Annotated in this window: 46 protein-coding genes and 1 pseudogene (1 of these 47 cut by a window edge); 24 read left to right on the plus strand and 23 right to left on the minus strand. The window is 60.6% G+C overall.

Translation table 11 applies throughout. The features are described from left to right. Nucleotides 1-160 precede the first annotated feature (160 nt). Nucleotides 161-1,471 (minus strand): MFS transporter, encoded by a 1,311-nt coding sequence (locus BFP90_RS21940; protein WP_065892775.1) that lies wholly within the window; start codon nucleotides 1,469-1,471, stop codon nucleotides 161-163. A gap of 160 nt (nucleotides 1,472-1,631) precedes the next feature. Here BFP90_RS21940 and BFP90_RS21945 point away from each other — a divergent pair, with 160 nt between their 5' ends. Together BFP90_RS21945 and BFP90_RS21950 are read left to right on the plus strand one after the other, a co-directional pair. Beyond that, nucleotides 1,632-2,732: a sugar diacid recognition domain-containing protein gene (locus BFP90_RS21945; protein WP_065897972.1), complete on the plus strand. Its 1,101-nt coding sequence runs from the start codon at nucleotides 1,632-1,634 to the stop codon at nucleotides 2,730-2,732. A 97-nt stretch (nucleotides 2,733-2,829) separates the two neighbouring features. Continuing rightward, nucleotides 2,830-3,969 (plus strand): glycerate kinase, encoded by a 1,140-nt coding sequence (locus BFP90_RS21950; protein ID WP_065897973.1) that lies wholly within the window; start codon nucleotides 2,830-2,832, stop codon nucleotides 3,967-3,969. A gap of 8 nt (nucleotides 3,970-3,977) precedes the next feature. Here the strand turns inward: BFP90_RS21950 and BFP90_RS21955 are convergent, their stop codons facing one another. Further along, nucleotides 3,978-5,423, minus strand: coding sequence for an alpha/beta fold hydrolase (locus tag BFP90_RS21955; protein ID WP_176718063.1), 1,446 nt, complete (start codon nucleotides 5,421-5,423; stop codon nucleotides 3,978-3,980). Nucleotides 5,424-5,785: 362 nt separating this feature from the next. Here BFP90_RS21955 and BFP90_RS21960 point away from each other — a divergent pair, with 362 nt between their 5' ends. Continuing rightward, nucleotides 5,786-6,298 (plus strand): GNAT family N-acetyltransferase, encoded by a 513-nt coding sequence (locus BFP90_RS21960; protein WP_065892772.1) that lies wholly within the window; start codon nucleotides 5,786-5,788, stop codon nucleotides 6,296-6,298. Here the strand turns inward: BFP90_RS21960 and BFP90_RS21965 are convergent. Continuing rightward, a complete protein-coding gene (locus BFP90_RS21965) occupies nucleotides 6,295-6,987 on the minus strand; it encodes an aspartate/glutamate racemase family protein (protein ID WP_065897974.1) in 693 nt (230 codons plus the stop codon). The genes BFP90_RS21960 and BFP90_RS21965 overlap by 4 nt on opposite strands. Before the next feature lie 277 nt (nucleotides 6,988-7,264). Here BFP90_RS21965 and BFP90_RS21970 point away from each other — a divergent pair, with 277 nt between their 5' ends. The 4 genes from BFP90_RS21970 to BFP90_RS21985 all read left to right on the plus strand — a co-directional run bounded on the left by BFP90_RS21970 (nucleotide 7,265) and on the right by BFP90_RS21985 (nucleotide 11,452). Beyond that, on the plus strand, nucleotides 7,265-9,484 hold the full coding sequence (locus tag BFP90_RS21970) for a cytochrome P450 (protein WP_065897975.1): 2,220 nt from the start codon (nucleotides 7,265-7,267) through the stop codon (nucleotides 9,482-9,484). Then, nucleotides 9,481-10,278 (plus strand): class I SAM-dependent methyltransferase, encoded by a 798-nt coding sequence (locus BFP90_RS21975; protein ID WP_065892770.1) that lies wholly within the window; start codon nucleotides 9,481-9,483, stop codon nucleotides 10,276-10,278. The genes BFP90_RS21970 and BFP90_RS21975 overlap by 4 nt, the downstream gene beginning before the upstream one ends. A gap of 31 nt (nucleotides 10,279-10,309) precedes the next feature. Beyond that, nucleotides 10,310-10,852, plus strand: coding sequence for an isopentenyl-diphosphate Delta-isomerase (idi, locus tag BFP90_RS27715; RefSeq protein WP_083203301.1), 543 nt, complete (start codon nucleotides 10,310-10,312; stop codon nucleotides 10,850-10,852). Nucleotides 10,853-10,957: 105 nt separating this feature from the next. After that, nucleotides 10,958-11,452, plus strand: a complete 495-nt coding sequence (locus BFP90_RS21985; RefSeq protein WP_065897977.1) for a hypothetical protein — start codon at nucleotides 10,958-10,960, stop codon at nucleotides 11,450-11,452. 82 nt (nucleotides 11,453-11,534) lie between these two features. Here BFP90_RS21985 and BFP90_RS21990 read toward each other — a convergent pair whose 3' ends face one another. Beyond that, on the minus strand, nucleotides 11,535-12,935 hold the full coding sequence (locus tag BFP90_RS21990; protein ID WP_065897978.1) for a DUF1254 domain-containing protein: 1,401 nt from the start codon (nucleotides 12,933-12,935) through the stop codon (nucleotides 11,535-11,537). A 110-nt stretch (nucleotides 12,936-13,045) separates the two neighbouring features. Next, nucleotides 13,046-13,405, minus strand: coding sequence for a response regulator (locus BFP90_RS21995; RefSeq protein ID WP_065892766.1), 360 nt, complete (start codon nucleotides 13,403-13,405; stop codon nucleotides 13,046-13,048). A gap of 238 nt (nucleotides 13,406-13,643) precedes the next feature. Between BFP90_RS21995 and BFP90_RS22000 the strand changes: the two genes are divergently transcribed. The 5 genes from BFP90_RS22000 (at nucleotide 13,644) to BFP90_RS22020 (ending at nucleotide 20,211) form a co-directional block, all read left to right on the plus strand. Further along, the gene (locus tag BFP90_RS22000) at nucleotides 13,644-17,141 is read left to right on the plus strand and encodes a response regulator (RefSeq protein ID WP_065897979.1); all 3,498 of its coding nucleotides are present in this window, start codon (nucleotides 13,644-13,646) and stop codon (nucleotides 17,139-17,141) included. After that, the gene (locus tag BFP90_RS22005; RefSeq protein WP_170827544.1) at nucleotides 17,142-17,972 is read left to right on the plus strand and encodes a CheR family methyltransferase; all 831 of its coding nucleotides are present in this window, start codon (nucleotides 17,142-17,144) and stop codon (nucleotides 17,970-17,972) included. After that, nucleotides 17,969-18,568 carry a chemotaxis protein CheB gene (locus BFP90_RS22010; protein ID WP_065892764.1) on the plus strand — a complete coding sequence of 200 codons (600 nt, stop codon included), beginning with the start codon at nucleotides 17,969-17,971 and terminating at the stop codon, nucleotides 18,566-18,568. The genes BFP90_RS22005 and BFP90_RS22010 overlap by 4 nt, the downstream gene beginning before the upstream one ends. Beyond that, on the plus strand, nucleotides 18,562-19,755 hold the full coding sequence (locus BFP90_RS22015) for a hybrid sensor histidine kinase/response regulator (protein ID WP_065897980.1): 1,194 nt from the start codon (nucleotides 18,562-18,564) through the stop codon (nucleotides 19,753-19,755). Before BFP90_RS22010 ends, BFP90_RS22015 begins: the two co-directional genes overlap by 7 nt. 78 nt (nucleotides 19,756-19,833) lie before the next feature. Continuing rightward, nucleotides 19,834-20,211 (plus strand): response regulator, encoded by a 378-nt coding sequence (locus tag BFP90_RS22020; RefSeq protein ID WP_017528049.1) that lies wholly within the window; start codon nucleotides 19,834-19,836, stop codon nucleotides 20,209-20,211. A gap of 126 nt (nucleotides 20,212-20,337) precedes the next feature. Here the strand turns inward: BFP90_RS22020 and BFP90_RS22025 are convergent, their stop codons facing one another. From BFP90_RS22025 to BFP90_RS22040, 4 genes are all read right to left on the minus strand, one after another. Beyond that, complete coding sequence (locus BFP90_RS22025) at nucleotides 20,338-24,393, minus strand: hypothetical protein (protein ID WP_065897981.1); 4,056 nt, start codon at nucleotides 24,391-24,393, stop codon at nucleotides 20,338-20,340. A gap of 250 nt (nucleotides 24,394-24,643) precedes the next feature. Then, nucleotides 24,644-26,314, minus strand: a complete 1,671-nt coding sequence (locus BFP90_RS22030; protein ID WP_065892761.1) for an ATP-binding protein — start codon at nucleotides 26,312-26,314, stop codon at nucleotides 24,644-24,646. Beyond that, nucleotides 26,311-27,813: an ATPase domain-containing protein gene (locus BFP90_RS22035; protein ID WP_065892760.1), complete on the minus strand. Its 1,503-nt coding sequence runs from the start codon at nucleotides 27,811-27,813 to the stop codon at nucleotides 26,311-26,313. The genes BFP90_RS22030 and BFP90_RS22035 overlap by 4 nt, the downstream gene beginning before the upstream one ends. A 133-nt stretch (nucleotides 27,814-27,946) precedes the next feature. Further along, nucleotides 27,947-29,005: a tetratricopeptide repeat protein gene (locus tag BFP90_RS22040; RefSeq protein ID WP_065897982.1), complete on the minus strand. Its 1,059-nt coding sequence runs from the start codon at nucleotides 29,003-29,005 to the stop codon at nucleotides 27,947-27,949. A 204-nt stretch (nucleotides 29,006-29,209) separates the two neighbouring features. Between BFP90_RS22040 and BFP90_RS22045 the strand changes: the two genes are divergently transcribed. Genes BFP90_RS22045 through BFP90_RS22065 form a run of 5 tightly spaced genes read left to right on the plus strand, consistent with a single transcriptional unit; the run spans nucleotide 29,210 to nucleotide 34,768 of the window. Then, entirely contained in the window at nucleotides 29,210-30,859 is a 1,650-nt protein-coding gene (locus BFP90_RS22045; RefSeq protein WP_065897983.1) for an AMP-binding protein, read from the plus strand. Between the two features lie 21 nt (nucleotides 30,860-30,880). Further along, a complete protein-coding gene (locus BFP90_RS22050) occupies nucleotides 30,881-31,648 on the plus strand; it encodes an SDR family NAD(P)-dependent oxidoreductase (RefSeq protein ID WP_065897984.1) in 768 nt (255 codons plus the stop codon). Nucleotides 31,649-31,661: 13 nt separating this feature from the next. Beyond that, a complete protein-coding gene (locus tag BFP90_RS22055; protein WP_065897985.1) occupies nucleotides 31,662-32,846 on the plus strand; it encodes an acetyl-CoA C-acyltransferase in 1,185 nt (394 codons plus the stop codon). Nucleotides 32,847-32,855: 9 nt separating this feature from the next. Further along, nucleotides 32,856-33,983 carry an acyl-CoA dehydrogenase gene (locus BFP90_RS22060; RefSeq protein ID WP_065892755.1) on the plus strand — a complete coding sequence of 376 codons (1,128 nt, stop codon included), beginning with the start codon at nucleotides 32,856-32,858 and terminating at the stop codon, nucleotides 33,981-33,983. Between the two features lie 11 nt (nucleotides 33,984-33,994). After that, a complete protein-coding gene (locus BFP90_RS22065) occupies nucleotides 33,995-34,768 on the plus strand; it encodes an enoyl-CoA hydratase (protein ID WP_065884299.1) in 774 nt (257 codons plus the stop codon). 464 nt (nucleotides 34,769-35,232) lie between these two features. Here BFP90_RS22065 and BFP90_RS22070 read toward each other — a convergent pair whose 3' ends face one another. From BFP90_RS22070 to arnC, 12 genes are all read right to left on the minus strand, one after another. Further along, nucleotides 35,233-36,384 carry an acyl-CoA dehydrogenase family protein gene (locus BFP90_RS22070; protein ID WP_065897986.1) on the minus strand — a complete coding sequence of 384 codons (1,152 nt, stop codon included), beginning with the start codon at nucleotides 36,382-36,384 and terminating at the stop codon, nucleotides 35,233-35,235. 3 nt (nucleotides 36,385-36,387) lie between these two features. Beyond that, nucleotides 36,388-37,491 (minus strand): enoyl-CoA hydratase/isomerase family protein, encoded by a 1,104-nt coding sequence (locus BFP90_RS22075; RefSeq protein WP_065897987.1) that lies wholly within the window; start codon nucleotides 37,489-37,491, stop codon nucleotides 36,388-36,390. Between the two features lie 131 nt (nucleotides 37,492-37,622). After that, nucleotides 37,623-38,330 (minus strand): HPP family protein, encoded by a 708-nt coding sequence (locus BFP90_RS22080; RefSeq protein WP_065897988.1) that lies wholly within the window; start codon nucleotides 38,328-38,330, stop codon nucleotides 37,623-37,625. A gap of 163 nt (nucleotides 38,331-38,493) precedes the next feature. Then, nucleotides 38,494-38,718, minus strand: a complete 225-nt coding sequence (locus tag BFP90_RS28545) for a type VI secretion system contractile sheath small subunit (protein ID WP_370671704.1) — start codon at nucleotides 38,716-38,718, stop codon at nucleotides 38,494-38,496. Between the two features lie 242 nt (nucleotides 38,719-38,960). Continuing rightward, a complete protein-coding gene (locus tag BFP90_RS22085; protein WP_065897989.1) occupies nucleotides 38,961-40,583 on the minus strand; it encodes an ArnT family glycosyltransferase in 1,623 nt (540 codons plus the stop codon). A 3-nt stretch (nucleotides 40,584-40,586) separates the two neighbouring features. Beyond that, nucleotides 40,587-41,966 (minus strand): UDP-glucose dehydrogenase family protein, encoded by a 1,380-nt coding sequence (locus tag BFP90_RS22090; protein ID WP_065884304.1) that lies wholly within the window; start codon nucleotides 41,964-41,966, stop codon nucleotides 40,587-40,589. Continuing rightward, on the minus strand, nucleotides 41,963-42,376 hold the full coding sequence (gene arnF, locus BFP90_RS22095; protein WP_065897990.1) for a 4-amino-4-deoxy-L-arabinose-phosphoundecaprenol flippase subunit ArnF: 414 nt from the start codon (nucleotides 42,374-42,376) through the stop codon (nucleotides 41,963-41,965). The genes BFP90_RS22090 and arnF overlap by 4 nt, the downstream gene beginning before the upstream one ends. Next, the gene (arnE, locus tag BFP90_RS22100) at nucleotides 42,373-42,720 is read right to left on the minus strand and encodes a 4-amino-4-deoxy-L-arabinose-phosphoundecaprenol flippase subunit ArnE (protein WP_065897991.1); all 348 of its coding nucleotides are present in this window, start codon (nucleotides 42,718-42,720) and stop codon (nucleotides 42,373-42,375) included. Before arnE ends, arnF begins: the two co-directional genes overlap by 4 nt. After that, the gene (gene arnT, locus BFP90_RS22105) at nucleotides 42,717-44,372 is read right to left on the minus strand and encodes a lipid IV(A) 4-amino-4-deoxy-L-arabinosyltransferase (RefSeq protein ID WP_065897992.1); all 1,656 of its coding nucleotides are present in this window, start codon (nucleotides 44,370-44,372) and stop codon (nucleotides 42,717-42,719) included. Before arnT ends, arnE begins: the two co-directional genes overlap by 4 nt. Continuing rightward, nucleotides 44,369-45,253 (minus strand): 4-deoxy-4-formamido-L-arabinose-phosphoundecaprenol deformylase, encoded by an 885-nt coding sequence (gene arnD / locus BFP90_RS22110; protein WP_065892749.1) that lies wholly within the window; start codon nucleotides 45,251-45,253, stop codon nucleotides 44,369-44,371. The genes arnT and arnD overlap by 4 nt, the downstream gene beginning before the upstream one ends. Continuing rightward, a complete protein-coding gene (arnA, locus tag BFP90_RS22115; RefSeq protein WP_065892748.1) occupies nucleotides 45,253-47,244 on the minus strand; it encodes a bifunctional UDP-4-amino-4-deoxy-L-arabinose formyltransferase/UDP-glucuronic acid oxidase ArnA in 1,992 nt (663 codons plus the stop codon). The genes arnD and arnA overlap by 1 nt, the downstream gene beginning before the upstream one ends. Continuing rightward, nucleotides 47,241-48,275, minus strand: coding sequence for an undecaprenyl-phosphate 4-deoxy-4-formamido-L-arabinose transferase (gene arnC / locus BFP90_RS22120; RefSeq protein WP_065884310.1), 1,035 nt, complete (start codon nucleotides 48,273-48,275; stop codon nucleotides 47,241-47,243). Before arnC ends, arnA begins: the two co-directional genes overlap by 4 nt. 412 nt (nucleotides 48,276-48,687) lie before the next feature. On the opposite strand from arnC, the gene BFP90_RS22125 reads away from it, so the two are divergent. Further along, nucleotides 48,688-49,500: a M949_RS01915 family surface polysaccharide biosynthesis protein gene (locus BFP90_RS22125; RefSeq protein ID WP_065897993.1), complete on the plus strand. Its 813-nt coding sequence runs from the start codon at nucleotides 48,688-48,690 to the stop codon at nucleotides 49,498-49,500. A gap of 107 nt (nucleotides 49,501-49,607) precedes the next feature. Next, nucleotides 49,608-50,522 (plus strand): site-specific integrase, encoded by a 915-nt coding sequence (gene xerC / locus BFP90_RS22130; RefSeq protein WP_065897994.1) that lies wholly within the window; start codon nucleotides 49,608-49,610, stop codon nucleotides 50,520-50,522. A 14-nt stretch (nucleotides 50,523-50,536) separates the two neighbouring features. Here xerC and BFP90_RS22135 read toward each other — a convergent pair whose 3' ends face one another. Continuing rightward, nucleotides 50,537-51,733 carry a multidrug effflux MFS transporter gene (locus tag BFP90_RS22135; RefSeq protein ID WP_065897995.1) on the minus strand — a complete coding sequence of 399 codons (1,197 nt, stop codon included), beginning with the start codon at nucleotides 51,731-51,733 and terminating at the stop codon, nucleotides 50,537-50,539. A gap of 151 nt (nucleotides 51,734-51,884) precedes the next feature. On the opposite strand from BFP90_RS22135, the pseudogene BFP90_RS29705 reads away from it, so the two are divergent. From BFP90_RS29705 to BFP90_RS22155, 5 genes and pseudogenes are all read left to right on the plus strand, one after another. After that, a pseudogene (locus BFP90_RS29705) lies at nucleotides 51,885-52,640 on the plus strand (MCP four helix bundle domain-containing protein); the annotation flags it as partial. A 132-nt stretch (nucleotides 52,641-52,772) separates the two neighbouring features. After that, nucleotides 52,773-53,498, plus strand: a complete 726-nt coding sequence (locus BFP90_RS29710; protein ID WP_370671202.1) for a methyl-accepting chemotaxis protein — start codon at nucleotides 52,773-52,775, stop codon at nucleotides 53,496-53,498. A gap of 240 nt (nucleotides 53,499-53,738) precedes the next feature. Further along, entirely contained in the window at nucleotides 53,739-54,662 is a 924-nt protein-coding gene (rbsK, locus tag BFP90_RS22145; protein ID WP_065897996.1) for a ribokinase, read from the plus strand. Between the two features lie 33 nt (nucleotides 54,663-54,695). Further along, the gene (gene fucP / locus BFP90_RS22150; RefSeq protein ID WP_065897997.1) at nucleotides 54,696-56,027 is read left to right on the plus strand and encodes an L-fucose:H+ symporter permease; all 1,332 of its coding nucleotides are present in this window, start codon (nucleotides 54,696-54,698) and stop codon (nucleotides 56,025-56,027) included. Beyond that, entirely contained in the window at nucleotides 56,024-57,070 is a 1,047-nt protein-coding gene (locus BFP90_RS22155) for an aldose 1-epimerase family protein (RefSeq protein WP_065892743.1), read from the plus strand. The genes fucP and BFP90_RS22155 overlap by 4 nt, the downstream gene beginning before the upstream one ends. Here BFP90_RS22155 and deoR read toward each other — a convergent pair. Next, nucleotides 57,067-57,671, minus strand: the 3' portion of a protein-coding gene (gene deoR, locus BFP90_RS22160) for a DNA-binding transcriptional repressor DeoR (protein WP_065892742.1). The gene runs 154 nt beyond the window's last position; the window shows 605 of its 759 coding nt (coding positions 155-759); its start codon lies beyond the right edge, outside the window; the stop codon is at nucleotides 57,067-57,069. The two genes, BFP90_RS22155 and deoR, sit on opposite strands and share 4 nt — an antisense overlap.

Consider the following 57,671-nt stretch of genomic DNA (forward strand, 5'->3'; position numbering starts at 1 on the left):
CTGCCGGGTTACCCACGGATTCAAGCCTGCGTTCGGCCAGCGTGGTTTAACGGGGCGCCTAAGATCAAGAGCAGATCAAGATCAAGAGCGGCTCGCTTCGCATCGTGGTTACGTTTGGGGGCTGCAGGGTTGTGTAGTACCTATGCCCCCATGGGGCGTTTTAAACCTTCAAGGTGCGCGTCATCCGTAACGCCAGCACGCTGCCGGCGACGATGACCGCCGCCAGCAGGTACAGCGCCATGTCCGTGGACCCTGTTGCATCTTTGACGAAGCCGACGATGTAGGGGCTCAGAAACCCGGCCATCTGGCCCATGGAGTTGATCAGTGCCAGCCCGCCGGCCGCGGCGCCCGCGCTGAGCATGGCGGTGGGCACCGGCCAGAACATCGGCAGGCCGGTGAGGGCGCCCATGGTGGCGATGGTCAGGCCGAGGATGGCGATCGCCGGAGTGGTGGCGAAGTTCACCGCGATGACCAGGCCAATCGCGCCCATCAGCATCGGTACCACCAGGTGCCAACGACGCTCTTTGCGCAGGTCGGCCGAGCGGCCCACCACCAACATGAATACGGCCGCCAGCAGGTACGGGATCGCACTGAGCCAGCCAATCACCAGGTTATCGCTGAACCCCAGGCTCTTGATGATCGATGGCAGCCAGAAGTTGATCGCATAGACGCCGCTCTGGATGCAGAAGTAGATCAGGCCGAACGCCCAGATCGCCGGGTTCTTGAAGACCTCGGCCAGGGAGTCGGTGGTGGTTTTCGGCTTGTTCGCCAGGTCGATGGCCTGGTCGGCTTCCAGCAGCGCGCGTTCGTGGGGCTTGAGCCACTTGGCGTTGGCGAAGCTGTCGCTGAGCAGGAAGTAGGCGAGGGCGCCGAGGATCACGGTGGGGATGCCTTGCAACAGGAACATCCACTGCCACCCGGCAAGGCCACCCTGGCCGGCCGCGAAGTGATTGAGAATCCAGCCGGAGAACGGGCTGCCGAGCAGGCCGGAAACCGGAATCGCCGACATGAACAGCGCCATGATCCGGCCACGGCGAAAGGTTGGAAACCACTGCGAGAGATACAGCACCACGCCGGGAAAGAAGCCCGCTTCGGCGGCACCGGTAAACAGGCGCAAGGTATAGAAATGCGTCGGCGTGGTCACGAACAGCAGGCATGTGGACAGGGTGCCCCACACGATCATCATCAGCGCGATCCAGCGCCTTGGCCCGAACCGGGTCAGCGCCAGGTTGCTCGGCACGCCACACAGCACGTAGCCGATAAAGAAAATCCCGGCACCCAGGCCGTACACGGTTTCACTGAATTTCAACGCGTCGAGCATCTGCAACTTGGCAAAGCCAACGTTGACCCGGTCAAGGTAGTTGAACAGGTAGCAGATAAAAATGAAGGGAATCAGGCGCAGGGTTACGCGCTTGTAGATGGCGTTTTTATCGTCATCGGTGGCCAGTGCTGCAGCGGCGCTCTGTGACATGGCGAGTCTCTCTTTATTATGATTTTTGGCGATGCGAGGGTAACGTTGATCGCTTGAACAGTCTCGGTGAGGCGATGGGCAACTGTCTTTGTGCTCGCGCACAGTCAAGCCCGCTTTGCGCTGTGCCGCTGACCAACCCGTTTCGAGGAAAATAGCCCCCATGTTCGAGCTGGATCATGAACTGGCCCAGGATATCGTCGATCGCACCATGGCGATCCTGCCCTACAACGTCAACGTGATGGACAACCAAGGCCTGATTCTCGGCAGCGGCGAGCCGGAGCGCATCAACACCCGTCACGAAGGCGCGCAACTGGTGCTGGCCAACGGGCGCGTGGTGGAAATCGACGGGCAGACCGCCAAACACCTCAAGGGCGTGTTGCCGGGCATCAACCTGCCGCTGATGCATGACCAGCGCCTGATCGGCGTACTGGGTATCACCGGCGAACCGGACGGGTTGCGCACCTACGCCGAACTGGTGCGCATGACCGCCGAAATGCTGGTCAGCCAGCGGCACCAGCAGGCCGAGCTGCAATGGCGACGCCAGCGCTGTGACGATCTGCTGGCCTTGCTGTTGGCCGACACGGGCGACTCGCCGCGCCTGGTCGACGAAGCGCAACAGTTGGGCCTCAAGCCACAACTGGCACGCACGCCGTACCTGTTCGAACTGGGCGCGGGGCAGTCGGCCGAGGCCTTGAGCGTCTGGCTGATGTCGCGTTATCCGGACAGCTGGTGCGTGAGCTCCGCGCAGTTTTCCCTGCTCTGGTGCCGTCCCGCCGCCCTGCAAGTCGACGACCCACGCCTGCTGGAAAAGCTCGACGGCCTGGGCTGGAATATCCTGCGGGTGGCCGTAGGCGGGCAGGCGCAAGGACTGGCCGGCCTGCGCCGCTGCTACCGCCGCGTCGGTGACTTGCTGGCCTACGGTCGCGATATCCTGCCCCACGCGCGCCTGTTGCTCCTCAACCGCTATCGCCTGCCGGTCATGCTCTGGCGCCACCGCAACGATGACGCCCTGGACGAACTGCTCAACCCGCTGCGCAAAGTCCTCGCCAGGGACAGCAACGGCCAACTGCTGGCCACGCTGCGCAGTTGGTGCGAGCACGACGGGCAAAGCCAGGCCTGCGCCGACGCCCTGGGCATTCACCGCAACAGCCTGCGCTACCGCATGGAAAGGATCGCCGAACTGAGCGGCGTCGACCCGCTGACTCTGGACGGCATGCTTGCGCTGTACCTGGGCGTGCAGTTGTTGCCCCAGGCTTTGTAAGAATGAACAACAAACCTCACCCGCACTTGTGCAGCGGACTGGCGTCAGCGGCGGTGCCAACTGTCAGCATGGGCGTTATAAAAAACGGAGAACGCCCATGAAAATCATCATCGCCCCCGACTCGTTCAAGGACAGCCTCAGTGCCGAACGGGTCGCCCAGGCCATTGCCGATGGCCTGGTTCAGGTCTGGCCTGACGCGCAGCTGGTGCAATGCCCGATGGCGGATGGCGGTGAAGGCACGGTCGCGGCAGTGCTCGCTGCGTGTAACGGCCAGCTGCGCAGCCACACCGTGCGCGGGCCGCTGGGCGCTGCGGTACAGGCGCACTGGGGATGGTTGGCCGACAGCCACACCGCGATCCTCGAAATGGCTGAGGCCAGCGGCCTGCAGCTGGTTGCACCGGGCCAGCGCGATGCGTGTTCCAGCAGCACCTATGGCACCGGCGAACTGATCCGCGCGGCCCTTGATCTGGGCGCCCGACGCATCATTCTGGCAATTGGTGGCAGTGCGACCAATGATGGCGGTGCGGGTGCGATGCAAGCGCTCGGGGTGCAGTTGTTCGATGCCCAGGATCAGCCGCTGGCACCTGGAGGCCTGGCGTTGGCAGGCCTGGCCCGCATCAGCCTGGAAAACCTCGATTCGCGTCTGGCTCAGTTGCGCGTTGAAATCGCCGCGGATGTAAATAACCCGTTGTGCGGGGCCCATGGCGCCTCGGCGATTTTCGGCCCGCAGAAAGGCGCCACTCCCGAGCAGGTTCAAAAGCTGGATGCCGCTCTCGGTCATTTTGCCGACCACTGCGCGCGAGTGCTGCCCGGAGACGTGCGCGACGAACCCGGCAGCGGCGCCGCCGGTGGCCTGGGGTTTGCCGCCAAGGCGTTTCTGGGTGCACAGTTTCGTGCCGGTGTTGAGGTGGTGGCCGAGTTGGTCGGGCTGGACGCCGCCGTGCGCGGTGCCGACCTGGTCATCACCGGCGAAGGCCGCTTCGACGCCCAGACCCTGCGCGGTAAAACCCCGTTTGGCGTGGCGCGTATCGCGCGCCATCACCAGGTCCCGGTGATCGTGATTGCCGGAACCCTGGGCGAAGGCTACGAGCAAATGTACGCCCACGGCGTGGATGCCGCGTTTGCGTTGCCATCGGCGCCGATGAGCCTGGAGCAGGCGTGCAGCGAGGCGCCGCGACTGTTGCGCGAGCGTGCGGCGGATATCGCCCGGCTTTGGCGCACAGCGCTGCGAGGCTGAACCCGGGATCAGGGTGATTCGTAGCAGATCGAGAAGCGGTCTGGTTTACGTCCATAGGCCAGGAAATCTCCGACATTCTTGTTCACGCACGCATTGGACCCGGAGGACGAAACGCCGTGTCGGTAGGCGCCCTTGAGCAGCGTCATGTGCGCGGCGGGCACGCTTCTGAACGCTTTGATGGCACCTGCTGCGGGCGTCTGATCGTCATATTCGGCCTGAACCATAAACAGACCGTCGACCTGCGCCAGCTTGCGCTGCGGCACCCCGTCAAGCGGTTGGCCGCGCCACTCGGCGCAATGCCTCGCCGGGAAGAAACTGCCGCCCACCGGATACTGAATGGCGTACTGGTTTTCCTGTTCGGTCCAGAATGCATCGTCTGCCGAGACTGAATCGTTGCATAACACTGTGCTACGCACAGACTGCCTGGGCGTAAGCTCCAGGGGGCCGAGCGCCAGACCATTCCACGGTGACGGGCGGCGAGTGACGTAGAGCAGGCGTATAAAGGCCTGTTTCGCCGCCGCATTGACGCCAGGGTCGGGGCTGAATCGATGGGCGCGGGCGTTGGCCAACAGCCTGGCGTCCGGCAGGCCTGGCGATTCACGCAGCCACTGACTGAGTACGCGGGCCGCCATCAGGTATTCGGGCGCGCTGTAGTACGCGTTGTCCGAGCGCAGCGCCACCCTGACCGGAGGCAACAGGTCGAGAAAAACCGCGCCTATTGCCTTCGGGGTGCTGCCCATCTGGTAGCGGTGCGGATCGTCGGCGGCGCGCCGGGCAACAAATCGCGCGAACACGCGTTCTTTTTCCGGCGCCTGAACCAACGAGGCGTCCTGGAAGGTGGCGGTCCAGTCCGTACTCGAGTCGAGTACCATGCGCCCGACCTGCTTTGGAAACAACCCGGCGTACCAGGCACCCAGCCATGTGCCGTAAGCGTTGCCGACGTAATTGAGCTGGGGTTCGTTGAGCAGCACACGTACCAGCTCTATGTCCCGCGCCGTCTGTTCGGTATTGATATAAGGCGCCAGGCGCTGGCCGGCGCAGCCCCGGGCCAGTACGCCGGCGTTATGCCGGATAGCCTCGATATTGGCCGGACTGCGATCTTCGGTGATGTCGTTTTGCGCAACGATTTCCTCGTCGGATCGGCACACCAGTTGCGATTGCGGGTCACTGCCCATCCCTCGCGGTGTAATTCCAATCACATCGTAGGTATTGAGCAGGTGCCGATAGGCCTCACCCTGTGGCTGATCGGCGTAGCCTTTCCATTGGGAAACCAGCAGCACAGTGAACCCGTCGGCCTCGGCCCCAGGCCCGCCCGGATGGGTGAATAGCGCACCTTCGCGCTCAGCGGGCAGCAGCGCGCCAACGCGGGTGACGTCCAGCTTGAGACTGCCGCGCGTGGGGTGCATGTGGTCCAGCGGCACGGTGGCGATGCCGCATTGCGTCCTGGCGACCACCTCCGGATCCAGCCCGCTGAAGGGCCGGCCGGCGCAGTCCGGTAGCCAGCGGATACCCCACTCAGGCGGTTGCTTTGTCGCACAGGCGCTGCCCCCCAATAGCACAGCGACAAAAAAGCAGGCTGATAGCGTTCGTTGTTTTATCAATTGGCAGACACTCGGGTGCGTGGTTGGACGCGCCGGAGTTTTGCAAGTAAAGCGTGCCGTGAATGTAGGACCGTATCGGTTGTTCGGTCAGCACCTTCCGATAGTACCCAGCCAGCCTGCGACCCGCCCTGGCACACGCAAGGTAAAGGGCTCGCCAGGACGACGACGTTGCTCCTACACTAATCGGCCACGTGTCTTTCAAAGGATGAAACACCATGCACACGCCTGACCTCCCTATCGTGATCCAGCGCTTCACCGAGGCCCACCTTGAGGGCGTCACGGCGCTCTACAACGAACCGGCGGTATGCCGCCAGGTGCTGCAGATGCCTTTCCAGTCGGTGGAAGCGTGGCGCAAACGCCTGGTGATGGATAACGAGCGCCGACTGCAATTGGTGGCGCTGCACGGCGGCGAAGTGATTGGCCAGTTGGGGTTGGAACAGTACCTGCGGGTGCGCCAGGCGCATGCGGGGTATTTCGGCATGGGCGTGGCGACGGCGTGGCAGGGCAGGGGCATCGGCTCGAAGCTGTTGACGGCCGCGCTGGACGTGGCCGACAACTGGATGAACCTGCACCGCGTAGAACTCACGGTGTTCGCCGACAACGAAGCGGCACACAACCTGTATCGTAAATTCGGCTTCGAGGTCGAAGGGCGTCTGCGCGACTACGCCCTGCGTGACGGTGTGTTCGTCGATACCCTGAGCATGGCGCGCCTGCGCAAGCCGGTTTAATCCTCCAGCGCAAACGCCACCGCAGCCCGCGCATGCAGCCCGGTGGTGTCCAGCAGCGGCAGGTCGCTGTGCTCGGGCTTGATCAGCAGGCTGATTTCCGTACAGCCAAGAATCACCGCCTGGGCGCCGCGCGCGGCCAGGGACTCGATCACCCGCTGGTAGACGGCGCGTGATGAGTCGCTGATTACCCCCACACATAACTCTTCATAAATGATCCGGTGCACGTCCTTGCGTTCATCCGCATCCGGCACCAGCACAGTCAGGCCCTGCGCGATCAGGCGGGCCTTGAGGAAGTCCTGTTCCATGGTGAATGCAGTGCCAAGCAAGCCCACGGTCAAGGTGCCGGCTTGCAGGGCCGCAGCCCCGGTCGCATCGGCGATATGCAGGAAGGGAATCGACACCGCCGCCTCAATACGTGGCGCCACCCGGTGCATGGTGTTGGTACACAACACCACACACTCGGCGCCGCCGGCCTGCAGACGGCGCGCGGCGTCTTCCAGGATCTGCGCGGCATCATCCCAGCGCCCGGCGTGCTGGGCCTGTTCCACCGGGCCGAAGTCCACGCTGTACATCAACAGCTGCGCCGAACGCAGCGGGCCAAGCCGGTCGCGTACTTGCTGGTTGATGATGCGGTAATACTCGGCACTGGACTCCCAGCTCATGCCGCCGATAAGGCCGATGGTGCGCATGCGATGCTCCGGACAGGGGAATGTCACGTCACCATACCCACCGAAAGTGGATTAGTCATAGGCAGTTGCCGACCAATTCACCGGAGCAGTTCAGTAAGGTTAAGTGGACTCACGCTCGCCTGTTGGAAGCGCCGATGTTTACGGGGAGGTCAGGTCTTTTTTCCTACCCCCTAGAGCTACCTTTGCCTGGGGGATAATTAGACAATCACTGCATCCTGGGTGGTTGGTTTTCGATAAGGTCCGACCTTATTGAACGTTCATCCAACAGGAGCCCATCATGGCACCGCCATACCGCGAGGGGGGCTCCGGCCCCAACCCGAGAGATCATCTACCGCCGCAGCTCCTCATCATTCCCGAGATTCAGTTTCCTTTCGCTGCACCGCCACCTCGCTCTGACCACGAACAATTACGTACCCAGGCCCTCGCCTGGGCGCAGCGACATGGTTTGATCGGTCGCCGTGGCGCGCATCGGTTGAGCACTACGGCGCTGCTCGATCTGGGCGTGGCGTTATGCGGCAGGGCGCCCACGCACCGCGCCGAGATCCTGGTGTGCTGGTACCTGTGGGCCCTGACGCTGGATGACCGTATCGATGATGGGCCCTGGGCGGAAAACGGAGCGCTGGAGCGTTTCATCACGTCGGTGCAGTCCTTGACCGAGAGCGACGCTCAATCAGGCGAAAACAGCCGATTCGAGGACCCGATGCTCGCGGTTCTGGTCGATGATCTTTGGCCTCGCACGCGCTGCTGGGGAGACGATCGTTGGCGGGGCAGGCTGGTGCGACATCTGATTCGGCATTTGCGCGCGCAGGCCACGCTCGTGCACGTGCGGGAGACCGACACGGCGCTCACCTTGACCCAATACCTGCCATTGCGCCGGGATTCGTTCGGCGCGCTGTTCTTCTTTGACCTTATCGACGCAGCCGAAACCCTCGACCCGTACGCGCCTGCCGCCCAGGCTCAAGCGTGGACCACCTTGCGCGAGCACGCTGCCGATCTCATTGCCTGGACAAACGACATTCATTCGATCGCCAAAGACGTGGTCTGCGGTGAGCGCTTCAACCTGGTGTCGATCCTTGCGAACGCCGGCGGCATGGAGTGGCCCGCCGCGCTGGAATCCGCCCATCAGATGGTGAACACGGCAGTGGCGCAGTTCACCGCAGTCGCCGCCCAGTGCGCAAAACCCGCGTCAGGTGCGGCGAATGACCCGGACCGGCTGCGCCAGGTTATCCGGGCGGCAGGCGACTGGCACCGCAGCGTCTCTCGCTATCACCTGCACGCCGACGATTGCGGGGTACGGAACAATCGGCAGGTCGACCTGGAACTTACCCCTCCAACGTTGAAATCCCGACAGTTCGAACTTGACCCCTACCCGTTGTATGAGCAGTTGCGTACCCGGCTGCCGATCGCTTACGACGAACCCACCGACGTGTGGCTGGTCAGCCGGCATGTGGATGTCAAAGCGGCCCTGACCCATCCGGACGTCAGCAACAATAATTACAACTGGCAGATCGGACCGCTGCTGGGCCACACCATTGTCACCATGGACGGCTGTGAACACGCCCAGCATCGCGCATTGCTCAGCCCCTCGTTTCGTGGCAAAGCCCTTGCAACGCTGCAAGCGTCCGTCATTTCGGTGACTACAGACTTGCTGGCACGCATGCGTGGCCGACCCCAAGTTGACCTGATTGCCGATTTCACCGCAGCACTGCCGGTACGGGTGATGGCGCACGCGTTGGGGCTCCCGGCGCAAACCCGCGAAGAGGTAGAGCGGCTGAAGCGGTGGTGTGCCATCGGCTTCGCCTACATGGGCAATTATCGACAGGACCCGGCGCTGCTGACCGGCGGGTTATCCAACCGAGACAGTTTCTACGACTTTATTCAGCCACACATCGACGCTCGCCGCGCGGAGCCCAAAGACGATCTGATCTCCCAGTTGCTGGCGGCACGGATTGATGGCCAGCCGTTGTCCGAGACGTTCGTGCGGGCTTACTGCGCGATCCTGATGACGGCGGGCAGCGTAACCAGTCACGGCGCCCTGGCCAACCTGATCGTCAACCTGCTGAGCGAACCTGGTGTCAAAGCAGCGGTGATCGCCAATCCAGGGCTGATGGATAATGCCCTGGCCGAAACCCTGCGCCGCAATCCGCCGTTGCAGCTCGTACTGCGCGAGGCCCGTGAATCACTGCAACTGCCCTCGGGAACGATCCCGGCAGGCGCCACGCTGGCTTGCCTGATTGGCTCGGCCAACCGTGATCCGGACCAATTCAGCAACCCGGACAGCTTCGACATGTCGCGCACCGAACAGGCGACCAGTCATTTCGCCTTCGGCGCGGGGCGCCACTTTTGTCTGGGTTCCATGCTGGCACGGATGGAAATCACCACCGGCGCCCGCATGCTGCTGCAAGCCTTCCCCAACGTACGCTGGACGCCGGGGTTCACGCCTGTCGAGTGCGGCTTCCTCAATCGCTGCCCGGATCGACTGGAGGTCGTACTGTGACCACGACTATCGACCTCGATGAGCACGGCTACAGCCGCAGCTATCTCGCTGACCAGCACGCCGGCCAGCTGGCACGCCTGCGCACGCTGGAGCGGGCGTTTGACCCCTTGAGCCAAGCGGTTTTTAATCAATTGGCGTTGCCTGACAAGCCTGCCATCCTCGATCTGGGCGCCGGTGCCGGATCGCTCGCCGCTTGGCTGAGCCGGCGATATCCCGGAGCGAACGTCACCGCCACGGACATCGATACCCGATTCCTTGCCGATATTCCGGGTATTGAGGTGCTCGCCCATAACGCCGCGACCGATGACTTCCCGCCCGCGTCCTTTGACGTGGTGCATGCTCGGGCGCTTCTGTGTCATCTCACCGAGCGTGAAGCGCTATTGACGCGAGCCATCACCTGGCTGCGCCCGGGTGGTTGGTTGGTGATAGAGGATGTGAGTCTTGAACCGAGCCTGAGAACTGCAAACCCGCTGTTTCGTAAAGTGGCCCAAGCCGGGATCACTCTCCTGGAGCGGTCCATTGGCTCCGATATGCTGTGGGCCACCCAACTCCCGTGCCGCCTGCGTGATCGGGGCCTTGCCAACGTGCGGCATCGCACCCTTGAAGGCCGTATAGGCGATAACAGCCCCGCCGATACGTTTTGGGCCTCTACCACGGCACAAGCCGGGCCGGCGCTGCTCAAGCTTGGGCTGCTGGAACAGGACGACCTGGATGGCATGGCCACTCTCCGTGCCGACCCCGCGTTCACCGAAGCTGCCTTGACCTTCGTCAGCGCGTGGGGACAAGTGCTCTAACCCGCAATGGCATACCACCAGGGAATACAAAATGGCCACTGATGTCGTGTTAGTCGATGCGCAAGATGTACAAACCGGGGTGTGCGACAAGCGCGAGGCCCATTTGGGAGTGGGCCGGCTTCATCGCGCGTTTTCGGTGCATTTGATCGACAGTCACGGGCGTCATCTGCTTCAGCGCCGTGCGCCGGGCAAAATGCTCTGGCCCGGTTTCTGGTCGAATGCTTGCTGCAGTCATCCCGCACAGGGTGAGTCGATCGTGGATGCGGGGTCTCGCCGTTTGCACGAAGAGTTGGGCGTCTGGTCTGCCTGTCGCGCGCTCTACCGTTTTGAGTACCACGCCAGCTTTGGTTCGATCGGTGCCGAGCACGAATTATGTCATGTGCTGGTGGCTCGGTCCGACACCGTGGTTTCACCTGTGCCTGAGGAGGTCAGCGAAACCATGTGGCTGACCCGAGACGAAATTTCAGCCCGGCTTGCTGAGCCGCACGCGCAATTTACCCCCTGGTTTCGAATGCAATGGCGTCGCCTTCTGGCGGAACATCCTTCGTTCGATACACCGTCACCTCACGTATGAGCTGCCTGCTGCCGAACCGACTGCAATCAGCTTTAACTCGTACGCCAGGCAGCCGTATCTGCGATGATCGGGCTTCGCAACCTGACTCACCCAAGGAGATCCGCAATGGACGATGTACAGCAACTGGGCGAGATGCTTCGTCGTTACGCCGAGAGCGAAACCCATAAAAAACAGCAATTCGATGTGCAGTCGGCGCGTTGGGCACACAAGCTGGGCGAGTTGTTCGAGCAAGTCGAACAGTGGCTGGAACCGGTCAAGAGCGCCGGTTTGCTCGAGGTGCATCGTGAAGTCTATGTCGCCAGTGGGCCGAGCGTGCCCGTGGAAACATCGACTTTCAAGACCGAGAAGTTGACTGTGTTGATCACCGGTAAAAGCGTGGAGTTCGTGCCGGAGGTGATGGGGACGGACGGATATATTCGCGTGGCGGTAATGGGCCTGACCGCTGCCCGGCACGGCAGCGTCTCCCTGGTATTGCCTGCGGACCAAAACGATTGGCTCTGGAAGAAGACCAATGGCCTGAAAGACCCGGACACCTTCACGTTCGACGCCAATTTCCTGGCGGCGCAGTTGCAGAGCCTGATCCCCCGCGAACGCGGCTGAGGGTGAGTCGCTCAAATAACCAGCTGGCGTGGCGGGAAGCGTAGGTCAATTGCCACCCGCCGTGCATGGATTCCCGGGAGGGCTACTTGAGCGGCGTCAACGGCGGCAACTGCCATTGGCCGCTGGTGACTTCGGGCTTGGGCAGGTAAATACGCAGCACCGCGAAGAACGGCCCGGTCGGAGCGGGCAGCCAGTTGCTCTGTTCGGCCTTCGGTGGCTCATGATGCTGCAGGGCCAGGGTCAGGCCGCCGTCGGCGTCCAGCTTCAGACCGGGCAGCATGCGTGAGTTGATCAGGTAACGTTTCTTGTGGTTCGGCACCAGCAACTTGGTCTTGGCGTCGTACATGGTCAGCGACCAGAACGCATCGGCCGGCGGCAGCTGGTCCTTGGCAAAATGCACGGTGTAACTGCGACGTGCGCCGTTGGCCGGCTTGCCTTCGCTGTCATCGAACCAGGTGAAGTAAGCGGCTTCATCGGTGGAGTTGCCGAACATCCCCAGGTTGGCGCCGGCATACCGGTACAGGTAATTGTTGTTCAGCCGGTCACGGCTGCCGTACAGCTCGCCGCTGGCGACTTGATGGGTATCAATCTTGTCTTTCTTGAACGTGGCGAACTCGGCCTTGCCATCGGCAATCCCGTCCTCCAATGCTTTGCGTTGTTCGGCGCTCAGTTGGTTCAGCTTGAAAGGCGCGCCGGGGGCGATGCCGATTGTGGCGAAGCGCGCCAGCAGGTCTTTTTCACTGTCCTGGGGCGCAGCGAAGGCCAGCATGAAGTTCAAGTAGCGGAACAACTGCGGGCTGTCGCTCATGCTCGCCATCGGCTTGGGCCACTCGATCTTCGGCACCTTGGCCGGGGCCGCTTGTTTCACATAGCTGCTCAGCGGCTGCACTTTATAGCCGTTCTGGATTTGCCTGACCTTGCCCAGGTCTTTTTCATCGAACAGCTGCGTGCGATACAAGGCGTAGGCGATATTGCTTTCGCTGTAGACCACGCGGTCGATATCGACGGGCTGCTGACCCTTCCAGTCAGGCCCCGCGATCATGTAGTGACCGCCGTTGTTGCCGGTGCTGCGCGTGCCCAGGTAGGCGATGTTCTGGGTATAGAGGTCGAGCAACTGCACCGAGTAGTAGCGGTTGTCTTCGACCTTGGGCAGGGTCAGCACCTGGGGTTCCTGGCGCAGATCCATCCAGACGAAGGAGTAGGGCGTGTCCGCGTTCGGGGTTGTGAACGCGGTGTCCTTGGGGGTGAACACCTGCGCGCTATTGCCGATACGATTGAACGGCGCCTTGAAATTGGCCCCGCCTTTGTCCACGGCCTGGGTGTAGAGCGTCTTGTACATCTCAACCACAGGGTAGCCGTACAAGTAGGCTTGCTTGGCAATGGCCCGGGCTTCGGCAGGGGTGGCCGTAAAGTCGGCCCAGGCGCCGGTGCTCAGCAGTATCGAGAGGCTCGCCAACACCAGGCGCGCAGGTTGTCCAATCATGTTGTTGCGTCCTTCCAGGGTTCTTTTGACTGACGGGGAGATGCAGGCGCTGAGTTTCCTGTTTTCTTTCCCGGACGTCACGTTAAAACCTGCAAAAGGACACTGGATATTCAGGGCAGCATCGATTTGACTTTATCGCGCAACTGGTCGATCGAGAACGGCTTGCCAATCACCTGCATGCCGGCGGGCACATCGATGTTCTCGGCATAGCCGCTGGCGAACAGGATGGGCAGGGTGGGGCGCAGTTCGCGTACCCTGGCCGCCAGTTGCTTGCCGTCCATATCGGGCAGGCCGACGTCGGTCATCATCAGGGAGATCACTTGAGCCGTGTCTTTCACGATCAACAGGGCCGCCTCGGCGTCAGCAGCCTCAAGCACCGTGAACTCCAACTCCTCAAGCACATCGACGATCAGCATGCGCACGATAGCGTCGTCTTCGACAACAAGGATGGTGGAGGCATTTGCGGACATAAAAAGGCTTTCCCAAAAAAAGACGAGTGTTTAACGCTGGCCATTCTCACAGGCCTGTACTTGAGTAAGCGCGGGCTATCCACAAGTTCCCAGGGCGTTAAAACAATGCAGTACAAAAGACCAGGCAGAATAGCCTGTTCTGCTGTAGGAATCTGTACAAAAACGTCCCAGAAAAATGGTCTTGATCGTCACTTTGGGGCAAACTCCCGGTTTTTCCGCACTTGGCCAAGGCATGCCCATGACTCCCGCGTCGTCAGTTGATGAAAAGAGCTTCAGTAAACTCCTGAGCCGTAACGTGGCCCTGCCATTGAGTGTGGGCGTGCTCAGCGCGGTGTTTTTCGTGTGCCTGATCACCTATTTACTGTCGGTGATCCAGTGGGTGGAGCACACCGACCGGGTCATCAACAACCTCAATGAGTCGTCCAAACTGACGGTCGACCTGGAAACCGGCATGCGCGGCTTCCTGATTACGGGTGACGAGCATTTCCTCGATCCTTATGAAGTGGCCAAGCCGCGGATCATTGCCGACCTGCGCAATTTGCAGGAGCTGGTGGCCGACAACCCGCAGCAGGTCGACCGCCTCAAGCGCCTGGAAGCCCTGCAGGCCGAATGGAACAACTACGCGCAGTCGATGATTGAACTGCAGCGCAGCAGTGGCGATTTCCGTGGTGCCGTCAAGGCGGGCCGGGGCAAGCGCCTGACCGACGAGATTCGCAAGGAATATGAAGACGCGGTATCGATGGAACAACAGTTCCGTATCTCCCGTAACGAGGAAGTGACCCGCACCACGGTGCTCAGCGTCACGCTGTACCTGGCGTTCGTACTCGGCCTCAGTGGTTTCCTGGCGTACATTGGCAGAAAGAATTTACTAGCGCTTTCAAGTAGCTACAGCGCAAACCTCGCGTCCCAACAGAAGATTGCCAAACGCCTGGAGCAGCAGGCCTGGCTGCGCAATGGCCAAACCGAACTGGCCGAACAGGTGCTCGGCCAACTGACCTTGAACCTGCTGGGCCGCAACATCCTGCAGTTCTTCGCTCAATACATGGGCTCAGCCGTGGGGGCGTTGTATGTGCGCGAAGAGCACGGTGGCCTGCGGCGGGTCGCCACCTACGGCTTCTCCCGCGAACAGGCGCAGCTGGAACAGTCGATCTACAGCGACGAAGGCATCGTAGGGCAGGCCGCCCAGCTCGATCGCCTGATCCGCCTGGACGACGTACCGGTGGACTACTTCAAGGTCAGCTCGGGGCTGGGCGAGGGCACCACCCGCAGCGTACTGGTGGTGCCGACCAGCGACGACGACCGCGTCAACGGCGTGATCGAACTGGGCTTCCTGCGCCCGTTGGAAGAACGCGACGTCGAGCTGCTGGAGCTGATCGCCGACAATATCGGCACGTCCATCGAAGCAGCGCGTTATCGCCAGCGTTTGCAGGAAGTCCTTGCCGAGACCCAGCAGCTCAACGAAGAGCTGCAAGTGCAGCAGGAAGAACTCAAGACCGCCAACGAAGAGTTGGAGGAACAATCACGCATCCTCAAGGAGTCCCAGGCGCACCTGGAAACACAGCAGGCGGAGCTTGAGCAGACCAACGAACAGTTGGCCGAACAGACCCAGACCCTGGCCGAACAGCGCGACGCCATGGACCGCAAGAACGTCGAACTCAACCGGGTCCAGCTGGAACTGGAAGACCGCGCCGACGAACTGCAACGCTCCAGCAAATACAAGTCCGAATTCCTGGCCAACATGTCCCACGAGCTGCGCACGCCGCTGAACAGTTCGCTGATCCTGGCCAAGTTGCTGGCCGAGAACCCCCAGGAAAACCTCAGTACTGAACAGGTCAAGTTTGCCGAGTCGATCTATTCGGCCGGCAATGACCTGCTCAACCTGATCAACGACATTCTCGACATTTCCAAGGTAGAAGCCGGCAAGTTGGAAGTGCGTCCGGAAAATTCCAGCGTCGAGCGCCTGGTGGACGGCCTGCGCGGCATGTTCGAACCGCTGGCCAGGGATCGCAAGCTGGGCTTCCAGATCGATGTGCAGGCAGGTTCACCGACCCTGCTGTTCACCGACCGCCAGCGTCTGGAGCAGATTCTCAAGAACCTGCTGTCCAACGCCATCAAGTTCACTGAACAGGGCCAGGTCAGCCTGTCGGTATCCCGGGCGCCGGGGGAGGGCATCGCCTTTACCGTGCGCGATTCAGGGATAGGTATCGCCCAGGATCAACAGGAAAGCATCTTCGAAGCCTTCCGCCAGGCCGATGGCACCACCAATCGGCGTTACGGCGGCACCGGCCTGGGACTGTCCATTTCCCGTGACCTGGCAACCTTGCTGGGTGGCTACATCAGCGTGACCAGCGAACCGGGCAAGGGCAGCATTTTTACCCTGGTATTGCCGGAACAGTACGTCGAACGCGGCGAAGATGCCGCGCCGATCGAAGCCCCACGCCAAGCCGTGGCGGTACCGGCGCCTGTGCCCGTCAAGGTTGCGTCGCTGCCGGCGGCCGATGCCGAACCGATCCCGCGCTTTGCCGATGACCGCGACAAAGCGCCATTCACCACCCGCACCATCCTGGTGGTGGAAGATGAGCCGAATTTCGCGCGCATCCTCTTCGACCTGGCCCACGAGCTGGGCTACAACTGCCTGGTCGCTCACGGTGCCGACGAAGGCTACAGCCTCGCGGAAGAATTCATCCCCGACGCGATCCTGCTGGACATGCGTCTGCCGGATCATTCCGGCTTGACCGTGCTGCAGCGTCTGAAGGAGCACGCCAATACCCGGCACATTCCGGTGCATGTGATCTCCGTGGAAGACCGTGTCGAAGCCGCCATGCACATGGGCGCCATCGGTTACGCGGTCAAACCCACTACCCGGGAAGAGCTCAAGGACGTGTTCGCGCGCCTGGAAGCCAAGCTGACGCAAAAGGTCAAGCGCGTACTGCTGGTGGAAGACGACGACCTGCAACGTGACAGCATCGCCCGCCTGATCGGCGACGATGACATTGAAATCACCGATGTCGGTTACGCCCAGGCGGCGCTGGACCTGCTGCGCACCAACGTCTACGACTGCATGATCATCGACCTCAAGCTGCCGGACATGCTCGGTAACGAGCTGCTCAAGCGCATGGCCACCGAGGATATCTGCTCGTTCCCGCCGGTGATCGTGTATACCGGGCGCAACCTGACACGCGACGAAGAAGCCGAGCTGCGCAAGTATTCGCGCTCGATCATCATCAAGGGCGCGCGGTCCCCGGAGCGCCTGCTCGATGAGGTCACACTCTTTCTGCACAAAGTCGAATCCCAGCTGTCCCATGACCGCCAGAAGATGCTCAAAACCGCGCGCAGCCGTGACAAAGTGTTCGAAGGGCGCAAGATCCTGCTGGTGGACGACGATGTGCGCAATATCTTTGCCCTGACCAGTGCCCTGGAGCATAAAGGCGCCGTGGTAGTGATCGGGCGCAATGGTCGTGAAGCCATCGACAAGCTCAATGAGGTCGATGATATCGACCTGGTACTGATGGATGTGATGATGCCGGAGATGGATGGCTACGAAGCGACCGCGCTGATCCGTCAGGACCCGCGCTGGAAAAAGCTGCCGATTATTGCCGTCACCGCCAAGGCCATGAAAGATGACCAGGAGCGTTGCCTGGCGGCAGGTTCCAACGATTACCTGGCCAAACCGATTGATCTGGACCGTCTGTTCTCGTTGATTCGCGTGTGGTTACCCAAGATGGAACGCATTTAAGTGGAGCGAAGTTTCTTGGACAAAAGCAGCGACATCGAGCTGCGCCTGTTGATCGAGGCGATTTACCTCAAGTACAGCTACGACTTTCGCGACTATTCCGGTGCGTCGGTCAAGCGGCGCGTGGCCCATGCCTTGCGCCAGTTCGACTGTGCGACCATTTCCGCGCTGCAGGAGCGCGTGCTGCACGATCCGGCGGCGTTCATGCAATTGCTGCAGTTCCTGACTATCCCGGTGAGCGAGATGTTTCGCGACCCGTCGCACTTTCTGGCGATTCGCCGGGAAGTCGTGCCGTTGCTCAAGACCTATCCGTCGATCAAGATCTGGATCGCCGGCTGCAGCACCGGCGAGGAGGTGTACTCCATGGCGATCCTGCTGCGCGAGGAAGGCTTGCTCGAGCGCACCATCATCTACGCCACCGACATCAACCCGGCCTCGCTGGACAAAGCCAAGCAGGGCATCTTCTCCCTGGAGAACGTGCGCGCCTACACCGCCAACTATCAGCAGGCCGGTGGCCAGCGCTCATTTGCCGACTACTACACCGCAGCTTACGATAATGCGATCTTCGACAAGACCTTGCGCGAGAACGTCACGTTCGCCGACCACAGCCTGGCGACCGACAGTGTATTCTCAGAAACTCAATTAATTTCATGCCGCAACGTACTGATTTATTTCAATAAAAATTTGCAAGACAGGGCGTTTGGGTTGTTTCATGAGTCACTGTGTCATCGCGGCTTTCTGGTGTTGGGCAGCAAGGAAACCCTGGATTTTTCAGCCTACAGCAAGCAATTCGAACCCTTGGTCAAACAGGAACGGATCTACCGCAAATCATGAGCGATGCCGCCAGCCCCCCGATTCACGGGATTGAAGCCATCGTCGTCGGCGCTTCCGCCGGCGGCGTGGAGGCGTTGCTGAGTATTTTTGGCGGGTTGCCGGACACGTTCGGCCTGCCGATCATTGCAGTGCTGCACCTGCCGGATGAACGTCGCAGCCAGTTGGCCGAAGTCTTCGCGCGGCGCTTGCGCATTCCGGTGAAGGAGGCGCGGGACAAGGAGTCGATCGAGGCGGGTACCCTGTATTTCGCCGGTCCCGGCTATCATTTGTCGGTGGAGCAGGACCGCAGTCTGTCGCTGAGTCAGGAGGACCGCGTGCACCATTCCCGGCCGGCCATCGATTTTCTCTTCACCTCGGCCGCCGATGCCTACGCAAAAGGCCTGCTCGCGATCCTGCTGACCGGCGCCAACCAGGACGGCGCGCGCGGGTTGGCTTATGTCAAGCAATCGGGCGGCACGACCGTTGTACAAGACCCCGTCGAGGCCCGGATTGCCGTGATGCCCCTGGCCGCGCTGGCGCTGCACACACCCGACCATATTCTTTCCTTGAGCCGCATTGGCTCACTGCTGGCTTCCCTGGAACCTTCCCCATGTTAAGTACTGTCCAGGCCAAACTGCTGATCGTCGACGATCTGCCGGAAAACCTGCTGGCCCTCGAAGCGCTGATCAAGCGTGAAGACCGCCAGGTATTCAAGGCATTGAGTGCCGACGAAGCATTGTCCCTGTTGCTGGAACATGAATTCGCCATGGCGATCCTCGACGTGCAGATGCCTGGCATGAACGGTTTCGAACTGGCCGAACTGATGCGCGGCACCGAAAAGACCAAGAACATCCCGATTGTGTTTGTCAGTGCCGCCGGCCGCGAACTCAATTACGCCTTCAAGGGTTATGAAAGCGGCGCGGTGGATTTCCTGCACAAGCCGCTGGATATCCACGCGGTGAAAAGCAAGGTCAACGTATTCGTTGACCTGTATCGCCAGAGCAAGGCGATGAAGCTGCAGGTCGAAGCCCTGGAGCGCAGCCGCCGCGAGCAGGAGCTGCTGCTCACGCGCCTGCAGGCCACCCAGGCCGAGCTGGAGCAGGCAGTGCGCATGCGCGATGACTTCATGTCGATCGTCGCCCACGAAGTGCGTACGCCACTGAACGGGCTGATCCTGGAAACCCAGCTGCGCAAGATGCACCTGGCCCGGGACAACGCGGCGGCCTTTACGCTGGACAAGATGCACGCAATGGTCGACCGCGATGAGCGCCAGATCAAGAGCCTGATCCGCCTGATCGAAGACATGCTCGATGTGTCGCGCATCCGCACCGGCAAACTGTCGATACGCCCGGCGCGCTTCGACCTGGCGCAACTGGTGCGCAACTTGGTGCATAACTTCGAGCCGCAGGTCGCCGCCGCCGAATCGTCGATGCAATTGCTGGCTGACGAGCCGGTCGAGGGCCATTGGGATGAGTTTCGCATCGAGCAGGTCGTCACCAACCTGCTGACCAATGCCTTGCGCTACGGCGCCAAGAGCCCGATCGAAGTGCGGGTGTATGCAGAACATGGCGAGGCCTGCGTGGAAGTGCGCGACCATGGCATCGGCATCAGCGAGGACAACCAGAAGCGCATTTTCCAGCAATTCGAGCGGGTTTCCGTCAGCCATGCGGCGGCCGGCCTGGGCCTGGGGCTGTTCATCTCCGAACAGATCGTCGCGGCCCATGGTGGCACCATCGAGGTTGAAAGCCAGATAGGCGAGGGCGCGTTGTTTCGGGTCTGTCTGCCACTGCAGGCAACGGCATGAAATCAATCGTCAGCTCGACGCAACCTCTACGTGACCCCATGGTCGTAACACCAGCTACCGACTGGACGAAGGCTTCCCATGAGTGAAGATGCACAAGATGTCGTACTGATCGTCGAAGACGACGAATCCATTATGTTTGTGCTGGGTGAATACCTGGCCGGCCTGGGTTATCGGGTATTGAAGGCCGTCAATGGCAAAGAAGCCTTTGAAATTCTCGCCACCAAACCGCACCTGGACCTGATGGTCACGGATTACCGCCTGCCCGGTGGCATTTCCGGCGTGCAGATCGCCGAGCCGGCGCTCAAGGTGAGGCCGGAATTGAAAGTGATCTTTATCAGTGGCTATCCGCAGGAAATCCTCGACTGCAACAGCCCGATTACCCGCAATGCGCCGATTCTGGCCAAGCCGTTCGACCTGGATACGTTGCAGGAGCATATCCAGCGGTTATTGGCGTGAAAGATATGGCGCCAAGTTCAGGCACCGCGTATTTCATTCAGTCAAGGACTTCGCAGCGTCTACACACTCCAGCTTTTGGGCGCCATCTTAGCGCCCTAGTAAGGCGTCCAATGTCATTAGACCAGTTCAGGGTCGACTCGACGTTGTCAGCGGTATGTCATATAAGCTTCTAACATCTGCGTCGAAGACACTGTTTTTTTTCATCCACTCGTCATCATGATCAAAGACTTTGAACTCCAGAGTGTTCCTGTCAACCCCGTGGGTTCTGTATTGAACGTTGAGTTTTTTATCATGGAAAAGTCTGTGCAGGCCACCCTCCATAGCTTCGGCGGACGAAAAGTTTGCCACGCCGAAATTTGGGTCGTAGTACCAAAATATCTTTTCGCCATTCTTTATCTTGACCCCAGCCGCCATCGCATGGCCCGGCGAGTCAATCATTACCGACTTTTGAATGGGTGAATCGCTCAGTTCCTTTATCATATCTTGATAGGAAAGCTGCCTGAGCGTTTTATCGGCATGGAAAGCGGATCTGGGGCCCACCTGGTTCTGAATCTTGCTCAACTTTTTAGCAAATGCTCGAGAGGCAGGATCTGTGGGAAACGCCGCAGCGGTGTAGAGATTTTTAATGAACTCAGCTTCCTTTCCATTCTCAATTGCCGTTGCCATTACTCGGGACAGCGCGGCGCACTGCCCGTCAGACAGTTGTAATGTCAGAGTCAGGTATACGACTTGTGGCATGGGGGTGACAGTACCGAAGCGAGGTTCTATATTATCGATGAACCTCGCCGCACCCTTACGGCCAAAGGCGTAAGCAATATCATCGTACTTCCTGGCAATAATACCTACCTGCTCGGCCGTGAGTTTGGTATTACCGGCCAACTTCATGATGTCTTCGACTTTGTTGGCTTTGCCTAAGCCAGGCACATTGTCAAACGCGCCGATGTAATAGCCATTGTCGAACTCCGCTGTTCCTCGATGTTGCTTGATACTGGATTCCCATGCATTGACAATCTTATCGCTTATCATTTTTCTGGGATCGGCCGCAGTCGCCCATCGTCCAAACGATTCCACACTTATCCGTGGGGAGGGTAGGAAATCTTTTAAAGGAAGACCGTAGGGTTGCCGGGTAGCTGTGTCGATGGCATACCACTTCCCCTCCTTCTGCACGGCTACCGTTTCAACGATTTCTCCTTGTATCTTCGCTGTTCCTATTGCCCCGGAGTCGTAGCCCTTCAACCCTTTCAGCAAATCATAGGTTTGCGGCGCGGTCCACGTGATGATTTTCCTGGTGGCCAGTTTTGCCACGTTGTTTGCGAAGGTTCCGACACCTCTCACTAACGTACCAACGCCATCCAGTGGATTAAGTGCGCTCACGGTGCCACGACCAAAAATCTTGGCGCCATACTTGAAGTATTTGAGTGCTGATGACCTAGCTTTAAGGGCCTTGGCACCCTTTGCAGCCACAGCGAAGCTGACGAAAAACCCGAATGCATCCAATGCCAGGTCAACAATGCCTTCGCCGACGTTGCCTTTCGAGAAATTTTTGATGGCTGAGTAAAGTGGAACAAGGTTTAGGAAAAATTCACCTACTCTTTTGTTGGTTGAAACTTCTGTATCGAACGTCGTCAATCCCTTGGCAGCCTTTTTATACGACTGAATATCGACAATTTTTAACTTTACATCGGCGATGTAGCGTGTTCTTTCGCTGGAGTAACTTTTTGGCGTTTTCGAGTCATCAGCCTCATCAAGCAACGTGTCCGAATAGCTGCTATCAGGGGCGATGGGTGCAAGGAGATTAAATTTATCTCCCAGCTTCATGCCTTTTGGTATTGGGGACCTGGCTGAGGGCGCGGGTCCAATGTTCAGTTCATTTAAATCATCGCGCATTACAATAGTGTTTTTTTTCCAGTCTATTTCATACGTATGGGTATTCTCATCGAGTTTGCTGCGTATATATATTTTTCCCTCATCCCTTGGGTAGCTCTTCAACTGCCCTGTGGTAGCGGGAAGATGAACCAAAAAATGTTGAGCGACCGTGAGCTGACCGTATTCGATCATTTTTCGATCAGACAGAGGCAGCGATGAAATTAAATATTTGGTTTGCGCAGTAATTGCCGCCTCGTAGCGATCAACGTAAGCGGAAAATTCCTGTTCAAATTCAGTCTTTAGATCCGACATCGAGGACGTCTTAGTACTCAATACCGCGCGAATGGCGGGCAGACTTATTTTGCTGTTACTTGACCGCCATTGCGGATCGCTGGAGCCGAGCTTGTTGGTCAGGTATAAATCCAATACCGAACAAGGGCCGGGAAAGTCATACCGCGCTGTGTCACGGGTAATGCATTTGTCCTTAAGATCATCCAAGGATAAATGCGGCATTAACGACTGCAAGTGTTTCAGCGCCTTCTCATGGAAATCGGGCATCTCCGTTGCGAACGCAATGGACGCTGCGCTCAACTGAGCCACGTGCTCGTTAAATGCACTGCGCACCTCATCCATCCTTGGGTCTGGGTCCACATCCTCGCGGGTCGCGTCCAAGATACCCTGTACGACGCCCCAGATTTTTAGGGCGTCATTTTGCGCGAGTTTTTCAACGAGCTTTTCTTCAGGCGAAAGTGGTATTTGAGCACTGCGAGTCATCACCTGCGCATACGTCATCGTACAGGTAGAACCGGGTGCCTGGGCTTCGATGCGCGCCACTCCAGTGCTGAAACTGACCCATGTGTGCGAGCCAAATTTGACTTCCTCAGGTATATCTTTGACAAGAAGCTCCTGCGCTTTGCGAGACAACAGTACAAACTCGGCAAGCGGCGCAGTACGGACCGTGGCTTTTTCCTCGCGGATCAGGTGATCAATCAGGGCGCTTCGTAAAGTGGATGCGCTTTTCCCCCCGAGGTAGGGGTCGGCCAAGTCGAATCCGGCGACTTTGCTTTTCGTCGAGGTTCGCACACTGTCACTGTCCAGCGAGATTTGAAGCGCGGCGAGCATCCAGTCTTCAAGAGAGTTAGGCGAGGCTATTTCGCCAAGATTATATTCGGCTGCGAAACCCATCCATCGTGCTCTAGAGGAATTGAGGATCTCGCTGAGCACTTGACGAGGATTATCATTGAGGGTGCTGGCATCCCAGTGAACGTTACGGGTCCAATGAGCGAGCAAATTGTCGTCTTGCTCATCTTTCAACACATGACGAATGACAGAGTGGAGCTTGCGCTGATCCTCGTTGCTTAGCAGCGTCGGCCAGGAAAGCGCACCACCCAGGTCTCCGAGAGCGGGCTTTACCGGCGGTACACTCATCAATGTTTTGGCCACGACCGAGAGCTGATCATAGGTCGCGGGAATCTCTACACCGTGGTCCACCATAAACGTGTGCAGGGTCACGGTTGCCCCCGGCAGTAGATTGTGTTCTTTAAAATAGGACGAGGAGGGGTCTACAGTGAACACCGTACTTTTCATCGTTTCCTGTTGGGCCGAGCTAAAAGGCTGCGCGCGCTCCTCGGGAGTGCTATAGGGCATTACAGAGTTCGGTAGCCTTCCAAGTGTTGCGGCAAGACGGGTGGTTATCTGGCCACTCACGGCCCTACGATTATTCAAATCACCCAGTCGAGTCTGTTGAAGAATCAGATCCTCTTTAAAAGGGTTTTGAGAATATGCTGGTTTGAAAGGTGGTCCCTCCAGCACCTTATCGGCATGCGCTCTGAGAAGTTCTTCCTGAGCGTGCTGGGGGGGTGAGCGATCAATATGAAGATATTCACGGTAAAAAAAACCGATGTCTTGCACCGGTGCGGTATTTTTTTTCCCGACCGTAACAACCCCACCGTCCGGCGTCAGCGCTTTAGCGGCGCTCATAAGTAGAGGCCAGCCAGGAAAGTCATATACGCTGATAGGGTCGACCGCCCGGTTGAGACTGATGATGCCGTTGCGTGCATCAATCTTGAAGGGCAAGGATAGGTCAATGCCCTTATTGCGTGACCAATCGCGCATTGCGGGGCTTTGAATTATATCGTGCAGGTGCGTTCGCCATTGTCCGAAGGACGAGTTCGGCGGAATGTCTTGAACAACGAACCTGTTAAAATCCAGACCATGCGCTTGAATGTCCGGACTTTTCAGCGCATTGGCGTACCTCCTGGCCAAGGCCCTGTCCCCCTCTATCTGAGGAGATTCATCGGTGGCCCCAGTGGCCACGGGAATCTCCGTCACTGGCGAGGCAGAGGAGGGGACAGTTTGTGCGCGATTCTCAGCGAACGGGACTCCATCCGGCGCAGAGAATTGGAGTAAAACAGCAGGAAGCGTAATCACTGACGAAATTCTCTTGATCGATGCTGGCGGAAGTATTTTTCATACGAAGTGCTTACGTTTCGTGGTGAAAAACAGGCATTGATTCCTTCGGGCCAACATGGATCTATGACAACTCGTTTAATAGCGATGTATCTATTTACGCCTGAAGCATCTCCCGCACCTTGGCTGTCAGTAAGTCAAACGTGAATGGCTTGGTGATCAGTTGCATCCCCGATTCCAGGAAACCACCGCGCACCGCCGCATGCTCGGCATAACCTGTAATAAACAACACTTTGAGTTCCGGACGAATCTGCCGGCCTATTTCCGCCAGTTGCCGCCCGTTCATCCCTGGCAGGCCTACATCGCTGATCATCAGGTCAATGCGCTGCTCGGACTCAATGATCGGCAGCGCCGTATCGCCATCACCCGCCACAACAAATCCATAACCGAGCTCTTTGAGTACGGCGCTGACCAGTATCCGCACTGCCGGATCATCCTCGACGATCAATATGGTCTCACCAGTATCGGCAAAGGGTGGCAATGTCGGATTAAGCGGTTCCTGGTGCTGGATCTCGCCAACAAATCGTGGCAGGAACAAACTCACCGTGGTGCCTTTGCCGACTTCGCTGTGAATCGTCACATGGCCATGGGACTGGCGTGCAAAGCCATAGATCATCGACAGCCCGAGGCCGGTGCCCTGGCCGATCGGCTTGGTGGTAAAAAACGGATCAAACACCCGTCCCATCAAGTGTTCCGGAATGCCACAGCCGGTATCACTGACGCTCAACTCCACGTAATCGCCAGGGTTCAAGGTGCCATAGGCGGCGGTGAACACGCTGTCGAGGTGGCGGTTGGTGGTTTCCACGGTAAGAATACCGCTGCCGGGCATGGCATCACGTGCATTGATCACCAGGTTGAGCAGGGCGCTTTCCAGTTGATTGGGGTCGGCCTCGGCCGTCCACAGGCTGTCGCTGAGGCGCATTTGCAGGGAGATGCTTTCATTGATGCTGCGTTGCAGCAATTCGCCCATGGAGCTGACCAGTTGATTGATCTCCACGGGTTTGGGGTCCAGCGACTGCCTGCGCGAGAACGCCAGCAGGCGATGGGTGAGGCCGGCGGCACGGTTGGCCGAGGTGACACCCAGGTCGATCAGGCCGTCCAGATCGTCCAGCTTGCCCCGCGCTATACGCCTTCGCAGCAACTCCAGGCTGCCGATGATGCCGGTCAGCATGTTGTTGAAGTCATGGGCGATGCCGCCGGTCAATTGGCCGACGGCCTCCATTTTCTGCGACTGGCGCAAGGCTTCTTCATTGCTGCGCAGTTGCGCGGTACGCTCTTCCACCTGCTGTTCGAGGGACTCCAGGGTGCGTTGCAGGCGCAACTCACTGGCGCTCAGGTCGAGCAGGCGGTCCCGTGCTTCGTATTGCCGCCGCCGCCCGCGCAGGGCGGCGCTGACCAGGCTGATCAGGGTCACGGGATGGAACGGACGCTCAAGGAAGGTGACATTGCCCAGCAACCCACTCAGGTGCGATGAGCCGTTTTGCTCGCTGCCGCCGTGATGGGTCATCAGCACAATGGGCAGGTCAGACCAGGCCGGTTGCTGGTGCAGGTACTCCAGCAGGGGGTCCAGGTCCACGCCACGCAAGGCTTCAGCCGCCACAATGAGCAGGCCGGCACCTTCGTTCAACGCTTCGCACAAATCGATGAGATTGCCGACGACCATACCCTGATAACCGGCTTCGTTGAGCATCATCAGCGCCAACGAGCTGTCGCGGCCCAAAGGCGCGAGGATAATGGCGCGTTCAAACACCGGGGACAGAGACGTCACACTCCCTCTTCCTTGAGCAGAGGCGAGCCGGCGCCCATGTAGATCGGTATGCCGCGCAGCACGCCCTGGAAGTTATCCAGCGGTTCGCCGACCGTCATGCCATTGCTGCTGATGCGGTATTCGCGAATCGTCGATTCGTGGGTACCGGTGCGTTTCTTGATGATGGAAATGGCCCGGCGCACCTTGCCCAGCGCTTCGAAGTAACGCAGCAGGATCACGGTATCGGCCAGGTAGGTGATGTCTACCGGGGTCTGCATATCGCCGACCAGGCCATGCTGGGCGACGGTCATGAAGGTCGCAGCGCCACGCCGGTTGAGGTACAGCAGCAGTTCGTGCATATGCAGGATCAGTGCGTTCTCTTCCGGCATGGCCGCCTGGTAACCGTTGATACTGTCGATTACTACGGTTTTGATGCCGCCTTCGTCTACGCAGCGGCGTACACGGTGTGAGAATTCACCAGGCGACAGCTCGGCCGCGTCGACCTGTTCGATCAGCAGGTTGCCGGTGGCTTGCAGCGCCGCCAGGTCGATGCCCATATTCTTCATGCGCTCGAACAGCAGGCCCATCTCTTCGTCAAAGATGAACAGCGCGGCTTTTTCCCCTCGCTCGACCGCCGCGGCGGCGAAGACCATGGAGATCAGAGATTTGCCGGTGCCGGCCGGGCCGAGAATCAGGCTGCTGGAGCCGGTCTCGACGCCGCCGCCCATCAAGGCATCGAGTTCGGCGATACCGCTGCTCATGGTCTGGCGCGTGTAGCCGCCGCGATGCTCGGCCGCCACCAGGCGCGGAAACACATGCACACCGTCACCCATGATCGTGAAGTCGTGAAAGCCGCCACGGTACTTCTGGCCCCGGTACTTCACTACACGCACCCGGCGACGTTCGGCACCGTAGCTGGGCGTCAGTTCTTCCAGGCGAATCACGCCATGGGCCACGCTGTGCACGGTTTTGTCGAGGGATTCGGTGGTCAGGTCGTCGAGCAGCAGCACGGTGGCGTCATAGCGCACAAAGTAATGCTTGATCGCCAGGATCTGCCGGCGATAGCGCAGGGAGCTTTGCGCCAGCAGGCGGATCTCCGACAGGCTGTCGACCACCACGCGGGTGGGCTTGATGCGTTCCACCACTTCGAAAATCTGCCGAGTAGCTTCGCCCAGTTCCAGATCGGAGGAGTACAGCAGGCTCTGCTGATGCTCGGCGTTGAGCAGACTTTCCGGCGGGGTCAACTCGAAGATATGAATGTTGTCGTCCAAGTCCCAGCCATGAGACTTGGCACCTTGGCGCAGCTCACGTTCGGTTTCGGACAAGGTGATATACAGCGACTTTTCACCGTTTTTCGCGCCGGCCTGCAAAAAGTGCAGGGCGACCGTGGTTTTGCCCGTGCCAGGCTCGCCTTCCAGCAAGAACAAATGGCTGCGTGAGAGGCCCCCGGAAAGAATGTCATCAAGACCTTCGATGCCGGTGGCTGCCTTTTCACTTAAGAGCGAAGTTGATGTAGACAAGAAGTGCCCTCAGGTCACGTACGAATTGGGTGCGCGCCGTTGGACGCGTCATATTCACTTGACCCTGGCGGTGTGTAGCGGTTCAACGTTATTTGTGAGCAACCTGCCAATTTTTACAGGTTTTGCAGGGCCATCACAGACCCTGCTGCAGGGCCGGATCATCCGGATTCTGCTGCTCCAGCTGTGCCAGCAGTACCTGGACGTTCTGCAATTGGCCGCTTTCTTTCCAATAATTGACCAGCAACACACGCGCTTTTCGATTGGCCGGGTGGCGCTGGACGATGTCTTCCAGCTGCCGCTGGGCCGCCTCAAGCTCGTCCTGGTCGTGCAACGTCGTGGCCAGGTCGAAGCGGTAATCCTGATTGTCCGGCTCAAGCTCTACCGCCTTGGACAGGCCGAGCAAGGCGTAGGGGCGCTCGCCATGGTGCAGCAGCCACATACCCAGGGCGTGTTGCAGGTAGGCCGACTCCGGGTGCGCCGCCAATTGCTGCGCCAGCAGCTGGCGCGATTCGTCGGTCTTGCCCTGTTTATCCAGCAGCTCGATCTGCGCCACCACCGCTTGCAGGTTGTCCGGTTGCAGGCGCATGGCCTGCTGCAGCGCATGTTGCGCATCCGCCAGCAGGGCGCTGTGGATATACAGACGCGCCAATTGAATCCAGCCTTCGGCGGTCTCGGGCCGGGCCTTGAGGGTTTTGGCGAATTCGTCGAGCACTTGCTGCAGCGGGCCGAAATACAGGCCCAGGGTGTCCGGCGACAGGCCGAGCAGGGCGTTGGCGGCGGCAAAGCGTACTTGCTGTTCGGGGTCCTCCAGCACCGGCCCGAGCAGCAAGGTGCGCTGGCCGGTCGGCACCAGGCCGACAATGCTGTGGATCGCCGCTTCACGCACCACGGGCGAGGCATCGGCCAGGTCTTTATCCGCCAGCTTCAGCGCTTGGGGGCTGGGGTAGTTGGGCAGCTCGGCATGCAGCGCGGCGCGCCGCTCGGGTGACAGGTCCGGCCGCCCCAGCTGTTGATACAACACCCGCGCCGCCCCCGGCTCGCCATTGCGCGCCTGCTTCAAGGCCTTGGAATAACCCTGGGCAATCGCCGGGGGCGCGGTCACGGGCGTTGTGCGGGAGAAAAACCAGGTGATCAACACAATCGACAACAGGGCGCACAGGCCGATGATGGAGTAACGGCGTGACTTTGACATGCAGGCGTCCGAAGGCAGGGTACGGGTACAAAGTCGCAAGCTTCGGCCAGTGCAGGGCGAGTGTCAAACCGGATTGGCCAAACCAGTCAGCCATGTTGGCGGCTTTGACCATTGCTGGTGGCAGCGCTGTGGAGCGACTATTTGCAGGCGATTGACCTGGTTTGGAAGTGTCCTTAAAACAAAAACACACAAGGAACCGAAGCGATGCGTGATTACCTGGCCGCCACCACCGAATTCGATTACCAGCACACCGTCGACATGACGCTGGCCGGCAACCTGCAGGCCCTCAACGCCTGTGTGGAGTGCTGTGACCGTCACGCACTGCCCGGGCGTATTGCGCTGTTCTGGGAGGGCAAGGACGGGCGCAGCTCCATGGTCACCTTTACCGACTTGCAGGACCAGGCCGCACGCTTTGCCAATTTCCTGCTGGGGCAGGGCATCAAGCGTGGTGACAAAGTCGCCGGCTTGTTGCCGCGCACGGCCGAACTGCTGGTGGTGGTCCTGGCCACCTGGCGTATCGGCGCGGTCTATCAACCCTTGTTCACCGCATTCGGGCCCAAGGCCATCGAGCATCGCCTGAACAGTTCCGGCGCCGCCCTGGTGGTCACCGATGCGGTGAATCGGCCCAAGCTCGCGGACGTGGAGGGCTGCCCGACCATCGTGACGGTCACCGGGGCCAAAGGCGAAGGCCTGGTGCGCGGCGATTTCAGCTTCTGGGCCGAACTGCCCCATTATTCCAATACCTGCGAACCCGTACTGCTGGGGGCGGACGAGCCCTTTTTGCTGATGTTCACCTCGGGCACCACCGGGCCCTCCAAAGCCCTGTCGGTGCCGCTCAAGGCGATTGTCGCATTCCAAGCCTATACCCGCGACGCGGTGGACCTGCGCCCCGAAGACGCATTCTGGAACGTGGCCGATCCGGGCTGGGCCTACGGCATCTATTTTGGTGTGACCGGGCCGCTGTCCATGGGGCATCCGATTACCTTCTACGATGGTCCCTTTACACTGGAAAGCACCTGCCGCGTCATCAACAAATACGGCATCACCAACCTGACCGGCTCGCCCACCGCGTATCGACTATTGATTGCCGGCGGCGAGCAGTTCGCCCGTTCGATCAAGGGCCGGTTGCGCATCGTCAGCAGCGCCGGCGAGCCCTTGAACCCCGAGGTGATTCGCTGGTTCGCCGACAACCTCGGCGTGACCATTCACGACCACTACGGGCAAACCGAGCTGGGCATGGTGCTGTGCAATCACCACGGCCTGGCGCATCCGGTGCATGTCGGCGCGGCGGGGTTCGCTTCGCCCGGGCATCGCATCGTGGTACTGGATGACAACTACCAGGAATTGCCTGCCGGTCAGCCCGGCATTCTCGCCATCGACCGCGAGCAATCGCCGATGTGCTGGTTCGCAGGCTACGACGGGGTGAAAACCAAAGCCTTTGTCGGCAAGTACTACCTCAGCGGCGATACCGTGGAGCTCAACCCGGACGGCAGTATCAGTTTTGTCGGGCGCAGTGATGACGTGATTACCACCTCCGGCTACCGCGTGGGGCCGTTCGACGTGGAAAGTGCGCTGGTCGAACACCCGGCCGTGATCGAAGCCGCGGTGGTCGGCAAACCTTGCCCGGAGCGCACCGAACTGGTGAAAGCCTTTGTGGTGATCAACGAGCAATACCGCGCCACCCCGGAGCTCGCCGAAGAATTGCGCCTGCACGTGCGTCAACGCCTGGCGGCCCATGCGTATCCGCGGGAAATCGAATTCGTCAGCGACTTGCCCAAGACCCCCAGCGGCAAACTGCAACGCTTCATCTTGCGTAATCAGGAAATCGCCAAGGCCCAGGCGGCCGTGGCGTGATCTTTTCAAAAGGAAACAGTGATGCAGATTGAAAACAAGGTATTCCTGGTCAGCGGCGGCGCTTCCGGTCTCGGCGCGGCCACCGCTGACATGCTGATCGCGGCGGGCGCCAAGGTCATGCTGGTGGACCTCAACGCCGACGCCGTTGCCGCCAAGGCCAGCCAGCTTGGCGACAACGCCCGCAGCGCCGTGGCGGACATCAGCCAGGAAGCGGCGGCCGAAGCCGCCGTACACGCCACGGTTGCCGCCTTTGGTGGTTTGCACGGGCTGGTCAACTGCGCCGGTGTGGTGCGTGGCGAGAAGATTCTCGGCAAGGACGGCCCGCACGGCCTGGCCAGTTTTACCCAGGTGGTCAACGTCAACCTGATCGGCAGCTTCAACCTGTTGCGCCTGGCCGCTGCGGCCATCGCTGAAACCGATGCGGATGCCGATGGCGAACGCGGTGTCATCATCAATACCGCCTCGGTGGCGGCGTTCGACGGGCAGATCGGCCAGGCCGCGTATGCCGCCTCCAAGGGCGCGATTGCCAGCCTCACCTTGCCGGCCGCGCGCGAACTGGCACGGTTCGGTATCCGCGTGATGACCATCGCCCCCGGCATCTTCGAAACCCCGATGATGGCCGGCATGACCCCGCAGGTACGCGAGGCCCTGGCCGCCGGCGTGCCGTTCCCGCCACGCCTGGGCAAACCCGTCGAATATGCGGCCCTGGTGCGGCATATCATTGAAAACAGCATGCTCAATGGCGAGGTGATCCGTCTCGACGGCGCCTTGCGCATGGCAGCCAGGTAAGGAGGCATCATTCATGAATGACCCTATCGTTATTGTCAGCGCCGTGCGCACGCCCATGGGCGGGTTCCAGGGCGACCTCAAGGGCCTGACCGCACCGCAACTGGGTGCCGCCGCGATTCGTGCGGCGGTCGAGCGCGCCGGTATCGCCACCGACGCCGTCGACGAAGTGCTGTTTGGCTGTGTACTGCCCGCAGGCCTCGGCCAGGCGCCGGCACGCCAGGCAGCGCTGGGCGCCGGGCTGGACAAATCCACCCGTTGCACCACGCTCAACAAGATGTGCGGCTCGGGCATGCAAGCGACGATTATGGCTCACGATGCCTTGCGCGCCGGCAGTGTCGACGTGGTGATCGCCGGCGGCATGGAGAGCATGTCCAACGCGCCGTACCTGCTCGACCGCGCCCGCAGCGGCTATCGCATGGGGCACGGCAAGGTCCTCGACCACATGTTCCTCGACGGCCTGGAAGACGCCTACGACAAGGGCCGCCTGATGGGCACCTTTGCCGAAGACTGTGCCGAGCACAACGGGTTTACCCGCCAAGCCCAGGACGCCTTTGCGATTGCCTCCCTGACGCGCGCGCAGGAGGCCATCACCCACGGCAGTTTTGCCGCTGAAATCGTTCCGGTGCAGGTCACTGTCGGCAAAGAGCAGAAAACCATCCTGCATGACGAACAGCCGCCCAAGGCCAGGCTGGACAAGATCGCCAGCCTGAAGCCGGCCTTCCGCGAAGGCGGCACGGTCACCGCAGCCAACTCCAGCTCGATCTCCGATGGCGCGGCGGCGCTGTTGCTGATGCGCGAATCCGAGGCAAGCAAGCGCGGCCTCAAACCCCTGGCGGTGATTCATGGGCATGCGGCGTTTGCCGATGAACCGGGGCTGTTTCCGGTGGCGCCTGTTGGGGCGATACGTAAGTTGATGGGCAAAACCGGCTGGAGCCTGGAGGATGTCGACCTGTTCGAGATCAATGAAGCGTTCGCGGTGGTCAGCCTGGTCACCATGAGCAAACTGGAAATTCCCCACGACAAGGTCAACGTGCACGGCGGCGCCTGTGCCCTGGGCCATCCGATCGGTGCCTCGGGTGCGCGCATCCTGGTGACGCTGCTCTCGGCCCTGCGCCAGAAAGGCCTCAAGCGCGGCGTTGCGGCGATCTGCATCGGCGGCGGTGAAGCCACGGCCATGGCCGTTGAATGCCTGTATTAAGGACTGACCATGCTGCCTAATGACGAACAACTGCAAATCAGCGACGCGGCCCGGCAATTTGCCCAGGAACGCTTGAAACCGTTCGCCGCCGAATGGGACCGCGACCATCGCTTTCCCCGGGAGGCCATCGGTGAGATGGCCGAACTGGGCTTTTTCGGCATGCTGGTGCCGGAACACTGGGGTGGCTGCGACACCGGTTACCTGGCCTACGCCATGGCCCTGGAAGAAATCGCCGCCGGCGATGGCGCCTGCTCGACCATCATGAGCGTGCACAACTCGGTGGGTTGCGTGCCGATCCTCAAGTTCGGCAGTGACCAGCAGAAAGAACAGTTCCTCAAGCCCCTGGCCAGCGGAGCGATGCTCGGCGCCTTTGCGTTGACCGAACCCCAGGCCGGCTCCGACGCCAGCAGCCTTAAAACCCGCGCACGCCTTGAGGGCGACCATTACGTGCTCAACGGCTGCAAACAATTCATCACCTCGGGGCAGAACGCCGGTGTGGTGATTGTGTTTGCGGTCACCGACCCGGCGGCGGGCAAGCGTGGCATCAGTGCGTTTATCGTGCCCACCGATTCGCCGGGCTACAGCGTCGCGCGGGTCGAGGACAAGCTGGGGCAGCACGCCTCGGATACCTGCCAGATCCTGTTTGAAGACCTGAAGGTGCCGCTTGCCAACCGCCTTGGCGAGGAGGGCGAGGGCTACCGGATCGCCCTGGCCAACCTTGAAGGCGGGCGCGTGGGCATTGCTGCGCAATCGGTGGGCATGGCCCGTGCGGCGTTTGAGGCGGCCCGCGATTACGCCCGTGAGCGTGAAAGCTTCGGCAAGGCCCTGATCGAACATCAGGCCGTCGCCTTTCGCCTGGCGGACATGGCCACGCAGATTGCCGTTGCCCGGCAGATGGTGCACTACGCGGCAGCCCTGCGCGACAGCGGCAAGCCGGCCCTGGTCGAGGCGTCCATGGCCAAGCTGTTCGCGTCCGAAATGGCCGAGAAAGTCTGCTCGGCCGCCTTGCAAACCCTGGGCGGTTACGGTTATCTGAGCGACTTCCCCCTGGAGCGGATCTACCGCGATGTGCGGGTCTGCCAGATTTACGAAGGCACCAGCGATATCCAGCGTATGGTCATCTCACGCAATCTTTAAGGAGCCGATACATGAGTTACGAAACCATTTTGCTCGAAGTCCAGGGCCGCGTCGGGCTGATTACCCTCAATCGCCCGCAGGCGCTGAACGCCTTGAACGCCCAACTGGTCAGTGAGTTGAACCAGGCGCTGGATGGCCTGGAAGCCGACCCGCAGATCGGCTGCATCGTGCTGACCGGCTCGAAGAAAGCCTTCGCCGCCGGCGCCGACATCAAGGAAATGGCCGAGCTGACTTACCCGCAGATCTACCTGGACGACCTGTTCAGCGACAGCGACCGCGTGGCCAACCGCCGCAAGCCGATCATTGCCGCCGTGAACGGTTTTGCCCTGGGTGGCGGCTGCGAACTGGCCCTGATGTGCGACTTTATCCTGGCCGGTGACGGCGCCAAGTTCGGCCAGCCGGAGATCAACCTTGGCGTACTGCCTGGCATGGGCGGCACTCAGCGTCTTACGCGGGCGGTGGGCAAGGCCAAGGCCATGGAAATGTGCCTGACCGGGCGTTTTATCGACGCGGTGGAAGCAGAACGCTGCGGCATCGTCGCGCGCATCGTGCCCGCCGACGAGCTGCTGGACGAAGCCTTGAAAGTCGCCACCCTGATCGCCGGTAAATCGGTGCCGATCAGCATGATGGTCAAGGAAAGCGTAAACCGCGCATTTGAAGTGAGCCTGTCCGAAGGCGTACGTTTCGAGCGCCGCGTATTCCACGCAGCGTTTGCGACCCAGGACCAGAAAGAAGGGATGGCAGCGTTCGTGGCCAAACGTACGCCCGCGTTCAAGGACAAATAACGAGATTCTCACACTCCATGGAGATCCAAATGTGGGAGGGGGCTTGCTCCCGATAGCGGTGTGACAGTCAACCAACATATTGACTGATCCGCCGCCATCGGGGGCAAGCCCCCTCCCACAGTTTGCCCGCGGTGTGTCAGGCAGAGCGGGTGGTTCTGCATGATCGGCGAGGCGCCGATATTCAATGCAGGTAATCCAGACTTCAACAACACAGCAGATCCAATGTGGGAGGGGCTTGCCCCCTCCCACAGTTTTACCCGCGGTGTGTCAGTCAGAGCGGGTGGTTCTGCATGATCGGCCAGGCGCCGATATTCAATGCACGTAATCCAGACTTCACAACACAGCAGATCCAATGTGGGAGGGGGCTTGCTCCCGATAGCGGTGTGACAGTCAACCAACATATTGACTGATCCGCCGCCATCGGGGGCAAGCCCCCTCCCACAGTTTTGCCCAAGGTGTGTCAGTTAGAGTTGGTAGTTCTTCAATTCGCGGGCAATCACCATTCGTTGAATCTCGCTGGTGCCTTCGTAAATCTGCGTGATCCGCGCATCCCGGTAGTAGCGTTCCACCGGGTAGTCTTCCAGGTACCCATACCCACCATGAATCTGCATCGCCTTGGAGCAGACCTTTTCGGCCATTTCCGAGGCGAACAGCTTGGCCTGGGATGCTTCGGACAGGCATGGCTTGCCGGCGCTGCGCAGGCGTGCGGCGTGCAGGATCAACAGGCGTGCCGCGCTCAGCTGGGTTTGCATATCGGCCAGCAGGTTGGCCACGCTCTGGTGTTCGATAATCGCTTTGTCGAACTGCACCCTATCCCGGGCATAGGCCAGCGCCGCTTCAAAGGCGGCCCGCGCGATGCCCAGGGCCTGGGCGGCGATGCCGATACGTCCTCCCTCCAGGTTGGACAGGGCAATGGCCAGGCCTTTGCCGCGCTCGCCGAGCAGGTTGGCTTCGGGCACCGCGCATTGGTTGAAGGTGACGGCGCAGGTGTCGGACGCCCGAATGCCCATCTTGTGTTCAGTGCGGTCTACCACAAATCCCGGGGTGTCAGTGGGCACCAGGAACGCCGAAATGCCTTTCTTGCCCAGCTCCGGGTCGGTCAAGGCAAACACAATGGCCAACTGGGCGCGCTTGCCGTTGCTGACGAACTGCTTGGCACCATTGATTACCCACTGGCCGTCGCGCAGTTCGGCGCGGGTGCGCAGGTTGTGGGCTTCGGAGCCGGCCTGGGGCTCGGTCAGGCAGAAGCAGCCGATGGCCTGGCCGCTGGCGAGAGCGGCCAGCCAGGTGTGCTTCTGTGCCTCTGTGCCGTAGTTGAGGACCGGGCCGCAACCCACTGAATTATGGATACTCATCAAGGCGCCAGTAGCACCATCACCCGCAGAGATTTCCTCCACGGCCAGGGCATAGGCGACGTAATCCACGTAAGTGCCGCCCCATTCCTCCGGGACCACCATACCGAGCAGGCCCAACTCGCCCATCTTGGCCACCAGCGCATCGTCGATCCAGCCAGCCTTTTCCCAGGCCTGGGCATAGGGTGCGATTTCACCACGGGCAAAATCACGCGCCATGTCGCGGATCATCACTTGTTCTTCTGTGTATTCAAGATCTTGCATGGCTTATTTCTCAATCTGCGCGAAGTCACGGAAGAAGCTTTCGACATGGCTGGCGTTCAGCGCATGCACCGTTGGCGGATTCCACTGCGGTTTTTTGTCCTTATCGATGATCAAGGCGCGGACCCCTTCGATCAGGTCGCCACGGGCGAACCACTGGCGGTCCAGATGCAGCTCCAGGGCAAAGCACTGCTCCAACCGCAGGTGGCGCCCACGGCGCAACATCTGCAGGGTGACAGCCATGGCCAGGGGCGAGCGGGTCTGCATCAGGTCGGCGGTGGCCCGGCCCCAGTCGTGGCTGTCGGCGACGGTGACTTGCTGCAGTTGCTCGACAATGCTTGGCACGTCCGGCAGGGCGAAGAAATGGTCGATCGCCGGGCGCAAGGCCGCCAGCGGCGGATCGGGCAATTGCTGCACGGCCAGTTGGGCGAGCACGCCTTGCAGGTCCTTGAGGGGAGAATCGCGCCATTGCAGGCTATCGAGCCTTTGCGCAAGCTCGGTCAGTCGGGTGCTGTCCAGGTACCAATCCGCCAGGCCGCAGTACAAGGCGTCCGCCGCACGGATCTGCACGCCCGTGACGCCCAGGTAGATTCCCAGCTCCCCGGGGATGCGCGGCAGGAAGTAGCTGCCACCCACATCCGGGAAATACCCGATGGCCACTTCGGGCATGGCCAGGCGGCTGCGCTCGGTCACCACGCGCAGGTCGGCGCCTTGCACCAGGCCCATGCCGCCGCCGAGCACGAAGCCGTCCATCAATGCCAGTACGGGTTTGGGGTAGTGGTGGAGGATAAGGTCAAGCGCGTATTCCTCCACGAAGAAGTCTTCATGCAAGGTGTCGCCAGCCTTGAAGCTGTCGTACAGGGAACGGATATCGCCGCCGGCACAAAACGCCTTGTCGCCGGAGCCGCGCAGCGCCACGGCGTATACCCGCGGGTCATCGGCCCAGGCCTGTAGCCGCGTTGTCATCAGCCGCACCATGTCCAGGGTGATGGCATTCAAACCGGCGGGGCGGTTGAGGGTGAGGTAACCGATATGGTTACGCACCTCACTCAGTATTTCCTGCTGCTGAATATCGGTGTGGCTTGCTTCGGGGGACACCTGAGCAGTCATCACTAACTCCCTGCTTTTATTGTTCTTTATCAAGATGTTCGGGGGCGAACCATCGCCTGATCGTACCAGCGCAAATTTGCCGCGTACAACCCGGAATCATGCAGGTCGTTGTTGCATTTATGCAGAGCGCGTCAAACCATGCGGCCGGCCAGGACCTCGCCGATGCTGCGGCGTCGCGCGTGGCCTTCGGCGTTATGGATCAATTCCTCCAGCGCCGTGGGCTCGACGTCGAAGAACTGCTCCATATCGGCCAGCGCCAGCTTGAGGTCGGCCGCCGTGATGGCCGGGTCGGGTGCGGGCGCACTGCCGATCACCACCGGCAGCGGTGCGGCAGGCGCCTTGGGGTAACGCGTGCGGGTGGCGTTATTGTAGGCCAGCGCGCACGTCAGCAGCGCACCGGCCCCGAGCATGACCGGTGCCAGCTCGTGCCAGCCGAGGGCGATGGAGGCCGGGTCGGCCAATACCAGCGTCATCGCCAGGCCACCGGCCGGCGGGTGCAGGCAGCGCAGCCAGCAGATCAGCACAACGGTCATGCCCGCCGCCAGGCAAGCGCTGCCCAGGGTGCGTCCCAACACCCGTGCCACGAGCAGCGCCACCACGGCCGCGCACAGGTAACTGCCCATGATCGACCAGGGTTGCGCCAACGCCCCCGACGACACGGCGAACAACAACACCGCCGACGCCCCCAGTGGGCCCAGCAGATGCAGGGCGACTTCCATGCCAAACACCTGGGCACACACCCAGACACTGAACAGGGCACCCAACGCCATGCCGATGGCGGCGCGGCTCCATTCAGCGGGACGGGTGTTGATGGCGGCAGGTAACCAGCGAGCGAGCATTGAAAAGGGTCCTGAAACGGGGGGCGAAAAAAAGGCCTGCCTGGTTTCCCTGGAAAGCCTTGAACGTTCCAACGTTATTGGGGGAGGAACGCGTGCAGTGTGCCAACTGGGTTACAGCGACGCCAATGCATATTAATGAGGGTTGAATGCAAAAAATATGTATTCAAGAGCCTTCGCCGAACGGGATTCGAGCGACACTCTGCGGGGCTGGCGTGCTGATCTTGCCCAGCACAAGGCTATTGAGTTCTTCATTGAACAGGTGTTTTTGCAGGCTCTCCTGCATGCCTGGCTCGTCGGCCAGCGGGCCCTTCAACGCCACCAGTGCGTCGCGTAACCCCATCAGCCGATCCAGTCTCGGCGCCGCTACAGCCAGCCTATCCTCTCGCACGGCATTGACTCCTTGTTGTTATGCAGGTTCGCGACCAGCGTTGTGCCAGACATCGCCTGACGCAGGTGGTAAATAATTAATCCACTTGGCAAGCGAGTCTACAGTCGGGTTCCAGGCGTCGGAAGGCAAAGTGCCCCGGCTCTTACGCAAAGCTCTGTAGGTGTTTTCTCGGTGATTTTGATGAAAAACACCCACGGTTTTGTGAGTTGGCGTTATTTCTTACGCGCTCTTTGGAAACACGCTCAGGGAGCGGTGTTTTTCTCCAGATGGAGCAACACATAAGGCGTCTTATCGAATGCCCCAGTGAGCGTCGGCGTGAGCAAACGCAAGCGCGGGTCAGTCAGGTTCTGGAAGTCCTCCTGGCTCATCACCAGCCAGGCCGGCGCCTGAATAGGCTGGAGTTCAACGGGCAATTGGGTAAACAGCGGGACCTTGTCGCAATTGAAGTTGACCATGAACTTGATGGCTTTTGCGTCTTTGCCCAATGCATGCAACACCAGCGGTGCCGGTTGTTGCAGGATCTGCTCCTTGGCCGCCAGCGTGAACGTGCGGGTGTCGTAAAGGCTGCGCTCCAGGGGTTCGACCACTGAGATGTAAGTCGTCCAGACCGCCGCCACCGCAACGAAAGCCGGCCCGACCGCGCGCAGTCGCGCCTTGAACAGTGCCAGCACCGCCAGCCCCTGCAGTACCGCCAGCAGTCCGAACATCAGCCCCAGATCGGCCAGCAGTTCCGGGTAGCGGCGTCGCGCCGCGATCAGGCCGACCGCCAACAGCGCAGGTAGCAGCGTCCACAGCACCAGCATCAAACCGCGCAACCCGCTGAACAGTCGGCCCTGAGCGACCTGGAACGGATACGCAGCAATGATCGCGGCCATTGGCAGCATCGGCAGGATATAACGTGCCTTTTTCGCCTGGGGCACCGACAAGCCAAGCATGACCAAGGCACCGGCCGCCGCGCAGTACAGCACCAGCTTCAGCGCCGGGTCTGCGGCTCGGCGGCCGCCGCTCATCACGGCCAGCAAGACCAGAAGCGCCACCGGGTAGGCCAGTGCGTAGTTGCCCAGGGAACTGGTGAAGTAATACAGCACGCCGCTGGAGCCTTCGCTGCCATCCATGCGCCCCAGAAATTGCATGCGAATCACTTCATGCAGGAAGTCTTCGCCACCGCTGAGCTTGGCCAGCAACAGCAACAGGCCGATACACGCCGCCAGCAACGCCAGCGCCAACAGCCCGAAGCTGAACAACTGCCGCCATTGACGGTTGATCAGGTAATAGCTGCACAGCACTCCGGTAGGGATGACCAGACCAATCGGCCCGCGAATCGCAAAACCGAGCATCAACAGCGCAAACACCCAGTGCAGACGCTTGGCCGCCGAGAAATGATCATGGGCATAACCCAGGTAAAACACGGCCAGCGTCACCGCCGCCAGCATCTGGTCCAGGGAGACGGCGCGGGTTTCGCTGATAAAGGTGCTGCTGAGCAGCAACATGGCGATGCTCAGCACGCCCCAGCGCTGGGAGTAGGGCGCGGTGAGTCGATACACCAGCACTACGATGCAAGCCGAGGCGACAGCACTGGGCAGCCAGGTCGTGAGGCTGGTGACCTCGCCCAATGGCAGGGACAATAACCAGGTCAGCAGGGTCGAGGTGGCCAGGTAGTCTGCATACGGCTGGCCGTAGGTGGTGGGAAAAAAGCTCGGGCCATGGCGCAGCATCTCCTGGGCAAATACCACGAAGCGCGAGTCGAAGCCGATAATTGCCTGGTGCCAGTTGCCGGCGATGAATAGCACCAGTGCCAGAAGCCCCAAACCCAGTGACTGTAGACGGATTGTCGGATTGAGCAGGGGCGGGTGCGCATTGTTCACTTATCAGCCTGCCTTGGCCTGTGGCATCCAGTTTTGCTGGGGGATCGGCAAGTCGCAGGAGTCACCACGGCCGATAGGGAAATACTTGAAGCCCTTGCGCGTCAGGCGCTCGCCGTCGTACAGATTGCGCCCGTCAAAGATCACCGGGGTTTTCAGGCGCTGGTGGATCAGGTCGAAGTCCGGCGCCTTGAATTGCTGCCACTCGGTGCAGACGATCAGCGCATCGGCGCCGCCCAGGGTGGACTCCGGCGTGCCCATCAGCATCAAGCGCGGGTCATCGCCATAGATGCGCTGGGTTTCCTGCATGGCTTCGGGGTCGAAGGCACGTACGTTGGCGCCGGCCTCCCAGAGCGCTTCCATGAGCACGCGGCTCGGCGCGTCGCGCATGTCGTCGGTATTGGGTTTGAAGGCCAGGCCCCACAAGGCGAACGTCTTGCCGCGCAGGTCACCCTTGAAAAACGCGTTGATGCGCTCGAACAGCTTGCCTTTCTGGCGCTGGTTGATCGCTTCCACGGCTTCGAGCAGGTCGCTGGAGCAGTTGGCCTGTTTGGCGCTGTGGATCAGGGCGCGCATGTCTTTGGGAAAGCATGAGCCGCCATAGCCGCAACCTGGATAAATGAAGTGGTAGCCGATGCGCGAGTCGGCACCAATGCCCAGGCGCACGGCTTCGATGTCGGCGCCCAGGTGTTCGGCCAGTTCGGCGATCTGGTTGATGAAGCTGATCTTGGTGGCGAGCATGCAGTTGGCGGCGTATTTGGTCAGTTCGGCGCTGCGCAGGTCCATGAAGATGATGCGGTCATGGTTGCGGTTGAACGGTGCGTACAGTTCGCGCATCACCTCCCGTACTTCTTCGCGCTCGCAACCGATGATGATGCGGTCCGGGCGGCGGCAGTCGGCCACGGCCGAGCCTTCCTTGAGAAATTCCGGGTTGGAGACGATATCGAATTGCAGCTCACGACCGGCGGCGCGCAGGTTCTTGCGGATGTGGTCGCGCAAGGTATCGCCGGTGCCCACCGGCACCGTGGATTTTTCCACCAGGATCACCGGTGCCACGCGATGGCGGGCGACTGCATCACCCACCGACAGCACATATTTGAGATCGGCCGAACCGTCTTCATCCGACGGCGTGCCCACCGCAATGAACAACACTTCACCGTGCTCGACGGCAAGTTTTTCGTCGTAGGTGAAATGCAGGCGTCCGCTTTCCAGGTTTTCCTTGACCATGGCCGCCAGGCCGGGCTCGAAGATGGTCACGTGGCCCTTCTGCAGCGACTCGACCTTGCGCTGGTCAACGTCCATGCAAATAACATCGTGACCGACTTCGGCTAATACCGTGGCCTGTACCAGGCCGACGTAACCACTACCAAATACACTGATTTTCATGGGGTATTCCTGGGACTTGAGGTGCTAGCACGACGAGAGTTGATGACCAGTACGCCGAGGATGACCAACGCCACCCCCAGGGTTTTCGATAGCGAAAAGTGTTCGTTGAAGACCGGCAGGCAGGCCGCCAGCAGGTACACCAGCGCGTAGCTGATGCTGAGCAGTGAATACGCACGCCCCAGGGGCAGGTGCTTCAGCGCGCCGAGCCAGCAGAGCATCGACAGCGCATAGGCGATGATCGCCAGGATCACCACGCCCAGGGCGCTGGGGTCGATGCTGCCGGTGCTCAAGGCGTTCGGCCACTGATCCGGCAGCGGCAGCCGCGTCATGCTCCAGCGCATGCCCAATTGGGCGGCGCTGACCAGGCCGACGCTGCCCAGGGCCAGGGCGAAACCGCGTGTCCGGCTCATACCTGGCGCCCCAACAGCACGACACCCGCGATGACCAGCACCACGCCCAGCCAGTGGCGGCCATCGATGGGCTCGGCAAACACAAAGCGCGCCATCAGCGTGACCAACACAAAGTTCAGGCTGAGCATCGGGTAGGCAATGCCCACTTCCAGGCGCTGCAGCACCAGCAACCACACCAGCAAGCCGAGGCCCAGGCACACCAGCGCCGACCACAACCAGGGTGAGCGCAACTTCAGCGCCCAACCTTCGGGCACGTCACGCCAGCTTTCCACGGCAAACTTCTGCGAGACCTGGCCCATGCAGGTGAGCAGGCAGGCCGTGAGCAATAGAAGCAAGGTGATCATGGCGCGACCTGCGGGAAAATCAGAATCACGATATTGCCTTGGGCATACCGCTGGCCGTCCGGAGGCAGCAGTGCGAGTTCTTCCTTCTCGCCCTGGCTGTTGACGCGCATCACCACGCCCACCGCACCGCTGCGGCGGGTTTGCGCCATCCAGGCCTGGATTTGATTGCGGTCAACCAGGCGCTGGGCGGTATCGGCGTAGGCCAGCCCGTATTTCACCTCGCCAGAGGTGTTGTAGAGGGTGATGTCGGGCCGTTTCAGCCGCCAGGCCAGCGCTGCGGACGCACCCAGGTCGTTGCTCAACAGCGCAACGGAGGGCTTGAGTTCTTCGGCGTGATCGATGATGAACTGGTCCGGCGTCTTGTTATAAACCACCGAATGGGGCAGGGCGGCGGGCAACAAGACCACCAGCAAGCCACTGCCGATCAGCGGCGCGGCCCACAGTTTCACCGGGCGTACTGCCTGCAGCAGGTTGGCCAGGATCCAGCCGAACACGCCGATAAATACCAGCACCAGGCTGAGGGTTTCCTCACCGGGTTCGTACAGCGGCTTCTTCCATTGGAACCAGATGAGCGCCAACAGCACGAGCACACCGATCGCCAGGTTCAACCAACCGTTGATGCGCAATACGCGGCCCCGGCCTTGAGCGAGCTTGTCACTCAACGTTGAACCCATCAGCAATGCCAGGGGCAGCAGGCACGGCATGATGTAGGAGGGCAGCTTGCCCTTGGCCAGACTGAAGAATGCCAGGGGCATCAGCAGCCACAGCAGCAGGAACGCGGTTTTCGGCAGGCGCTTGTCCGACCATGCCTGCTTGAGCGTGGACGGCAACAGCGCAACCCACGGCAACGTGAAAGCGATCAGCAACGGCAGGTAGTACCAGAACGGTTCGGCATGCTGGGCATCTGCACCGGCGAAGCGCTGGATATGCTCATGCCAGAAGAAGAAGTGCCAGTAATCCGGCTCTTGCAGGTGCACGGCCAATGCCCAGGGCAAGCTGATCAGGATCGCCACGGCCACGGCCACCGGGCCGAATTTGAACAGTTCAACCGAGCGCTTCTGCCAGAGCGCGTAGGGCAGGGCGATCAATACCGGCAGCAGCCACGCCAGAAAGCCTTTGGTCATGAAGCCCATGCCGCAGGCCAGGCCCAACAAGGCCCAAGCCCCCAGTCGAGCACGACGGGTAGTGCTGCCGAAGCAGAACCACAAGGCAGCGCCGGTCAGGTTGACCCAGAACGTGAATTGAGGGTCCAGGTTGGCGTAGCCACCCAGCATCGCCACGCTGACGAAACTCATGTACAGCACGCAGCTGACCAGGCTTTTTTGCGGGTCGTTCCACAAGCGGCGTGATACCAGATAAACCAGCAGAATGCTCAGCCCGGTGCTCAAGGCCGAGGCAAAACGCACTCCGAACAGGTTCTGCCCGAAGATCGCCTGGCCCAGCGCAATCATCCAGTAGCCGGCGGCGGGTTTTTCGAAGTAGCGAATGCCCATGAAGTGCGGCGCGGCCCACTTGCCGGTGAGCAGCATTTCCTGGCTGATCTGCGCATAGCGGGTTTCATCGGGAATCCACAGCCCGTGGGTCGCCAGCGGTAACAGGTAAACCACCCCGAACGCCAACAAAAGCAGGGGCAATGCCCAGCGACGGATCATGCCTGCTGTACTCCAAGCCAGCCCTCGCGGCCGCTCAATGCGCCACGCACCAACTGTTGCTGGGGCAGGGTGGTCACATCTGCAGGCAGCAGCTCGCCCAGGGGTTTGAAGTCGATGCCGCGCTGCCCTGCCTGGGCGAGCAACTGGCGAAAATCATTGGCCATCAGAATCCCTTCTACTTCTGCGTGGATCGTGTAGACGTTCAGCGTCGAGGCGCTGAACCGATCCAGGATGAAACGGTTGAAGTCTGTGGCAGCCACCACCGGCCCGACGACTTCGTCGAAGGTCGGCAGGTCCACCGGAATTTGTGGGGTGCCCGCGCTGCCATCGGCCAGGGTCGGTCGAAACAGGCTGGTGCCCCGGCAATCGCTGTTGTAGCGAAAATTGAAGGCTTGTTTGGCTTGCACCACACGTTCGTCGGCGCGCCAACCGGCGGCCGCCGAACAGTCGATACGCTCGCCAAGGATGTCGCTCAGGGTGTCCACGCCGCGCCGGATCTGCTCGACCAGCTGTGCGTCGCTCCAGCGCCCGGTATTGGCCTGCCAGCCATGGTGATCCCAGGCGTGCAGGCCGACTTCATGCCCGGCGGCCTTGGCCTGGCGCATCAGATGCCCCAGGTCGCGGCCAATCGGTTTGCCCGGCCAGGCGGTGCCGGCCAGCAAAATGTCCCAGCCATACAGGCCGGCGGCATTGGAACGGAGCATTTTCCACAGGAACTGCGGGCGGATCAGGCGCCACAAGTGGCGCCCCATATTGTCCGGCCCGACGCTGAAGAAAAACGTCGCCTTGACCCCGGCTTCGTCCAGGGACTCGAGCAGCCGCGGCACACCATCACGGGTGCCACGGTAGGTGTCGACGTCGATGCGAAGACCTGCCTGCATTACTTTTTATCCGCTATTTCAAGCATGGCTTCACGCAGGAAGAAATCCAGCGTGTTGCCGATGGTTTCGCTCATCTCCACGGTCGGCTCCCAGTTCAGCAGGCGCTTGGCGTTGTCGATGCTAGGCTTGCGGTGGGCCACGTCCTGGTAACCGGTGCCGTAGAACGCCTTGCTCTCCACGTCGCGGAAACCGGCGAACGGTGGGAAGTTGTGGCGCAGCGGGTGCGCTTCGAACTGACGCAGCAGCTCTTCGCCCAACTGGCGGATGCTGGCTTCGTTTTCCGGGTTGCCGATGTTGATGATCTGGCCGTCGCAGACACCGTTTTCGTTATCGATTATGCGCGCCAGGGCTTCGATGCCGTCGGCGATGTCGGTGAAGCAACGCTTCTGCTCGCCACCGTCGAACAGGCGGATCGGCGTGCCTTCCACCAGGTTCAGGATCAATTGGGTGATGGCACGGGAGCTGCCGATACGCGCCGAGTCCAGGCGATCAAGGCGCGGGCCCATCCAGTTGAACGGACGGAACAGGGTGAATTTCAGGCCCTTGTCGCCGTAGGCCCAGATCACGCGGTCGAGCAGTTGCTTGGAGACCGAGTAGATCCAGCGTTGCTTGTTGACCGGGCCGACCACCAGGTTGGAGGTGTCTTCGTCGAAGTACTGGTCCTGGCACATGCCATAGACTTCGGAAGTCGATGGGAAGATCACGCGCTTGTTGTACTTGACGCAGTAACGCACCAGCTTGAGGTTTTCTTCGAAATCCAGCTCGAACACGCGCAGCGGGTTGCGGGTGTATTCGATCGGGGTGGCGATGGCCACCAGGGGCAGCACCACGTCGCATTTTTTGATGTGGTACTCGATCCACTCGGTGTGGATGCTGATATCGCCTTCCACATAGTGGAAGTTGGGGTGGCTGCGCAGGCGCTCGATGGCGTCGGAGCCGATATCCAGGCCGTAGACTTCGTAACGGTCGTCGCGCAGCAGGCGCTCGGACAGGTGATTACCGATAAAGCCGTTCACCCCCAGGATCAACACACGGGTGCGGCGTGGCTTGCGGCCCGACTCGGCGCCGCGCAGCACGGAACCGTCCACCAGGCCCAGTTCATCGGCCAGGGAAGGCCCGGCCAGGTACAGGCCGTTGTCGTTGCGCTGGCCGAACTTGACCACCAGTGAGTCTTCGCCACAGGCAATGCGCAGCGGGTTGACGCTGATTACGCGGCCCGGCGCCAAACCGTCGTTGCCTTTGACCACCTCGGCCTGCCACACGATGAGCTTGTGCTCGCCGACCGCGCAAAAGGCGCCAGGGTAAGGTTGCGTTACGGCGCGGACCAGGTTGAACAGTTGTTCGGCGGGGTTTTTCCAGTCGATCTTGCCATCGGCGGCGGTACGGCGACCAAAGCAGGTCGCCTGGCTTTCGTCCTGGGCCGTTTCGCTCAGTTTGCCCAGGGCCAGTTGCGGCAGGGCGTCGCGCAGCAGGTTGCTGGCGGCATCACGCAGTTTGGCGTGCAGGCTCAGGCCGGTGTCGCTGCGCTCGATGCTGACTTTCTGCTGGGCCAGGATCGCACCGGCATCGGCACGCTTGACCATGCGGTGCAGGGTCACGCCGGTTTCGGTTTCACCGTTGACCAGCACCCAGTTGGCCGGTGCGCGGCCACGGTATTTGGGCAGCAGCGAACCATGCAGGTTGAACGCGCCGTGGCGGGCGGTGGCCAGCAGTGGCTCGCTCAACAGGTTGCGGTAGTAGAAGGAAAAGATGAAATCCGGGTTCAGCTTGGCGATGCGTTCGACCCACAACGGGTGGTTAGCGTCTTCCGGAGCGTGCACCGGGATACCGTTGCGGGCACACAGCTGTGCGACGGAGCCGTAGAAGTTGTTTTCCTTGGGGTCATCGGCATGGGTGAACACCGCAGCGATGTCGTAACCCGCATCGAGCAGGGCTTCAATACCGGCACAGCCAATATCGTGGTAGGCGAAGACAACGGCTTTTGAACTCATGACTGGACCTGATCGGAAGTAGAAGTAGAAGTATGGGAAGACACCAGGCCATCAACGACGACCACGGGAGCCGGTGCTGCCGGTTGGTTGCGCAGCACTTTTTCAATGAAGAAACGCGGGCGGGCCCGCACATCGCTGTACATGCGGCCCAGGTATTCACCCAGCAGGCCCATGCCGATGAACTGGCCACCGGTGAACACGAACAGCACGGCAAACAGCACGAACAGGCCATCGCCCGCCCAGCCGGCACCGAAGGCCAGGCGCATGACGATCAGCGCAATGGCAAACAGCACGCCCAGCGCCGCCAGGCTGAAACCGACGATGGACAGCAGGCGCAGCGGCGTGGTGGTCATGCAGGTAAGCAGGTCGAACATCAGGCTGATCAGGCGCATGGCGCTGTATTTGGATTCGCCGTGTTCACGCTCGGCGTGGTGCACCAGGATTTCCGTGGTGTGACGGGCAAAGCCATTGGCCAGGATCGGAATAAAGGTGCTGCGCTCGCGGCAGGCAAGCATCGCGTCGACAATGGTGCGGCGGTAGGCGCGCAGCATGCAGCCGTAGTCAGTCATGGCCACGCCGGTGGAGCGCTGCACGGCCAGGTTGATCAGGCGCGAAGGCCAGCGACGGAACGCCGAATCCTGGCGATTGTTACGCACCGTGGCAACCACGTCGTAGCCCAGGGCGGCTTGTTCCACCAGGCGCGGGATTTCTTCCGGCGGGTTTTGCAGGTCGGCGTCGAGGGTAATCACCACTTCGCCCCGGCACTGCTCGAAACCGGCCATGATTGCCGCGTGCTGGCCGTAGTTGCGGTTGAGGATCACCGCGACCACGTTGCTGCCGTCTTCGGCGGCGGCGTCTTCGAGCAACTGCGCCGAATCGTCGCGGCTACCGTCATCCACCAGGATTATTTCGTATTCGTAAGCCAACTGTTTGCAGGCGGCCGTGGTGCGGCGCAGCAATTCGGGCAGGCTCTCTTGCTCGTTATAGACCGGAATAACGATCGATACGCAATGAATAGGGTAGGGTTTCAAAGATTCAAGACCTCGGCTGGAGCAACTTGGAGCGCGAAAAACAGCAGCGTTTATTGGGCAAAACTACAGCCCGCAGATGACAAAGCGGCGATAAAGATAAAGCGTAATCAACAGCTTAGTCGATTAACCCCGGATTGCTCTGAAGTGTTGCATACAAGGTTAAGCGCAAAAATGTTCAACGAATATGAAAGGCGGATGAAAAACTCGTTTATTTGACAGGTAGACAGCTAGGGTTCAGCTATGTGGCCAAGGTGTTAAACCTTGTGATTTTCAGGCAGATAGGAACAGGCCGCCGAGTATTTGGTTCACGTGGGCAGCACCCGTGATGGCCTCTGTGTATCTATTCAACAATCTTCTCTGCATTGCCCTTCAAGTGCCGGTAAAGTAAGCCATCTCTTGCCAGGGTACTCGGATGAATAGCGTGCAGCTTTTACGCGGCCAGTTGCGGCCGGTGTTGATGGGATTGTGGGTATGCGTCGCCTGTGTCACGGCCGTGCGGGCCGATGAAGGCGTGGCCCTGGCGAACATTGATCAGGTACCCGAAGGTGTCGAAGTGCGTGGCAAGCAAGTCGCCGCCTATACCTGGGACGACCGCCAGGGCAAAAACCTGCTGGTGCTGGCCGAACAGGTCGGCGAGCGGGACGACGATGGCACCCAGTCGGCCTTTGTCTACGCGGCCCAATACCTGCTGGCGGGCGAGCATCCCAAGCGCGTGTGGATGCTCTATGACGACGTACGCCAGTGCCAGTTCGACGCCAGGCTGCACTTTGACAAGGGGGCTACCCAGGTCACCGACCTGCTGGGTGACGGCAATACCCAGGCGACCGTTGGCTATTCGCGCACCTGTACCAGCGACGTCAGCCCGAATGAATTCAAGTTGATCATGCATGTCGGCAAGTCGGAGAAGTATCGCCTGCGCGGCGTTGACCGCTACGGCGCAGCCTGGTGGGACGAGGACGCCGGTGCCTTGCGCGGCATGCCGTTGCCGACCGATTGCAGCGTGGCCGCCCAGCAGGCGCTGGTCAGCCAGTACAAGGAGCAGGGCACCGAACTGCCGCTGCCAGGCTGCTACGCCGACGAGAAGGATTTCGCCAAGGCGCCGGACAGTTACCTGACCTTCATGCGTCGCCACTGGTTTGCCCTGATGCAGAAACAGGACGCCGATTGGAGCCAATCCCAGGCTCAACCTCAGCCATCTGCCGAAGAAGAAGAGGTGGCGCCTTGATTTGATGGCAGGGCCGATACTGCGCTAGACTCGGCCTTCGCCAATCAATAAATATCACGATGAATCAATGGATTGCTTGTGATATTTAATCCAAAGGCTGATCTACCTTGACTGAGTCCATCCGCAACCCGCTGACCCTCTACCTCACCCGCCTAGCGCCCTCCAGCCAACTGACCATGCGTTACGTGCTGCAGGACGCCGCCGACCGCCTCGGCCTTGACGAGGTCAACCTGGACGACATCGACTGGCACCTGCTGCAGCCCGAACAGGTGATTGCCCTGGTCGCCGCGTTGCGTGAGGACGGCTATGCGCCGAACACCTCGTCCCTGTATGTGAACGCCGTGCGCGGGGTGATGAATGAAGCGTGGCGGATGAGCCTGATCAGCCAGGAACATCTGTTGAAGATGCGTTCGGTCAAGGCCGCGTCCGGTACACGGCTGGGGCAGGGACGCAACCTGCGCCGCACGTTGATCCGCGAGATGATGGAAGTCTGCGCCGCCGACCCACGCCCCCAGGGCCTGCGCGACGCCGCCGTCATCGGCCTCCTGTACGGCTCCGGCATGCGCAAATCGGAGTCGGTCAACCTTGACCTGGCGCAGATCGACTTTGAGCAGCGCAGCTTGCGCGTGATCGGCAAGGGCAACAAAGAACTGGTCAAATACGCGCCGGATTGGGCATTTGCCAAGCTGCAGGCCTGGCTGGAGTTCCGTCGCGGGCAACTCAAGGAAGGCGAAGAGGACGACACGTTCCTGTTCAACCGCATTCGACGCGGCAGTCATATCACCCGGGAACGTATCACCAAGCACGCGATTTACTACATCGCCCGCCAGCGTGGGGACCAAGTGGGCGTCAAGATCATGCCCCATGACTTCCGTCGCTCATTCATCACGCGGGTGATCGAGGAACATGACCTGTCGATTGCGCAAAAGCTGGCCCATCACACCAATATCCAGACCACCGCCAGCTATGACGTACGTGACGACAACGAGCGGCGGCGGGCGGTGGACCGCTTTGATTTGTAGGCGTGGCGCGGCGATCAGGCGCTCGCCAGGTGTGGCGGCAAGCGGCGCAGCGTCCACAGCACGGTAAGCATGGCGGCGGTCGCGCACAGCGCGATGCCCACCAGCATTGGCGCGGGCGTATGGTCGGCAAACAGCCCCACCAGCGTCATGGAGACAGCGGCGGTGACCATCTGAATCGCGCCCAGCAGGGCCGATGCCGAACCTGCCACCGCGCCATGGTCTTCCAGCGACAACACGCCGGCGGCCGGTAATAACAGGCCGAGAAAGCCGAAGCCGATAAACAGCAGGGTCATCATCAAGACCAGGTGATTGCCCCACAGTGTCGTGGCCGCCAGCAGCGCCATCACGGCTGCCACGGCAATCACCGACCAGCGGATCAGCGGCGGCAGGCCAAAGCGCGCACTCAGGCGTGCCGTCAGTTGGCTCATGGCAAAGAATGACGCCGCATTCACTGCAAAACACAGGCTGAATTGCGTCGGTGTCAGGCCGAAGTATTCGATGTACACGAAGGGCGCGCTGCCGATAAACACGAAGAACGTCGCCAGGCCAAAGCCGCTGACTACCGACAACCCGGTGAACACCGGATCGCGGAGGAGGGCGCCGTAGCTGCCGAATGCACTGCCCAGGGTCTTGCCCAGACGCCGCTCCGCCGGATGGGTTTCCGGCAGTTGCACGATCGTCATCACCAGGCACAACAGCGCCACCACCGCCAACGCGGCAAACACTTCGCGCCAACTCCACAGCGAAATCACCAGGCTGCCGGCCAATGGCGCAAGGATCGGCGAAACGCTCATCACCAGCATCAACAAGGCCATCAAGCGCGCCGCTTCATGGCCGGTGTACAGGTCGCGGACAATCGCCCGTGGAATCACCATCCCCGCGCATGCGCCAAAGGCCTGCACCGCGCGAAAGCCGATCAGCACTTCGATGCTGGGGGCCAACGCACAGCCGATGCTGCCCACGGTAAAGATCACCAACCCTGCATAGATCGGCAATTTGCGCCCAAAGACATCGCTGATCGGGCCGTAGAACAGCTGGCACACCCCGATGACCATGAAGAACACAGTCAGGCTCATCTGCACGGCGGCCGGCGACGCGTTGAGACTGGCGCCAAGGGTTGGCAGCGCCGGCAGGTAACTGTCGATGGCAAACGGGCCAACGGCGGTGATCAAGCCCAACAGCAGGGCGAGGTGGGCGATGCTTCTAGGCATGGGCAAGTCCGGGCAAAAAGACGCCCAGCTTAAGGGATTGGCACAGATCCGCAAACTTGGGCTTCACTAACCGAGGCCCGTGCCGATAACGGTACTAACGACGCTCGAACGGTTGGTTTCCCAACCGGCGGTCCAGGTATGGGGATACCAGATGACGATCAAACTACGCTTGATGCTGTTGATTGCGACCGGGCTGCTGACCGCCTTGATCATGAGCCTGGCCGGCTACCTGGGAAATTCCCGGATGGGCGCCGCCGTGCAGGACAATGAAGTCAGCATGACGGTGCTGCGCAACCATATGGAAGCCGACATGATGCACGACGCCCTGCGTGCCGATGTGTTGTCTGCCATGCTGGTGGGGTTGGGCAAAAGCACCAGCACGCCGGCCGACGTCAGTGCCTCGCTCAAGGAGCATGCCGAGCACTTCCGACAGATGCTGGCGGATAATTTCCAGCTGCCGCTGGACGCCACCATCAAGGCCAGCCTGGAAAAAATCAAACCCAGCCTGGAGACCTACGTCAGCGCCGGCGAGCGCATCGTCGCGCTGGCCCTGGCCAATCCCGAGGCGGCGCGTGGGGAGCTTGAGACCTTCAATGCTGCGTTCAGGCAGTTGGAGGACCAAATGGCCGCGCTGAGTGAACTGATCGAGACCAAGACCCAACAAACCAGCACCGGCACCCGGCAAGCGATCAGCAACGCCAACTGGATCCTGGGCGTGGTACTCGGCGCCAGCCTTTTGCTGCTGCTGGCCCAGGGACGCTGGGTGATCCTGAGCATCATGGGGCCGCTGCGCACCGCCAGCCGCATTGCCGACAGCATCGCCCACGGCAACCTGAGCGAACCGATTGTCGAGCCGCGCAACCAGGACGAAGCCAGTACGCTGATTCGCAGCCTCGCCACCATGCAGCGCGATTTGCGCGGCATGATCGACGTGGTGCGCAGCAATGCCCATGAGGTCAACGGTGTAAGCGAACGCCTGAGCCAGGGCTGTCATGAGGTGGCGGGCAGCAGCCAGCAGCAAAGCGAGGCCGCCAGCACCATGGCCGCCGCCGCGAGTGAAATGACCGCCAGCATCGAAGAAATCACCCGTCATGCCGGGCAGGCGCTGGACATGGCCAACCAGGCTGAAACCCTGGCCAAGGACGGCGGCCGGATCATTCATCAAGTGGTCAGCGACATGGATGGCATCGCCCGCTCGGCCCAGCAATCGGCCCAGGTGATTCGCACCCTGGACAAAGAATCCGAAGCAATCTTCAGCATTATCCAGGTGATCAAGGGCATCGCCGACCAAACCAACTTGCTGGCCCTGAACGCCGCCATCGAAGCCGCCCGCGCCGGCGAGCAGGGCCGCGGCTTCGCCGTGGTGGCCGACGAAGTGCGCAGCCTGGCGGGGCGCACCAGCGCCTCGACCCAGGAAATCGCCAGCATGGTCGGGCGTATCCAGCAAAACACCCGTGAAGCGGTGACCAGCATGGAGGAGGGCGTTGCTCAAGTCGACAAGGGCATGGCCGTCACGGCCGACGTGGAACGCGCCATTCGCGAGATCCTCCAGGCCACGCTCAATACCACGGAGCTGGTGAATGATATTTCCCGCACCATCAGTGAACAGAGTTTGGCCAGTAACGAGATCGCCCATCAGGTGGAGATGATTGCCGGCATGTCGCAAAGCAATAGTCGCGTTATTGGCGATACCGCCTCGACCACCGATGAGTTGGCTGGCTTGGCCAGCAAACTGTCGCAGTCCGTGGATCGGTTCAGACTGTAACGCGGGCGTCTTCGTGGCCGGCTCCTGGTGGGCCGGTTTTTTTTGCGTGAAATTATCATTCAGCAACGGCTCAACGTCGCGCCCCGGCGCTTGATGCCCGACCCTTGTCAGCGCCTGTTCGTACGATGACTTGAATCGTTCGCGCAAAAAAAGATTGAATATTCACACCTTATGTTATTTAAATAACAAAACAAGAGCGGCATGGCCTGCCTGGTCCAGCCGTAACAAGGTGGAATAGCAATGAGCAAGATCGCAGTCATCGGCAGCAACATGGTGGATTTGATTACCTATATCGACCGCATGCCGGTTCAGGGCGAAACCCTTGAAGCGCCTGGCTTTGCCATGGGTTGCGGCGGCAAAGGGGCCAACCAGGCGGTGGCTGCCGCCAAGCTTGGGGCTGATGTCCTGATGCTGAGCAAGGTCGGCGACGATATGTTTGCCGACAACACAGTGGCCAACTTCCAGCGCTTTGGTATCGACACCCGTTATGTGCAGCGCGTGCCTGGCGTTTCCAGCGGCGTCGCACCGATTTTTGTTCGGGCCGACTCTCACAACAGCATTTTGATCGTCAAGGGAGCCAATGCGCATTTGCTGCCGGCGGACATCGAGGCGGCTGCCGCCGACCTTCGCGAATGCACGCTGATCGTGCTGCAGCTGGAGATCAATCTTGACACGGTCTACCACGCCATCGAATTCGCTCACCGGCACGGTATCGCGGTGCTCCTCAACCCTGCACCGGCCCTGGCCGGTTTGAGTCGTGAGCACCTGGCGCACCTTGACTTCCTGATCCCCAACGAATCGGAGCTGGCGTTGATCAGCGGCCACGTTGTGGACTCGCCGCAATCGGCCCAGACCGCCGCCCGTAGCCTGGTGACCAGCGGCATCCGGCACGTGATCGTGACCCTCGGCGAGCACGGTGCGCTGTATGTGGGGGAGGAGGGCGAGTTCCAGGTGCCGGCGGTACGGGTTGAAGCCCGTGACACCACCGGTGCCGGGGATGCCTTTATCGGTTGTTTCATTCACCACTGGAACCGCGACCGCCATATTCGCCAGGCCATGGAGCGGGCGGTGGCGTATTCCGCCTGCTCGGTCATGGGGCTGGGTACGCAGAGTTCCTATCCCGACAGTGAAACGTTCAATCGCTTTGAGCAACAACAGCGCTGACACCCTCAGCCCAGCCCAGCCCGGAGAACAATAATGAACACACCTGCGCTGCAACAGACACCCGACGGTTTCTACCTGAACCGCACGCCCTGGTTCGCTTTTATCCTGCTGTGCAGCATCTTTGCCCTATGGGCTGCGGCCGCGAGCATGAACGACGTGCTGATCGCCCACTTCAAGAAAGCATTTTTGCTGAGTGATTTCCAGACGGCCTTTGTGCAGTCGGCGTTTTACCTGGGCTACTTTTTTGTGGCTATTCCGGCCGCGATGGTGGTTCGTCGTTTCAGCTACAAGAGCACGATTCTGATCGGGCTGCTGCTATACATGTTGGGTTGCCTGTTGTTTTTCCCGGCCGCCTCCACGGCCAAGTACGGCATGTTCCTCCTGGCGCTGTTTGTGATCGCCGCCGGCCTGTCGTTCCTTGAAACCGCCTGCAATACCTACTCGACACTGATGGGGCCCCGAGAAACCGGGACCCGGCGCTTGAATATTTCGCAGACCTTTCACCCCTTCGGTGCCATGGCCGGGGTGTATGTGGGCAGTTTCGTGATGTTCAAGGACACCGACGCCACCACTGAACAGCTGGCTCGGATGAGCGCCTCCGAGGCAGCGGTGCAGCAGTTGCAAATGATCCAGTCCACGCTGTTGCCCTACAAATGGATGATTGCGGTGCTGGTGCTGATCTTTATCCTGATCGCCATTACGCGGTTCCCTGCGTGCAAGGGCAACAAGCCCGCCGGCAGCAAGCCCGGCAGCCTGGGTCAAAGCCTGGGGCGGCTGTGGCGTAACCCGCGCTTTACCTTTGGCGTATTGGCGCAGTTTCTTTATGTGGGCGCACAGGTCGGCGTATGGAGCTTCACCATTCGCCTGGCCATGCAAATGGGCGGTATGAATGAACGCAGCGCATCATGGTTTCTGCTGACTACGTTTGCCGCCTATTTTGTCGGAAAGTTGATTGCCAACCTTTTGATGCGTCGCCTGCATCCCGCCAAGGTACTCGCGATCTACGGGGTGCTGTGCATCGTGCTGCTGGCCTACACCATTCTGGTGCCGAACATTTCGGCGGTGTATGCAGCGGTTGGCGTGAGTATCTTCCTCGGCCCCTGCTGGCCGACCATCTACGGCCTGACCATCGATGGCCTGGGTGAAGACACCGGCGTCGGCGGTTCATTGCTGGTGATGAGCATCGTCGGCGGCGGGGTGATTCCGATCTTCCAGGGCCTGTTGTCCGACGCCAGCGGCGGCAACATGCAACTGGCTTACAGCGTGCCGCTGCTGTGTTTCATTGTGATCGTGATGTATGCGCTCAAGTGCATGCGCCAATCCGGCAGCTTACCGATGGGCGCGACCAGGGCGGTAGCCTCATGAATACACATATCGCGCTGTACCCTGCGGTGTTTGCCGAGCAGGAGAAGATCCTCCTGCAATCGTCGGCCTTCAAGGTCAGTGCCTGGGTCTACCCGTCCGGCGTGCTGGCCGTGAGCCTGGAGAATAGCCGTGGGCGACTGGTGATACTGCCTTTTCAAGGGCAGATGATCTGGTCAGCCGTGTTCGACGGTTGCGACTTGACCATGAGCAACCTGTTCGAGCAACCTCGGCCCAGTCCGACGATAATCGATACTTACGGCTGCTTCATGTTTCACAGTGGGCTGCTGCGCAACGGCTGCCCCGCGCCGGATGACACGCATGCCTTGCACGGCGAAATGCCCTGCGCGCCCATGGATACGGCCTGGCTGGAGGTGGACGAGGGCGTTGTACGCCTGGGCGGCTCGTATGAATATGCCAAGGGATTCGGCGATCGCTACCGAGCGTGTCCCAGCGTGACGCTGCGCGCCGATTCGGCCGTGTTCGATATCGACATGCAGGTGTCGAACCTGGCCGGCAAGCCCATGGACCTGATGTACATGGCCCACATGAACTACGCGTACGTAGACGGCGCCCGCTTTGTCGAGCCATTGGGCATACAGCGCCAGCGTCTGCGCACCAGCGTGCCGGACCATGTCAAGCCGACGCCGGCATGGAGTGCCTATATGGCGCAGCTGGCCGAACAGCCTGCGCAATTGGCCTGCCTGGAGCAACCGGCATTGTACGACCCCGAGATCGTATTTTTCTTCGACGGGGTCGGCACAGACGCCAGGGGCCAGGCGCATTTTCTGCTGGATCATCCCAGCGGTGCGGCGTTCTACACCCGCTACCGTCCCGAGCAATTTGCGCACGCCGCACGCTGGATCCTGTACACGCCAGATCAGCAAGTGGCGGCGTTCGTGTTGCCGTCTACCTGCGAACCCGAGGGCTATAACGCCGAGAAAGCCAAAGGCCATGTGCGTGCGCTGGCGGCCGGAGCCTGCGCTTCATTCAGTGTCAGTACCGGGTATTTGAGTGCGCAGGAACGGCAACGGTTGCTGGATTAAACCAGCAATTGCGCGCCATTGGCCTGAATGACGTCCTTGTAGCTGCGGGGGATTTTCTTGTCGCTGACCACGTACTGAAAATCCTCAAGAGCGGCGAAGTGCGCAGTGCGCACTGTGTCGAACTTACTGAAATCGGCGAGCAATACGCGTTGCTGAGCCTGGCGCATGACCTTTTGCTTGACCTCGACTTCATTGAAGTTGAAGCAGGTGACGCCAAACGCTTGGCTGACGCCGGCCGCGGTCACAAAGGCCCACGTCAGGCGCACGCTATCGAGGATGCTGCTTTCGGCGCTGCTTTCAAAGACCTGGTTCTTGCGGTGAAAGGTGCCGCCGCACAACACGATGTGGCAATTGGGTTTGTTCTGCAGTTTGAGCAGCACGTTCAATGAGCTGCACACCGCAGTGAACTCCAGCGCATCGGGGATGAAATCAACGACAAAAGGCGAGGTGGTACCACAGTCGAAAAATACCGTATCGCCGGCCTGAACCAAAGAAGCGGCGAGTTTGCCGATGCGGCGTTTTTCCTCGACGTGACGCGTGTCCTGCTCGGCTACTCGGTAATCGCCACTCTCATTGCCGACCCGGGTGATATAGCCACCCA

This window comes from Pseudomonas sp. 24 E 13, from assembly GCF_900004715.1.
Lineage (GTDB): Bacteria > Pseudomonadota > Gammaproteobacteria > Pseudomonadales > Pseudomonadaceae > Aquipseudomonas > Aquipseudomonas orientalis_A.

Excerpts from the sequence above, each read along its gene's own strand:
- BFP90_RS22000 (WP_065897979.1), top strand. The coding sequence starts at position 13,644 with ATGACTCCCGCGTCGTCAGTTGATGAAAAGAGCTTCAGTAAACTCCTG.
- BFP90_RS22070 (WP_065897986.1), bottom strand. The coding sequence starts at position 36,384 with ATGCAAGATCTTGAATACACAGAAGAACAAGTGATGATCCGCGACATG.
- BFP90_RS29710 (WP_370671202.1), top strand. The coding sequence starts at position 52,773 with ATGGCCGCCGCCGCGAGTGAAATGACCGCCAGCATCGAAGAAATCACC.
- BFP90_RS22015 (WP_065897980.1), top strand. The coding sequence starts at position 18,562 with ATGTTAAGTACTGTCCAGGCCAAACTGCTGATCGTCGACGATCTGCCG.
- BFP90_RS21960 (WP_065892772.1), top strand. The coding sequence starts at position 5,786 with ATGCACACGCCTGACCTCCCTATCGTGATCCAGCGCTTCACCGAGGCC.
- BFP90_RS21945 (WP_065897972.1), top strand. The coding sequence starts at position 1,632 with ATGTTCGAGCTGGATCATGAACTGGCCCAGGATATCGTCGATCGCACC.
- BFP90_RS21940 (WP_065892775.1), bottom strand. The coding sequence starts at position 1,471 with ATGTCACAGAGCGCCGCTGCAGCACTGGCCACCGATGACGATAAAAAC.
- fucP (WP_065897997.1), top strand. The coding sequence starts at position 54,696 with ATGAACACACCTGCGCTGCAACAGACACCCGACGGTTTCTACCTGAAC.
- rbsK (WP_065897996.1), top strand. The coding sequence starts at position 53,739 with ATGAGCAAGATCGCAGTCATCGGCAGCAACATGGTGGATTTGATTACC.
- BFP90_RS21965 (WP_065897974.1), bottom strand. The coding sequence starts at position 6,987 with ATGCGCACCATCGGCCTTATCGGCGGCATGAGCTGGGAGTCCAGTGCC.
- arnT (WP_065897992.1), bottom strand. The coding sequence starts at position 44,372 with ATGATCCGTCGCTGGGCATTGCCCCTGCTTTTGTTGGCGTTCGGGGTG.
- BFP90_RS22045 (WP_065897983.1), top strand. The coding sequence starts at position 29,210 with ATGCGTGATTACCTGGCCGCCACCACCGAATTCGATTACCAGCACACC.
- arnD (WP_065892749.1), bottom strand. The coding sequence starts at position 45,253 with ATGCAGGCAGGTCTTCGCATCGACGTCGACACCTACCGTGGCACCCGT.
- BFP90_RS21990 (WP_065897978.1), bottom strand. The coding sequence starts at position 12,935 with ATGATTGGACAACCTGCGCGCCTGGTGTTGGCGAGCCTCTCGATACTG.
- BFP90_RS22125 (WP_065897993.1), top strand. The coding sequence starts at position 48,688 with ATGAATAGCGTGCAGCTTTTACGCGGCCAGTTGCGGCCGGTGTTGATG.
- arnE (WP_065897991.1), bottom strand. The coding sequence starts at position 42,720 with ATGATCACCTTGCTTCTATTGCTCACGGCCTGCCTGCTCACCTGCATG.
- BFP90_RS22055 (WP_065897985.1), top strand. The coding sequence starts at position 31,662 with ATGAATGACCCTATCGTTATTGTCAGCGCCGTGCGCACGCCCATGGGC.
- idi (WP_083203301.1), top strand. The coding sequence starts at position 10,310 with ATGGCCACTGATGTCGTGTTAGTCGATGCGCAAGATGTACAAACCGGG.
- BFP90_RS22075 (WP_065897987.1), bottom strand. The coding sequence starts at position 37,491 with ATGACTGCTCAGGTGTCCCCCGAAGCAAGCCACACCGATATTCAGCAG.
- BFP90_RS22060 (WP_065892755.1), top strand. The coding sequence starts at position 32,856 with ATGCTGCCTAATGACGAACAACTGCAAATCAGCGACGCGGCCCGGCAA.
- BFP90_RS22155 (WP_065892743.1), top strand. The coding sequence starts at position 56,024 with ATGAATACACATATCGCGCTGTACCCTGCGGTGTTTGCCGAGCAGGAG.
- BFP90_RS21950 (WP_065897973.1), top strand. The coding sequence starts at position 2,830 with ATGAAAATCATCATCGCCCCCGACTCGTTCAAGGACAGCCTCAGTGCC.
- BFP90_RS22065 (WP_065884299.1), top strand. The coding sequence starts at position 33,995 with ATGAGTTACGAAACCATTTTGCTCGAAGTCCAGGGCCGCGTCGGGCTG.
- BFP90_RS22080 (WP_065897988.1), bottom strand. The coding sequence starts at position 38,330 with ATGCTCGCTCGCTGGTTACCTGCCGCCATCAACACCCGTCCCGCTGAA.
- BFP90_RS22090 (WP_065884304.1), bottom strand. The coding sequence starts at position 41,966 with ATGAAAATCAGTGTATTTGGTAGTGGTTACGTCGGCCTGGTACAGGCC.
- BFP90_RS21995 (WP_065892766.1), bottom strand. The coding sequence starts at position 13,405 with ATGTCCGCAAATGCCTCCACCATCCTTGTTGTCGAAGACGACGCTATC.
- BFP90_RS22010 (WP_065892764.1), top strand. The coding sequence starts at position 17,969 with ATGAGCGATGCCGCCAGCCCCCCGATTCACGGGATTGAAGCCATCGTC.
- BFP90_RS21985 (WP_065897977.1), top strand. The coding sequence starts at position 10,958 with ATGGACGATGTACAGCAACTGGGCGAGATGCTTCGTCGTTACGCCGAG.
- BFP90_RS22050 (WP_065897984.1), top strand. The coding sequence starts at position 30,881 with ATGCAGATTGAAAACAAGGTATTCCTGGTCAGCGGCGGCGCTTCCGGT.
- arnF (WP_065897990.1), bottom strand. The coding sequence starts at position 42,376 with ATGAGCCGGACACGCGGTTTCGCCCTGGCCCTGGGCAGCGTCGGCCTG.
- BFP90_RS22020 (WP_017528049.1), top strand. The coding sequence starts at position 19,834 with ATGAGTGAAGATGCACAAGATGTCGTACTGATCGTCGAAGACGACGAA.
- BFP90_RS22040 (WP_065897982.1), bottom strand. The coding sequence starts at position 29,005 with ATGTCAAAGTCACGCCGTTACTCCATCATCGGCCTGTGCGCCCTGTTG.
- BFP90_RS21970 (WP_065897975.1), top strand. The coding sequence starts at position 7,265 with ATGGCACCGCCATACCGCGAGGGGGGCTCCGGCCCCAACCCGAGAGAT.
- BFP90_RS22135 (WP_065897995.1), bottom strand. The coding sequence starts at position 51,733 with ATGCCTAGAAGCATCGCCCACCTCGCCCTGCTGTTGGGCTTGATCACC.
- arnA (WP_065892748.1), bottom strand. The coding sequence starts at position 47,244 with ATGAGTTCAAAAGCCGTTGTCTTCGCCTACCACGATATTGGCTGTGCC.